This is a genomic window from Alloalcanivorax dieselolei B5 (assembly GCF_000300005.1).
Classification (GTDB): Bacteria; Pseudomonadota; Gammaproteobacteria; order Pseudomonadales; family Alcanivoracaceae; genus Alloalcanivorax; species Alloalcanivorax dieselolei.
The window spans coordinates 1,028,425-1,085,881 of sequence record NC_018691.1 but is presented as its reverse complement, the minus strand read 5'-3'; the positions used below and the strand labels follow the sequence as shown (position 1 = coordinate 1,085,881).

Genomic DNA, 57,457 nt, shown 5'->3' with positions numbered 1-57,457 from the left:
TCGAGGTGATGTCGTGATCGATGTAATGCTTGGTGCCGTCCAGGTCCCGGGTCATGCCGCGGACCCGATAATCGATGGTGACGATATCGGAGTCGAAGCTGTGGATCAGGTAGTTCAGCGCCCTCAGCGGCGAGATCACGCCACAGGTGGACACATCCACATCCACCCGGAAGGTGGAAATACCGTTGTCCGGATGGGATTCCGGATAGGTGTGAACGGTCACATGGCTCTTGTCCAGGTGCGCCACCACCGTGTCCGGCAGCGGACCGGGCGCTTCTTCGTCCCAGTCGGTGCCGCTCGGCGGGGTTTCGTGTTCCGCGATCAGCATGGTCACACTGGCACCCTGCGGATCGTAGTCCTGGCGGGCCACGTTGAGGACGTTGGCGCCAATGATGCGCGTCACGTTGGTGAGGATTTCAGTCAACCGCTCTGCATTGTAAAGCTCATCGATGTACTCGATGTACTCCTTGCGGTGCTGCTCGGTCTTCGCGTAGGCGATGTCGAAAATATTGAAGCTGAGCGACTTGGTCAGGTTATTGAAACCATGCACCGAAATCTTGGGATTGGGATCTTTTACCACCGCATTTCCCCGTTGGCGGTCGTCACCGCCCGTGGTTAACTCTCACTCAACCCCGGATACGGTTGACCGCACCGGGAATCCGCAGGTTTTTTGGTGCCGGCCCAGGTCCGGCCGGCACCTCGCCGCCTTGGCGAAGGGTATCCGCTCAGGCTTCGATGGTATAGCTGTGGGTGACTTCCACACCACCACGGGTGAGCATGATCGACGCGGAGCAGTACTTCTCCGCCGACAATGACACTGCCCGTTTCACCTGCGCCTCCTTGAGATCCTCGCCGGATACCACGAAGTGCAAATGAATTTTGGTGAATACGGCGGGAACTTCGTCCTCCGCCCGCTCCGCGCTCAGCTCACAGCGGCAGCCTGTCACGTTCTGACGGGATTTGCGCAGAATATGCACCACATCGAACGCGGAACAGCCGCCAACGCTCATCAGCAGGGTTTCCATCGGGCGCGCACCGCGATTCTGGCCGCCATGATCGGGCGGACCGTCCATAAGGATGGTGTGACCGGAACCGGATTCCGCCTGGAAACAGGCTTCGCCCTGCCATTCAACCACAGCTTTCATCACCTACTCCTGCTCGGCACCGGAGCGGCCCGCCGGGCCCGCCCCCAAATGGGCGCGCAGATTACCACAGAGCGGCCCCGCGACCATACCCTTAGAGCCTGGTTTGCCGCCTCCGGGGCGCCCCGACAGCGGACCGGCGTCACCCCTTTGCGCTCTCGCGGGCTCCCGCCCTTGGCAGCGATGTGAAAAACAGGCAATATCCTTGAGCTTAATCGGCTAAGACATTCTTCTGGCTTAAGCAGAGACCCCATGAGCGACGGCAACAAGATTATTCCCAATCTGGACCACTTTCTGGCCAACTGCCACCGTCGGCGGTATCCGGCGAAGAGCACCATTATTTACGCTGGCGATGAGTCCGACGCCCTTTATTACATTCTCCGTGGCTCGGTCACGGTGATGATCGAGGACGACGACGGTCGCGAAATGATCATGGCCTACCTCAACGAAGGAGACTTCTTCGGTGAAATGGGCCTGTTCGAGAGCGACCCTTCCCGTTCCGCCTGGGTGAAAGCGAAAACCGAGTGCGAAGTGGCCGAGGTGAGCTACGCCAAATTCCGTCAGTTGACCCGGGAAGACGCCGACATTCTGTTCGCCGTATCGGCGCAACTGGCCGGCCGTCTGCGCGCCACCACCCGCAAGGTGGGCGACCTGGCGTTCCTTGACGTCACCGGCCGGGTCGCCGGCACCCTGCTGGACCTGTGCAAGCAGCCCGACGCCATGACCCACCCCGATGGCATGCAGATCAAGGTCACCCGCCAGGAGATCGGCCGTATCGTCGGCTGCTCCCGCGAGATGGTCGGCCGGGTCCTGAAGAATCTGGAAGAGCAGGGCCTGGTATCCGTGAAGGGCAAGACCATGGTGGTGTATGGCACGCGCTGAACGCGTGCCAAGTTGACAGTTGATAGTGGACAGTTGACAGCGGCGCGGATCAGATCCGCGTGAGCAGCAACGAAAGAGGCCGCGTCCCAGTGTTGGGTGCGGCCTTTTGTTTTTGGTCTGTTTTCAGGTTTTCGCTGTCAACTGTCAACTATCCACTGTCAACTAAAAGAACAGTTTCTTCAGCGCCGCGCCGGGGTCTTCCTCGCGCATGAAGGCCTCGCCGACCAGGAAGCCGTGGATGCCGTTGTCACGCATCAGGCGCACGTCGGCGCGGGTGTGGATGCCGCTCTCGGTGACCACCAGGTGATCGGCGGGCACTTGCGGCGCCAGTTCCAGAGTGGTGTCCAGGCGGGTTTCGAAGGTGCGCAGATCGCGGTTGTTGATGCCCACCACCTCCACGTTCAGCTTCATCGCCCGTTCCAGCTCCTCGGCGGAGTGCACTTCCACCAGCACATCACAGCCGGCCTGCTGGGCGGCGTGGTAGAGCTCATCCATCTGCGCATCGGACAGCGCCGCCACGATCAGCAGAATGGCGTCCGCCCCCATGGCCCGGGTTTCGAACACCTGCCAGGGATCAACGATGAAATCCTTGCGCAGCACCGGCAGCGACACCGCGTTACGGGCGGCGCGCAGATAGTCTTCATGCCCCTGGAAGAACTCCTGATCGGTGAGCACGGACAGGCAGGCGGCGCCGTTTTCCTCATAGCGCCGGGCGATATCCACCGGGTCGAAGTCCTCACGAATGACCCCTTTGCTGGGAGAGGCTTTCTTGATCTCCGCGATCACCGCCGGCTTGCCCTCGGCCACGCGATCATACAGCTTTCGATGGAAACCTCTCGCCCGCCGCTGATTCTCCGCCAGCGCCCGCAGATCCCCCATGCTGTAACGGCGCTTGCCGTCGGCGATCTCCTGCTCTTTACGTTCGATGATACGATCAAGAATGGTGCCGTTGCTCATGGGCGCTCCTGGCTGTCTGCGTGGGCCGTCCGCCGGCCCGTTTTCTTTATCAAGGGTGGTGAATCCACTCTCATTAGAACGCTTCCGGCGGGGGATGTTCAAAGAGCCGACTGTTAAATCCTGTTCAATCCGCCGCTTTCAAGGCCCGGCAAAACTGGGCCAATTCCCGCATGCGTTCGGCGGCCTCGCCGTTATGAATCAAATCATCCGCCATCCGCACGCCTTCCGCCAGTGTGCGGGTTACCCCGGACACATAGATCGCCGCGCCGGCGTTCAGGGCCACCATGTCCGCGGCCTTGGCCGCCACCGACCCGGCACGTTTGCCGAACGCATCGCGGATCAACGCCAGTGACGCCTTGGGATCCGTCACGTCCAGCCCCACCAGGGAATCGGACTCGATGCCCACGTCTTCCGGCGTAATCTGGAACTCCCGTACCTCACCATCCCGGAATTCCGCCACGTGAGTGCGCCCCGCCAGGGTAATCTCGTCCAGGCCGTCGTGGCCATGCACCACCATGACGTGCTCCGCGCCCAGGCGCCCCATGACTTCGGCCATGGGCCGGCAAAGCCGGTCGGAGAAGACGCCGACCACCAGCCGCTGGACGGCGGCGGGATTGGTCATCGGGCCGAGAATATTGAACAGCGTGCGCATGCCCAATTCCTTGCGCGGGCCGATGGCGTATTTCATGGCGCTGTGATGGCCGGGCGCGAACATGAACCCCACCCCCACTGTGTCCACACACTGGGCCACCTGCTCCGGGGTCAGGTCCAGATCCACACCGGCGGCCTCCAGCAGGTCCGCGGAGCCACTTTTGGAACTGACCGAACGGCCGCCATGCTTGGCCACCCGGCAGCCGGCGGCGGCGGCAACGAAGGCACTGGCGGAGGAAACGTTGAACAGATTGGCGCCGTCACCCCCGGTGCCGACGATATCCACCAGATGGCGGCGGTTCTCGATGGTCACCGGTTTCACCAGCTCGCGCATCACCATGGCGGCACCGGTGATCTCGTCCAGGGATTCGCTCTTCATCCGCAACCCCACCAGGAAGCCGCCGATCTGAGCGTCGGTGGCGCCGCCGGTCATGATCTCGCGCATCACATCCCGCATTTCCTCGGTGGACAGATCGATGTGGTCCACCACCCGCGCCAGCGCGTCCTGAATATTCATGCTCATTGCCCCCCGTGCTTGAGAAAGTTCTTCAACATGGCGTGGCCATGCTCGGTCAGAATTGACTCTGGATGGAACTGCACCCCTTCCAGAGGCAGCTCCTTATGCCGCATGCCCATGATTTCTTCCATTTCGCCCTGCTGATTCTCGGTCCAGGCGGTGATTTCAAAACACTCGGGCAGCGTTTCCCGGGCCACCACCAGGGAATGATAACGAGTGGCGGTGAACGGGCTGGGCAACCCCGCGAATACACCCTGACCGGTATGGTGCACCGAAGAGGTCTTGCCGTGCATCACGTGCCCGGCCCGCACCACCTCGCCACCGAACGCCTGCCCCAGGGACTGATGCCCCAGACAAACCCCGAGAATCGGCAACTTGCCGGCGAAATGACGAATCGCCTCCACGGAAATACCGGCCTCGTTGGGCGAGCAGGGCCCCGGCGAGATCATCAGCCGATCGGCGCCCACCGCCTCCATACCGGCCAGATCAATCTGGTCATTACGATGCACCAGCACCTCGGCCCCCAGCTCCTGCAGGTATTGCACCAGGTTATAGGTGAAGCTGTCGTAGTTATCGATCATCAAGACCCGCATCAGCGTTCCCCCTCGTCCAGATTAAGCCCGCCCAGGGCCATGTTCACCGCACGGAATACGGCGCGGGCCTTGTTCATGGTCTCTTTCCATTCCAGATCGGGCTGGGAATCCGCCACCACACCGCCACCGGCCTGCACGTAAAGCCGGCCATCCTTGACCACCGCGGTGCGAATGGCGATCGCCATGTCCATGTCGCCGTCGAAGCCGATATAACCCACCGCGCCGCCGTAGACTCCGCGCTTGGTGGGTTCCAGTTCGTCGATGATTTCCATGGCACGGATCTTCGGCGCGCCACTCAGGGTGCCGGCGGGAAAAGTGGCCCGCAGCACGTCCAAAGGCCCCAGTTCCGGCCGCAGTTTGCCTTCCACATTGGAGACGATATGCATCACGTGGGAATAGCGCTCCACCGCCATTTTCTCGGTCAGCTTTACTTCCCCCGGCCTGGCCACCCGGCCAACATCGTTGCGGCCCAGATCGATCAGCATCAGGTGTTCAGCCAACTCCTTTGGATCCGCCAGCAGTTCCTCTTCCAGTTCCTGGTCCCGCTCCGGCGTTTCACCGCGTTTACGGGTACCCGCTATGGGGCGCACGGTGACGGTGTCGCCCTCGACCCGGGTGAGAATTTCCGGCGAGGAGCCGGCGATGTGGAAGTCTTCCAGGTCCAGATAGAACATGTACGGGGAAGGATTGAGATAGCGCAAGGCGCGGTACAGGTCCATGGCCGGCGCCGGGAATTCACAGCTCATGCGCTGGGCCGGCACCACCTGCATCACATCCCCCGCCAGGATGTACTCACGGATCGTATCCACCGCCTGGCCATGCCGGTCGCGGGGAAATTCGGAGACGAAATCCTCTTCCCCCACCGGTTCGCCATAGCGATGGTGGCCGGGCTCGGGCAACGGCGCCCGCAGCTTCGCCTCCAGCTCGTCCAGACGGCGCAACGCCCGCCCCTCGGCGTGGCTGTCCGCCGGATCCACCTGCACGATCAGGAACAGGCTGCCGCGCAGGTTATCGAACACCACCACTTCCTCGGAGCGCATCAGCAGGATATCCGGTACGCCGAGCACATCCTCCCCCGGCGCCGGTCCCAGACGCGGCTCGAAGTAGCGCACGCTGTCGTAGCCGAAGTAGCCCACCAGACCACCGTTGAAACGGGGCAGGCCGGGGATCTCCGGGGTGTTGTATTCCTGCCGGTAGGCCTCGATCCAGGCGATCGGATCCGGCACGTCCAACTGGCGCTCGCCGTCGGCATCGGTAATCAGAATGCGCTGGCCGTGGATGCGGATCACCTCCGCCGCCGGCAGGCCGATCATGGAGTAGCGCCCCCAGCGCTCCCCGCCCTGCACGGACTCGAACAGGTAGCTGTAGGGCCCGGCGGCCAGTTTGCGATAGGCGGACAGCGGCGTGTCCAGATCCGCCAGCACTTCACGTACCACCGGTACGCGGGTGTAACCCTGGCGGGCATACTCATCCAGATTTCGTGGTGACATGGTGGTCCCCGGTCTTGATACAGACGACAGATTGTAGACGGAAATAAAACGCGAGGGGTGCCGCTATCGGCAGAAGAAGCGGCAAGCGAAGAGCGTCACCATCGCCAGGCGGCGACGGAGCGGGGCAGGAACTTGATTTGGAGGTCGGTGCGGTTCACCGGCTTTCCTTCGGCTTTTTCGTTGAGTCTGGATTCTAGGGCGTGACGGGCCGGGGCGCAACACGCAGCCCGCTTACACGCAACACGCCGGCACGCTAACACGCTATTCGCGGCTAAAGCCGCTTCCCATGGGGGACTACGAAGCCGCTGTGGGAGCTTGCCTGCAAGCGAATTGTGGGACACCAATCGTCCACGGACCGCGATTCTTCCCGCGCCCGCCCTTCACTTCACCTGCTGTTTGCCCAGCTTGCGGGCCAGGGTGCGGCGATGCATGCCGAGCCGGCGCGCGGTTTCGGAAATGTTGAAACCGGTTTCCGCCAGGGTTTCGTGGATGCGCTCCCACTCGAGGGTCTTGATCGAGGTCGGACGTCCCACCACTTCCACCTCGGTGCTGCCGTCGGCACGATGAAACGCGGCTTCGATATCGTCGGTATTGGACGGCTTGGCGAGATAGTGGCAGGCGCCCAGCTTCACCGCTTCCACCGCGGTGGCGATGCTGGCGTAGCCGGTGAGCACCACAATCAGCATGTCCTCGTCGTGGGCGTGCAAGGTCTGGACGCAGGACAGGCCGGTGGCCTCCCCTTTCAGCTTGAGGTCCACCACCGCGTAGCGGGGCGAATGGGTCTCCAGCAGGACCATCATCGATTCCATGCCATCGGCACTGATCACCGCGTACCCGCGGCGCTCGAAAGAGCGGGCCAGGGTGCGGGCGAACGGGGCATCATCCTCGACAATCAACAGGGTGTCCGCGCTGTCGTCATGCTGGTTATGCTCGTTCACCATGCTCTTCCTCCAGGGTAATCGCCGATAGCGGCAACGTCAGCGTTACTTCGGCACCTTTGTGCGGCCGGTTACGGGCGGTGAGGTTACCCCCCAGCGTACGCGCTACATTGACCACCAGGAACAGCCCCAAACCGCTGCCGGGCCGCCCCTTGGTGGATTGATAGGGCCGGCCGATACGGCCAAGCATGTCCTCGCTGAAGCCCGGCCCCCGGTCCAGAACGGTCAGTATCAGGGATTCGCCGTCACGGCTCACCTGCAGGCCCACCCAGTCGCGGGAGGCCTCCAGGGCATTATCCAATACATTGCACAGGCTTTGCTTGAGCGCCGAATCGGAAACGATGTCCATATCCTCGCCAAAGGCGTTGTGGTAATCGAATCCGGTCACCGGACGGGTGGCCCGCCACTCTTCCACCAGCTCGTCCAGGAAAGCGTGCACGGTGGTTTCTTCCGAGGACTCACCCCGCGCTTCACCGGCGGAAAGCAAAATACCGCTGACGATGGACTTACAGCGCAGCACCTGGGTCTGCATTTCGGTGATCTCGTCGAGCAGATCCGGATCGGATTTGAACACCGGCATATGCCGCCAGTCCCCCAGGATCACCGACAGTGTCGCCAGCGGCGTACCCAGTTCGTGGGCGGCGCCGGACGCCAGCAGCCCCATGCGGACGATGTGTTCGCCCTCGGCGGCGCGCTGACGCAAATCGGCCAGCCGCGCGTCCCGCTCGCGCCGGTTGCGGGTGATACGGCTGATGAAAATCACCAGCAGCACGGCGTTCAGGACAAAGCAGATCAGCATCCCCTGGATATACAGGCTCAGCGGGCCCCGCTCGTAATCCGGCGGCATCACCAGGGGAAGTCCGGCGAACTCCAGCCAGACGAAACAGCCCGCGGTCACCAGCAGAATGGTCCAGGTGGACCACGCCTCCAGCAGCACCGCGGCCAGCACCACTTGCAGCAGATAAAGGAAAATAAAGGGGTTGGTGGCGCCACCACTGGCGTAAAGCTGCATCGTCAGCATCGCCACATCCACCAGCAGTGCCAGGAACAGCTCGCCGTTGCTGACATCCCGGCGCGACCACCGCAGCCGCAACATGCTGAGCAGGTTGAAACCGATCAACCCCGCCAGCACCGCCAGCATGAACGCCATCGGCAACGAAATATCGAAACCGTAGCGCACCAGCAGTATGGTGCCGATCTGACCCAGCACGGCGATCCAGCGCAGTTGGATCAACTGCTGCATGTTCTTACGCCCGGTGGCGTCACCGTCGTCGGTCTCGTGTTGCGCCGGAATCGGCTGAGGGCTTTGCACGACCGCCGCAGCCCCCTTCGTGGCTGTCATCGTCACCTTCTCCAGAGAGGTTAGCGCCGTGACCGCCGTTCCTCACGCAGCACGAACACGGCGCCAGCGGCCACCATCAAGGCAAGGGTATACCAGGTGATCGCATAAACCAGGTGATTGTTGTGAAAAGAGACCACGGTCAACCCGCCCACCGGTCCCTCGGCCGGCGCCGGTCCGGCGTCCGCATCGACGAAGTACGGCGCCACCCGGGTCAGGTCATGGGTCCGGGCAATGGCGGCCACGTCCCGGGAGTACCAACGGTTCTCCGCGGGGACATTGTCCCGCAAAAAGCCGCCGGCGGGTTCACTCAGGCGCAGCAGGCCACTGACCCGCACCTTACCTTCCGGGGTCCAGGCGCCAGCGGCGGCCCGGTCGCGCTGTTCCTGGGGAACATAACCGCGATTGATCAGCACCACGGTGCCATCGTCCCGTTTCAGCGGGGTCATCACCCAGTAACCACTGCCCAGCTCGGTGCTGGCCTGAACCAGGGAGATGCGATCGGAAAGGAAAGTGCCGCTAAGCTGAACGTGTCGATATTCGTGCTGTTCACGGCTGATTCGCGGCCACTCGGCGGGGCCCGGGGCGGGTTCCGCCGGAGCGTCCACGCGGCTGGAGACGCGTTCGATCAGATCCAGCTTCCAGGCCCGGCGTTCCACCTGCCAGTTACCCAGGAACACCAGCCCGATGAACGCGGCCACCGCCACCAGCACCCACGCCAGCCGCGCCGCCCGGCGCAGGCGGCTCACGGCGGGCCGTGGGCGCGAGGGTCGGTTCACTGTCCGTGCACCGCTTCCATCAGGCCGGGCATCATGTTGACGTTAAGGTGGTACATCACCCACAACGACCCCGCCAGGGTGATGAACACCATCACCGCGGTGAAGATCAGCGCCAACATGTTCCAACCGCCTTCGGATTGGAAGTTCATGTGCAGGAAGTAAATCATGTGCACCACGATCTGCACCGCGGCGAACCCCAGAATCACCAGAGCGGTGGTGCTGGAGGTCTCGAACACGCCCCCCATCACGACCCAGAACGGGATCGCGGTGAGGATCACCGACAGGATGAAGCCGATCATGTAGCTCTTGAGGTCGGCGTGCGGCAGCTCGTCGCCATGATGTTCGTGGGCATGATGCTCATGGACGTTATCGTGATGCTCGCTCATACCAGCACTCCCATCAGATAGACGAAGGTGAACACACCGATCCAGACCACATCCAGGAAGTGCCAGAACATGGACAGACAGGCCACGCGACGTTTGTTCTCCGGAATCAGGCCATGCTTGCGCAATTGGAAGCACAGGGTAACCAGCCAGACGATACCGAAGAACACGTGCAGACCGTGGGTGCCCACCAGAGCAAAGAACGAGGTCAGGAAGGCACTGGTTTGCGGGCCCGCGCCTTCGTGGATCAGATGCGCGAACTCATACAGTTCCAGGCTCAGGAAGCCGATACCGAACAAGCCGGTGATCAGCAGCCAGCCGATGGTGCCGCGCACCCGGTTCTTCTGCATCTCCAACATGGCGAAGCCATACGTGATGGAGGACAGCAGCAGCAGCGCGGTGTTCATCGCCACCAGCGGCAGATCGAACAGCTCGGCGCCGGTGGGGCCGCCGGCGTAGCTGCGGCCCAGAACCCCGTAAGTGGCGAACAGAGAAGCGAAGATCAGACAGTCGCTCATCAGATACAGCCAGAAACCCAGCATCGTGCCCGTCTGCGGGTGATGCTCCTCGGTCTCGTAGAACTGCAGCGGCTGCCCTTGCGCTTGTTGAGTTTGAGTCGTATCAACCATGGTTCGCCAGTACCCGTGTCCGTTCCGCTTCCACACGCACTACCTCTTCCACCGGAATATGGTAGTCGCGGTTGTAGTTGAAGGTGTGACCGATGGCCACCACCAGCAGCCCCAGGAAGGACACACCGGCCAGCAGCCACATATGCCAGATCAGCGCGAAGCCCAACACCGTGCTGATACCCGCCAGAATGATCCCGGCCCCGGTATTCTTGGGCATGTGGATCGGCAGGAAACCACTCTCCGGACGCTTGTAGCCATGCTGCTTCATCTGCCACCAGGCATCCAGATCGTGCACACGCGGGGTGAACGCGAAGTTGTAAGCCGGCGGCGGAGAAGACGTGGACCACTCAAGGGTACGGCCATCCCAGGGATCACCGGTCTCATCACGCAAGGATTCCCGGCGCATGAAGCTCACCACCAACTGGATCAGGAAGGCGGCGATACCGATGGCGATCAGCACGGCGCCGAACGCGGCCACCTGGAACCAGATCTGCAGGGACGGATCATCGAATTGGCTCATGCGGCGGGTCACGCCCATCAGGCCCAACACATACAGCGGCATGAAGGCGAAGTAGAAGCCGGTCAGCCAGAACCAGAACGAGACCTTGCCCCAGAACGGGTCCAGCTTGAAGCCGAAGGCTTTCGGGAACCAATAGGTGATCGCCGCCAGCATACCGAACAACACACCGCCAATGATCACGTTATGGAAGTGGGCGATCAGGAACAGGCTGTTATGCAGCACGAAGTCCGCCGGCGGCACCGCCAGCAGTACCCCGGTCATGCCACCGATGACAAAGGTAACCATGAAGCCCACGGTCCACAGCATCGGCACGTCGAAGCGGATACGGCCGCGGTACATGGTGAACAGCCAGTTGAACACCTTGGCCCCGGTGGGGATCGAGATGATCATCGTGGTGATCCCGAAGAACGAGTTCACACTGGCCCCCGACCCCATGGTGAAGAAGTGGTGCAGCCATACCAGGTAGGACAGCACGGTGATCACCACGGTGGCGTACACCATGGAGGCGTAGCCGAACAGGCGCTTGCCGGAGTAGGTGGAAACGATTTCGGAGAACACACCAAACGCCGGCAGGATCAGGATGTACACCTCGGGGTGACCCCAAATCCAGATAAGATTGATGTACATCATGGCGTTGCCACCCCCATCTTCGGTAAAAAAGTTGGTACCGAGATAGCGGTCCAGGGTCAGCATCGCCAGCACGGCGGTCAGCACCGGGAAAGCGGCCACGATGAGCACGTTGGTGCAAAGAGCAGTCCAGGTGAACACCGGCATTTTCATCATGGTCATACCCGGCGCCCGCATCTTGACGATGGTCACCAACAGGTTCACGCCCGATAGGAGAGTACCGACACCAGCGATCTGCAAGGCCCATATATAGTAGTCCACCCCGACGCCGGGACTCTTGTCTATGCCCGCAAGGGGTGGGTAGGCCAACCAGCCGGTCTTGGCGAATTCACCAATGAACAGGGACACCATGACCAGTACGGCACCGGAGGTGGTCATCCAGAAGGAGAAGTTGTTCAGGAACGGGAAGGCCACGTCGCGGGCCCCGATCTGCAACGGCACCACGTAGTTCATGATACCGGTCACCAGAGGCATGGCGACGAAGAAGATCATGATCACACCGTGGGCGGTGAAGATCTGATCGTAGTGTTCCGGCGGCAGGTAGCCGGTGGCATCACCGAAGGCCCATGCCTGCTGGATGCGCATCATGATGGCATCGGCAAAACCGCGCAGCAGCATCACCAGAGCCAGAATGATATACATGATACCGATCTTCTTGTGATCGATGCTGGTGAACCATTCCCGCCACAGGTAACCCCAGAGGCGGAAATAGGTCAGCGCGCCCAGCATTGCGATACCACCGAGGACCACCGCGGCGAACGTGGCGATCAGGATCGGCTCATGATAGGGAATCGCCTCCCAGGTGAGGCGACCGAAAATGAGCTTGGTCAGGTCGATTTGATCAAACATTTTGCACACCAACGCCCAAGGCGCTTCATGAAAGGTGTATCGGAACGATGGAAGACCGTGTCATTCCATCACTGATGCTGTTCGTGCCCGTGGCCGGCGGCATGGTCACCATGACCATCATGGCTTTCTTCCTTGTCGGCCTTGCCGCCGCCATGACCACCATGACCAAACATCATCATGTCTTTCATACACATCGTGCCGGGCTCCACGCAGAGATTCAGAATCGCGTCGTAGAGTGTGGGATCCACCTCGGCATAATAGTGTACGGGCTCGCGCTCGCTCGGCTGTTCCAGCTCCCGATAAACGTCGCGATCCAGGGTGTCGCCCTCGGCGGTCACTTTCGCCACCCACTGCTCGAAGCCGGCTTCGCTCATGCCGTGGAATTTAAAGCGCATGTGCGAGAAACCGGCGCCGCTGTAGTTGGCGGAGAAACCGTCGTAGACGCCCTCTTCATTGATCACCCCATGCAGCTTGGTTTCCATGCCCGCCATGGCGTAGATCTGGCCGGCCAGCGCCGGGATGAAGAAGGAGTTCATGGTGGACGAGGAGGTGATCTTGAACCGGATCGGGCGATCCACCGGCGCCGCCAGCTCATTGACCGTGGCGATGCCCTGTTCCGGATAGAAGAACAGCCATTTCCAGTCCAGGGAGACCACCTCCACCACCAGCGGTTCCATGTCCGCAGGTACCGGTTTGCCCGGCGCGATGCGATCCAGCGGGCGATAGGGGTCCAGTTTATGGGTGCTGACGTAGGTCATCGCCCCCAGGGCGATAATGATCAACAGAGGCACGCCCCAGATCACCAGTTCCAACACCGTGGAATGGTCCCAATCCGGCGTGTAGGTAGCGTCCTTGTTGGACGAACGGTAGCGCCAGGCGAACAACAGAGTAAGGATGATGACGGGCACGATCACCAGAAGCATCAACACCGTGGCCCAGACGATCAGGTCACGTTGTTGGGCGGCCACATCACCGGATGGCGACATGACCACTGCATCACACCCCGCCAGTAAAGCGACGGCGGCGGCCAGTGACAGCCCGCGTACTAGCTTGAGAATTGGCATTGCCGAGTATTGTAAGTAGTCCAGGGTGCCGCGCACTGTACGCCTCCAGCCCGGAATGTTGAATTGGACATTTTGTCCAATGGTGTCACGATATCGTGAAAGTGATTATGATCGGTTGGACTTGATTTCGTGAGGTACAGCAATGATAACAACTAACGACTCCGCCACCGCCGTGCCCTCCTACTCTTCCGCCCCGGAGGCCCATCAGGCCGTGGCACCGAACGAGATCGCCGTGGGCGTGGTGATCGGACGCACCTCAGAGTACTTCGACTTCTTCGTTTATGGAATAGCCTCGGTTCTGGTATTTCCGTCGGTGTTTTTTCCGTTCGCCGGCCGCCTGGAGGGTTTGCTGTACGCCTTCACCATCTTTTCCTTCGCCTTTATCGCCCGCCCCTTCGGTACCGCGCTGTTCATGACCATCCAGCGCCACTGGGGCCGCAGCGTTAAACTGACCGCCGCCTTGTTCCTGCTCGGCACCGCCACCGCGGGTATCGCCTTCCTGCCCGGCCACGCGGTATTGGGCGGCTACGCCATCCTGGTGTTGTCGCTGCTGCGTATTCTGCAGGGGCTCGCCCTGGGCGGCTCCTGGGACGGCCTGCCCTCCTTGTTGGCGCTGAACACGCCGAAAAACCGCCGCTCCCGCTTCGCCATGATCGGCCAACTGGGCGCCCCTATCGGTTTCCTGGTGGCCAGCGTCCTGTTCCTGTTTCTGTATATGAGCCTGTCCACCGAGGATTTCCTCGGCTGGGGCTGGCGCTATCCGTTCTTCGTGGCGTTCGCCATCAACGTGGTGGCCCTGTTCGCCCGCCTGCGGCTGGTGTTGACCCATGAGTACACCGCGGCACTGGAAGAGAGTGACCTGGAACCGCTAAGCACACGCAAAATGTTGCAAGAGCAGGGCTACAACATCTTCATTGGCGCCTTCGCTGCCCTGGCCAGCTATGCCCTGTTCCATCTGGTGACCATCTTCCCGCTGTCCTGGATCGTACTGAACGGCTCCCAGAACGTGCCGGATGTGCTGATCGTGCAGGCCATCGGGGCGATCCTGGCGATTTTCGGCACCATTGCCTCCGGCTGGATCGCGGAACGGATCGGCAAACGCAACACCGTCGGCTCGCTGGCCGTGCTGATCGGGATCTTCAGTCTGTTCACACCGCTGCTGATGGACGGTAACGCGGTACAGCAGGATATCTTCATTCTGGTCGGCTTCGTTTTGCTGGGTCTGTCCTACGGCCAGGCTTCCGGCACCGTCACCGCCAACTTCCAGCGCCGCTTCCGTTATACCGGAGCAGCGTTGACCTCCGACTTTGCCTGGCTGTTCGGCGCCGCCTTCGCACCGCTGGTGGCACTGGGGCTGTCAGCCAAATTCGGCCTGGCTTACGTCAGCGTTTACCTGCTGTCCGGGGTGGTTTGCACGCTGCTGGCGCTGCGCATCAACAAGTCACTGGAAGCGAGTTAAGAAACGAACGAAAACATCGCGGACCATGGGCTCGAGCTGTCCCACAATTCGCTGGCACGCCAGGCCCAATACTTGCTTGCCAGCCTTTTCAGAGGTCGCCACAAGGCCGCTGTAGGAGCTTGCCCTGCAAGCGAATTGCGCTGTGTTCCAAAGAATTCGCTTGCAGGGCAAGCTCCTACAGCGGCTTCGTAGTCCGGTCTGTGGGAAGCACACTCTGCTTTAGCAGCGAATGACGCACAAGCCAGCGTCCCACAACTGTGGGACAGCTGGCTTGTTTTCTACCTGGACGTCCCCGCTTCGCTCAGCTGAGCGAACCCAGGGCTTTCTTGGTGAAGATCTCGATCTCCTCCTCACGACCTTCCCGCATCTTGATCAGCCAGTTCGGGTCCTGCAACAAAGCCCGTCCCACCGCGATCAGATCGAATTCGTCGTTGGCCATACGCCGTTCCAGTTCGTCGATACTCACCGGATTGGCGGTACCGCCCATGCCCTGGTTGTTATGGCCGATGAAATCGTCATCCAGGCCCACACTGCCCACGGACAGCGTCGGCTTGCCGGTCAGCTTGCGGGTCCAGCCAGCCAGGTTGAGGTCGGAACCCTCGAATTCCGGCACCCAGAAGCGGCGGGTGGAGGCATGGAACAGATCGACGCCGGCGTCCACCAGCGGCGTCAGGAAGCGCTCCAGTTCCTGCGGGGTGGTGGCCAGCCGGGCCTCATAATCCTGCTGTTTCCACTGGGAATACCGCAGCACGATGGCGAAGTCCTCGCCCACCGCCTCACGCACCGCGCGCACGATGTCCGCCACGAAACGCCCGCGGTTGTCCATGTTGCCGCCGTACTGGTCATCACGCTGGTTGGTGCCTTCCCAGAAGAACTGATCAAGCAGGTAGCCGTGAGCACCGTGGATTTCCACACCATCGAACCCCAGATCACGGGCGTTACGGGCGGATTCGGCGAAAGCCCGGATGACGTCGTCGATATCGTCCAGGGTCATGGCATGGCCGCTCTCCTTGCCCGGCTTGAACAGGCCGGAAGGGGAATAACCGGGCACATCCTTGTCCGGGCCGATACCGGGCCGGCGCACCGCCCCGACGTGCCAAAGCTGGGGAATAATGGCGCCACCGGCCTGGTGGACCTGGTCCACCACCCGCTTCCAGCCAGCCAATGCCAGTTCACCATGAAACGCCGGCACTCGTTCGTAACCGTTGGCCGCCACATGGCCCACGGTGGTGCCCTCGGTAATGATCAGCCCCACCTCGCCTTCGGCGCGGCGGCGGTAGTAAGCGGCCACATCCTCATTGGGAATGTAGTCCGGGGAAAAATTACGCGTCATCGGCGCCATGGCCACGCGGTTACGCAGTTTCAGGGACTTGTGTTCAAACGGACGCAACAACGCGCCCAGCGAGGTACTCATAGCCAGTTCTCCCGAGTCGTGGCGGCCCCGGCCGCCATCCAATTTGGTTGCAGATCGCAACCGTAAACCAGGATGGTTTTATCATGCAACCGTTTTGGATAGACTGAAAACGCTCTTACCTATGCCGAATCCCTTGGAGGGCTCCACCCGTGACCCGAAAACGCTTTGACGACCTGGACTGCTCCGTGGCCTGCGCCCTGGATCAAGTGGGCGACTGGTGGTCACTGCTGGTGGTCAAGGAAGCCATGCTGGGTACCCGCCGTTTCGTCGACTTTCAGCAGCGGCTGGGGATCGCCAAGAATATCCTTTGCAACCGCCTCAACCGGCTGGTGGACAACGGTGTGATGAGCAAGGTGGATGCCGGCGAGCACGGTACCCGCTACGAGTACCGGCTCACCGACAAGGGCCGTGACCTGTTCACGGTGATCACCGCGCTGCGGCAATGGAGCGAACGCTGGAACGGCAACCGCGACGATCTGCGGCTGGTGGACCGGATCAGCGGACACCCGATCCGCCAGCTCCATGTGGAAGGCGGTGACGGCCAGCCCCTGACCGTCCGCGATGTGCGTTTCGAGAACACCAGGGTCGGACGTCTGGCGACGGACACCTGATCAGAAGCGCGTTTCGATACGACGGGCGGTCCAGTAATGAGAACGCCAGTAGACATTGTCCAGCGACGAGACCATCACCCCACGGCTGGTGGAAGCGTGCATGAAGCGGCCTCGGTTCATATAGATCCCCACATGGCGAACACCCCGGCCGGTGCGAAAGAACACCAGATCGCCGGTCTGCAACTGATCCTTGGCCACTTTCTCCCCCACTCTCGCCTGCTGGTCCGTGGTACGTGGCAGGCGCACCCCCAGACGGTCATGGAAGGTGAGAAACACGAAGCCGGAACAATCAACGCCCTTGCGGGTCATCCCGCCCAGCCGGTAAGGCGTGCCTTCCCATTCTCGCAGTTGCGCGCTGAGCAAAGCGTGCACCATCCCCGGATTGGCCATATCCACGGAGTAATCCTCCATCGACACGGTCTGCTCCGGGTCGGCGTGGCTGCCCGCTTCCGGCTCGTTCCGATCCTCCACCACCACCGGCCGGCTGGCACAGCCGGCCAGCAGCAGGCACGACAAAATCACTCCGCTTACCAGGCGCATTCGATAGTCCGCTTCTTCCTTGTCAAAAGGGTAGCAGCGCCACCCATAACGGCACCACCGCGCCGTAGGCAACGACGATGGCCGGGTGCAGCTTCTGCAACGCCCGCTGCATCAACCAATAGGAAAGGATGCTGGTGAACACCGCCAAGTAAACCAGCCGCCACCAATGATCCCAATGCCACTGCGCCACTTCCGGTAACCGAGTCACGCCCACCAGGCACAGCAACACGCCGGCGAACAGCAGGCTCCAGAACGTGGTGGTGGCCGCCGCGGCGGGCAGCCAGTTCCGCAAAATAGCCCCACGGGATAACACCGCGTAGCCGATCACCGCCGCGCAACCGAGCAAATAGACCTGGCTACCCGGCCGCGCCAACAGCGCCACCAGGTCGGTGGGCGCCGGCAGGATCCAATACTGGATCACCAGATACAACACCAAGGCGAACACAACCAGCGGCACCGGGTGCAGATACTCCCGGTTGGCGTACCAGGCCAGAATCGCGGTACCCGGCGGCGACAACAGGTACAACAGAGACAACTCGATGCTGCCAACAGTTCGCAAAGCCTGGAACTGTGCCCAGAAAAACACCGCCAGCAGCGCGCCGAGGATCGCCCAGATAATTAAACGGCGCGGATTGATCGCCACCCGGGTGGCCACCGGAGCCAATAACAGCGCGGCGATCAGAAACCGTACGCCGGTCAGCGGCAACGGGTGCGCATCCCGCACCAGATATTCCGCGGTGGGAAAGGAGGTCCCGATCAGCAACGACCACACCAGCATTTCGCCATGCCCGGCGGCACGGGTGCGGATGCCGCTCATTCAGGCCAGGGCCAGTTCGGCACGCATCTGTTCGATCACCGCGCCATAGTCGGCCTTGCCGAAAATGGCGGACCCGGCGACAAAGGTATCGGCGCCGGCGGCGGCCACGTCGCGGATATTTTTCTCCGACACACCGCCATCGACTTCCAGACGGATCGGCCGTTCCTGCCGGTCGATCAAGGCGCGCACCTGCTCGATCTTCTTCAGGGTGCCGGGAATGAACGTCTGCCCGCCGAAGCCCGGATTCACGCTCATCAGCAGAATCATGTCGAGCTTGTCCATGACGTATTCCAGGCACTCCGGCGTGGTCGCCGGATTCAACACCAGCCCGGCCTGGCAGCCGGCGTCCCGGATCAGTTGCAGGGAGCGGTCCACGTGGCGGGACGCTTCCGGATGGAAGGTGATCATGGAGGCGCCGGCGTCGGCGAACATGCCGATCAGATCGTCCACCGGCGACACCATCAGGTGCACGTCGATGGGCGCTTCGATGCCATGTTTGCGCAGCGCCTGGCACACCATCGGACCGATGGTCAGATTCGGCACATAGTGGTTGTCCATGACGTCGAAATGAATCACGTCGGCGCCGGCGGCCAGTACCGCCTCGCATTCCTCTCCCAACCGGGCGAAATCCGCCGCCAGGATAGAAGGCGCGATCCAGGGGGCTTGCTTACCCATCAAGTTCTCCAGCACTGCCCGGGCCCGCGGGCTCAGGCGCGTAAAAAGTGATCCAGTTGTTCCAGGCGTCGCGGGGTTCCGATGTCCCACCACTGCCCCCGGTGATGTTCGCCGCTGACCCGCTCCGCCGCCATGGCCGCGCGCAGCAGTGGCGCCAGCTTCTGCTCGCCGGATGCCAGACCATGAAACAAGGCAGGGTGCAGACAAGCGATGCCCGCGTAGGTCAGCCGCGAGGCGCCATTATCCCGTACCCGGCCCTGCTCTGTTAAATGGAAATCCCCGTCCGCATGGTGCGGCGGGTTATCCACCAGCACCAAATGCGCGCGGTCGGCCGCCAGATCCAGGTTCAGGCGACTGAAATCGTAATCGGTCCAGATGTCACCGTTGACCAGCGCGAACGGCTCATCGCCGAGCATCGGCAAGGCGCGAAGTATACCGCCCGCGGTTTCCAGTGGCTTGCCTTCATGGGACCAGCGGATATGCACACCGAGACGCTCGCCGTCCCCCAGCCGTGCCGGCAGTTGCTCGCCCAGCCAGCCGGTATTGATCACCAGCTCACGGAACCCGGCGCGGGCCAGCCCTTCGATCAGATGTTCGATCAACGGTTTGCCGCCCGCTTCCAGCAACGGCTTGGGGGTATGGTCGGTGAGCGGCCGCATGCGATTGCCATAGCCCGCCGCCAGGATCATCGCCCGCATCAGGGACACGCCCATTCGTCCAGCAGCCGCCCCAGGTCCGCCAATTCCGGACGGCGGCCGATCACGGTACGCAGGTAGGCGAAGAAGCGGGACACGTCCTTCACATAACCTGGTTTGCCGTCCCGGTGCCGGATCCGGGAAAAGATACCGATCACCTTCAAATGACGCTGGACCCCCATCAGGTCACACCAGCGCAGAAAGGTATCGAACTCCGGCAGAGGCAAACCCGCGTCCAGACCGCGCTGATGGTATAGCCGCAGCCAGTCCAGCACCCGCGGCTCGGGCCAGCTGATGAACGCATCCTTGAACAGACAGATCGGATCGTAGCTGATCGGGCCGAGCACCGCGTCCTGGAAGTCGATGACCCCCGGATTGGGCTCGGTCACCATCAGGTTGCGCGGCATATAGTCCCGGTGCACGAACACCCGGGGCTGCTCCAAAGCCGACGCCACCAGCAGATCAAACACTCGTTTCAGACGCTCCTGCTGTTCCCCGGTGGGTGTCAAGGAGCGTTCATGCCGCAGATACCATTGCGGGAACAGCGCCAGCTCCCGGCGCAACAGCGCCTCGTCATAGACCGGCAAGCCGTCGGCATCGGCATGGACCTGCATCCGTACCACGGTATCGATGGCCTGACCGAACCAGGCATCGGCGTTGCGGTCATTCAGGGCCCGCAACCAGGTATCCGTGCCGAGGTCATCCAACAACAGATAGCCACGCGGCAGATCGCTGGCGCGGATCCGGGGCACATTGACGCCGGCGTCGGCCAGTCGCCGGGCCACGTCGACAAAGGGCCGGCAGTCTTCCTGTGACGGCGGCGCGTCCATTGCCACCAGCGAGCCCTGCTGCAGCGAATAACGAAAATAGCGGCGAAAACTGGCATCCACGGACGCCGGCACACCCATCACCGCCTCGCCGGTCTGTTCACCAACCCATTGATCCAACGCGGACTTGCGCGGATCCCGATCATCCTTCTCTGGCTGCATTGCCCATCCCATTCGTTTACACTGCGGCGATTGACGAAGACTACCGTGTCGCCCTGTTTCCTGCCCCGAGGTGCCCCGACCCGAGCGCCGGCATCGGGAAACACCGGGACAAATCCCGGCCAAGGGGGGCGTCCAGCGGTTTAAAACGGCCTTTTTACCTGTTCTGAGCAGCCGATGCCACTGCACTCACGACTGATGTTTTCCTGCCTGGTGCTGGGTTTCGCCACCACCGCGGCAGCCAAGGACGATCTGAACTGGGTTGACCGTGAGGCAATGAAGGAGCTTCCCGAGGTGCTGCAACGCCCCATTCCGGTGTGGTGCGGCGGCATCTATTACAACCCCCGGGTCGGCCCGCGGGCGGAAACCAGCGACACCATCATTACCGCCGATCAGACCAGCGCGTCCGAGGACGGTCTGATCGAAATGAGCGGCGATGTCCTGATTGAGCAGCCCGGTTCCCGGGTGGTCACCAATTCCGCCCTGTTCGACCGCAGCAGCGGCAAGTTTGAAGTGGACACCCCGCTGCGCCTGGAGTCCAATCAATTCACCTTTCTCGCCGACTCCATGAGCGGCCAGACCAGCAGCCGCCAGGTCAGCCTGGGCAATGCCCGCTATTCGCTGTTCGGCCCCGGCGCCCATGGCTCCGCCGAGTATATCGATCAGGTCAGCAACCTGACCTCGGTGTTCAATGGCACCTACACCACCTGTCCGCCCGGCTCCAACGGCTGGCGCCTCTCCGGCGAGCAGATCCTGCTGGACCGTGACAAGGGCTGGGGTGAGGCGCGCAACGTGGTGTTACGGGTCAGGGACGTGCCGCTATTCTATTTGCCCTGGATCACTTTCCCCATTGATGACCGGCGCAAATCCGGGTTGCTGTTTCCGACCATCAGCACCAGCGACAGTGGTGGCCTGGATTTCTCCCAGCCGATCTACCTGAACTTGCACCCGCAGATGGACGCCACCGTCGCCCCGCGCTATGTGGACGGCCGCGGCGTCGGTCTGGAAACCGAGTTCCGCTATCTGACCCCCTATGGCCAGGGCCAGGTCAGCTACGGCGTGCTGTTCCAGGATCGTGAGTTCGACGATCAGGACCGCGAGCTGGCGGCTTGGCGCCACGACGGCTCCATCGGCCGCTGGGGCCTGCACGTGGACATGAATTATGTGTCCGACGACTTCTACTTCAAGGATCTGGATACCGGTCTGCAGGTGAGCTCGCAGACCCACCTGCCGCGGGTCGGGGAGTTGCGCTATTACGGCCAGACCTGGCAGGCGCTGGGCCGGCTCCAGGCCTGGCAGACCATCGATCCCACCTTGTCGGATGACCTGCATCCCTATCGCCGGCTGCCACAGCTGCAACTGACCGGCAGACCGCATCTGGCCGGTCCTCTGCGATTGTTATGGCTCAGCGACGTTACCGCCTTCGACCGCAGCGACAAGGACACCAGCAACAACCCCACCGGTGTGCGCATGCACGCGCAGCCCGCGCTGTCGGCGCGGCTGGAAAACAACTGGGGTTATGTGGAGCCCAGGGCACGCCTGTACCATACCCGTTATCAACTGGATGACGGCGGCCCCAGTGGCAGCGAGCCCTCCCTCAACACCTGGGGCGCCAGCCTCGACGCCGGCATGTTCTTCGAGCGTTCCACCAACCTGTTCGGCCGCGGCTACACCCAGACCCTGGAACCGCGGGTGTTCGTCAACAAGGTGGCTTACGAGTACCAGGATGACCTGCCGGATTTCGATGCCGGTGAGCTGACCTTCTCCTATAACACCCTGTTCCGGGAAAACCGCTACATCGGCTACGACCGCATCGGCGACGAAGAGAAAATCGCGGTGGGCTTGACCAGCCGTTTCCTGCGCGACGACGATGGCCGCGAACAACTACGCCTGCGTGTCGGCCAGGGCTACTACCTGGACGACCGCAGGGTGCAACTGGACGGCACCGGGGAAGACACCGCCGACCAGACACCGGCGGTGGCCGACATGCGATGGAACTTTGGCCGCGATTGGTACCTCTACTCCGAAGGCCAATGGGATACCTCCGGCGGCCAGCGCCAGCGTTCCACCCTGCGGCTCGGCTACAACGACCGCGAGCGGCGGATTTTCAACCTGGGCTTCCACGACCGTCCGGAGGATAATCTGCGGCAATCGGAAGTGGCGGCGATCTGGCCGATCCATCGCAATTGGCGGCTGATCGGCCGCTGGATGTACGACGTGGAAAACCACCGCACCCAGGAAACCCTGGCGGGCGCGGAATACCGAAACTGCTGCTGGCGGGTACGGCTGGTGAGCCAGCGGGAACTCTACGACGATAATGGGGACGGCACCCTTGAGCCGGACTCCACCGTGATGTTGCAGATTGAAATGACCGGACTGGGCGGCTTTGGCGGGCGAGTGGATTCACTGCTGGAGCGCAGCATTTCCGGATACAGGAGAGAATATGAATAGGGCTTTGTCGACGTTACTGACCTTCTGTCTGTGTCTGGGCCTGGCAGTCAATGCCCAGGCTCAGGTGCGGATCCTTGACCGCATCGTCGCGGTGGTCAACGACGGCGCCATCATGGAAAGTGAGCTGCAGTCCCGGGTTGCCGCCATCGTTGGTCAGTTCGAGGCGGACAATCGCCCCCTGCCCCCGGCCCAGGTGCTGCGCGAGCAGGTACTCGACCGCATGATCATCGAGCGCATTCAACTGCAACTGGCGGAGCGCGGTGGTATCCGCGTGGATGACGGCAGTCTCAATCAGGCGCTGACGGGCATCGCCCGGCAGAACAACATGACACTGGAACAATTCGCCAGCATGGTCCGCGGCGACGGCTACTCCTGGGCCGAGTTCCGCGAGCAGGTGCGCGACGATATGGTGATTTCCCGCCTGCAGCAGCGTTCCGTTTCCTCCCGGGTACGCATCACCGACCGGGAAGTGGACCGCTTCCTCAATTCCGACCTGGGCCGACGCATGTTCGCCGCCGACTTCCATCTTGGCCATATTCTGGTGCAAGTCCCCAGCGGCGCCTCTCCCGAGCAGCTTGAACAGGCCCGGAACAAAGCCAACGGCATCGTTCAGCGCCTGCGCGGCGGCGCCGACTTCGCCGAAACCGCGGTGGAACAATCCGACGGCCCGCAAGCACTGGAAGGCGGCGACCTCGGCTGGCGGCCGGCGGCCCAATGGCCAACCCTGTTCGCCGAGACCGCCATCGACATGCAAGCAGGCGAAATCTCCGAGCCGCTGCGCTCCGGCGCCGGTTATCACATTCTGAAAATGATTGAGCGTCGCGGTGGCGGCGGCGAGCACGTGGTCACCCAGTATCGGGTACGGCACGTGCTGATCCAGTCGGACGCGCTGACCACCCAGGATCAGGCCCGGACCGAAGCCCAGCGCCTGCATCAGCAAGTGGTCAACGGCAGCGTCAGCCTGGCCGATGCGGCCCGTGAGCATTCCGATGATCCCGGTAGCCGCAATCAGGGTGGCGAGCTGGGCTGGGTCACCCCCGGTCAGATGGTGCCGGAGTTCGAGCAAATGATGGAATCCACTCCGGTGGGCCAGGTGTCTCCGGTGTTCCAGACCCAGTTCGGTTACCACTTCCTGCTGGTGGAGGAACAACGGGAGGCGGACATGAGTGACGAATTCCGCCAGATGCGCGCCCGCCAGGCCCTGCAAAAACAACGGTTCGACGAAGAACTGCAAACCTGGCTGCAGGAAAAGCGGGCGGAAGCCTACGTCGATATCCGACTGGATCAATGACCGCGCCGATTGTCATCACCAGCGGCGACCCGGCGGGTATCGGCCCGGATCTGATGCTGGATCTGCCCAGCCGCTATGCCGACACCGCCCTTGTCGTGCTGGCGGATCGGCAGGTATTGCATGATCGCGCCCGGCTGCTGGGTGTCCAGGCGACCTGGCCGCAATGGCAACCCGGCGACGCCCCGCCCACCGGCCCGGTCCTTTGGCACTGCCCCGCCGGAGCCCCCGTCACCGCCGGACAGCCGGACCCGGCCACCGGCAACGGCACCCTGACGATGCTCGGCCGGGCCGCCCGGGGCTGTCTGGACGGCCATTTCGCCGCCCTGGTCACGGCACCGGTGGCCAAAAGCATCATCCGTGAAGGCGCCGATCCCGCGTTTACCGGGCACACCGAATTCTTCGCCGAGCAGGCCGGCGTGGATCAGGTGGTGATGATGCTGGCCGCCAAGACCCTGCGCGTGGCCCTCGCCACCACCCATTTACCCCTGTCCCAGGTGGCGGCGGCGATCACCGGGCCCGCCCTGGAAGCCACCCTGCGGATCCTGTGCCAGGATTTGCGCGACAAGTTCGCCATCGACTCGCCTCGTATTCTGGTGCTGGGGCTGAACCCCCACGCTGGCGAAGGCGGCCATCTGGGGCGGGAAGAGCTTGAGATCATCGAGCCGGCGCTGGAGAAGCTGCGCCGGCAAGGCCTGCGGCTCACCGGGCCGGTACCCGCCGACACCGCCTTCCAACCGGCGCTGCTGGCGCAACACGACGCGGTGTTGGCCATGTATCATGATCAAGGCCTGCCGGTGCTCAAGTACGCCGGCTTCGGCGAAGCCGTGAATATCACCCTGGGGCTGCCGTTCATCCGCACTTCGGTGGACCACGGCACCGCCTTCGATCTGGCCGGCAGCGGGCGTATCCGGGCCGGCAGTTTGCACGCCGCCATCGACCTGGCTCTGGAACTGGTGGAGAAACGTTCCTCATGACCGAACACCGCGCCCGCAAACGCTTCGGGCAGCACTTTCTGCATGACCCGGGCATCATTGATCGCCTGGTCCGCACGGTGGCCCCCATGGCCGGCCAGAAGCTGGTGGAAATCGGCCCCGGACGCGGCGCGCTCACCTATCCATTACTGGAGCAGGTGGCGCATCTGGACGTGGTGGAACTGGACCGCGACCTGATCCATTTACTGCGCGAGGCGGTACCGGAAGAACGTCTGACCATCCATCAGGCGGACGCCCTGCGTTTCGACTTTCGCCCCCTGGCCGGCGACCTCAAGCTGCGGGTGGTGGGCAATTTGCCGTACAATATTTCAACCCCCTTGATCTTCCACCTGCTGGAGCAGGCGGAAGTGATCGGCGACATGACATTCATGTTGCAAAAGGAGGTGGTGGACCGGCTCACCGCGGCGCCGGGCACGAGCGATTACGGCCGGCTGTCGGTGATGGTGCAATACCACTGTCAGGCGGATTATCTGTTCTTCGTGCCCCCGGGCGCGTTCCAGCCGCCGCCCAAGGTGGATTCCGCCGTGGTCAGACTGACCCCGCACGCCACCGTGCCCTGGCCGGCCCGGGATCCGGTCTATCTTGGCAAATTGGTCAATCAGGCCTTCACCCAACGCCGCAAGGCGGTGCGCAATGCGCTGAAGACCCTGGTGGAACCGGACATTTTCGATGCCCTGGGCATCGACCCCGGCTTGCGCCCCGACCATCTTTCGGTGGCGGATTACGTCGCGCTGGCCAACGCCACCGGCTGACGGCGGGGAACGTCACCCACCGGGTTTTCGACCCCGCAAGAGGGAATCATGAGCGACAGTGACAACGATGCCTACCGCATCGAGGTGTTCGCGGAAAGCGAGTACCTGCCGGAGCAAAGCGACGCCGACCAGAAGCGCTGGGCGTTCGCCTACCACATCCGCATCATCAACCGCGGCAGCCGGGGCGCGCGCCTGCTGACCCGGCACTGGATCATCACCGACGGCGACCAGCGCGTACAGGAAGTCCACGGCGAAGGCGTTCTCGGCCAGCAGCCGGAGCTGGCGCCGGGCCAGGAGTTCCAGTATTCCAGCGGCGCCATCCTGGAAACCGCCGTCGGCAGCATGCGCGGCAACTATCAGATGCTGTCCGAGGACGGCACCTGCTTCAATGCGCCGATCCCGGCTTTCACCCTGGCCGCCGATCGGGCCCTGCATTGAACCCCGGCGGCGGAAACGGCACCCTGACCGACTCCGGATAACCCCCCATAGCGAGCCTGACGGATTTTTTCCATGAGCACCTACGCCATCGGCGACATCCAGGGCTGCCTGGCCCCCTTCGAGGCTCTGCTGGAGCGGATTCGCTTCAATGCGGACCGCGATCAACTGGTCCTGGCCGGGGACCTGGTCAATCGCGGCCCGGACTCGCTCGGCACCCTGCGCCGAATCCATGATTTGCGGGACAATGTCCTCACCGTACTGGGCAATCATGATCTGCACCTGCTGGCGGTGGCCCACGGCCAGACACACGCCAGGAGCAAGGATACCCTGGCGGAGATCCTTGAGGCGGAGGACCGGGGCCCCCTGCTGGACTGGCTGCAGCGCCAACCGCTGCTGATCGACCTGCCCGAATTCAACGCGGTGATGGCCCACGCCGGCATGCCGCCTCTGTGGAGCCTGGAACAGGCCCGGGAACGGGCCGGGGAAATCACCGCGGTGCTCGCCGATGGCGACCGGGCGGAAACCTTTTTCGCGCACATGTACGGCAACGAACCCGCGGGATGGCGTGATGATCTGCAAGGTCCGGAGCGGTGGCGAGTGATCACCAACCATTTCACCCGCATGCGCTTCGTCAACGATGCCGGTGAACTGGATCTGGGCAGCAAAGGCGAGGCGGATCAGCCCCCCGAGGGCTATATGCCCTGGTTTGAACATCCTCGTCGGCGCAACCTGGGCCGTCGCATCCTGTTTGGTCACTGGGCGGCCCTGGAAGGTCGGGCCAGCGCCAGTGACGTGGAACCCCTGGACACCGGCTGCGTATGGGGCGGCCAGCTCACCGCGCTGCGCCTGGAAGACGGCCACCGTATCGCCTGCGAGTGCCGCTGAGTCTCCTTCCTCCCCTCTTTTCATAATGTTCCGGCGGTGACCGAATTCAACGCCGCCGGTTCATTCTCTCGCTGCAAAAAAACAAATTTTTTTTCCCGCTTGGCTTTGACTCAGACTTTGTTTTGGCGCCATGCTAAAGACAAGGCCGGTCACCGACATCCCGTGACGGGATTCCCTGATCTTTGCGCCGCATCCATTTCGTTAAGGGTTTATTTTCATGTAGAAAGTGACGGCTTGACATTCAAGCGCCGCCAGGAGGGAGTGAGGAATGAGCATTATCAGCCATTATCAGGCCCGGTTTGACGCCACTCAGCAGGAGGAGTTATCCCTGGAGGAGTATCTGGCGCTCTGCAAGAGCGACCCCAGCGCCTACGCCAGCGCTCCCGAGCGCATGCTCATGGCAATCGGTGAGCCTGAACTGGTGGACACCTCCAAGGATCCACGGCTTTCCCGGATCTTTTCCAACAAAATCATTCGTCGCTATCCCGCCTTCGACGAGTTCTACGGCCTCGAAGAGGTCATCGAGAATATCGTCAGCTACTTCCGCCACGCCGCCCAGGGGCTGGAAGAAAAGAAACAGATTCTCTACCTGCTGGGCCCGGTTGGCGGCGGCAAATCCTCCCTGGCGGAGAAGCTCAAGGCGTTGATGCAAAAGGTGCCGTTCTACGCCATCAAGGGGTCGCCGGTGAACGAGTCCCCCTTGTCCGTGTTCGACGCTGACGAGGACGGCCCTATTCTCGAGGAAGAATATGGCATCCCACGCCGTTACGTGCGCACCATCATGTCGCCCTGGGCGGTCAAGCGTTTGCACGAATACGGCGGCGATATCAGCCAGTTCCGGGTGGTGAAATGCTACCCCTCCATACTGGATCAGATCGCCATATCGAAAACCGAACCCGGCGACGAAAACAATCAGGACATCTCCGCTCTGGTGGGCAAGGTGGACATTCGCAAACTGGAGGATTTCTCCCAGGACGACCCGGATTCCTACGCCTTCTCCGGCGGCCTGTGCCGGGCCAATCAGGGCCTGATGGAATTCGTCGAGATGTTCAAGGCGCCGATCAAGGTGCTGCATCCTCTGCTCACCGCCACCCAGGAGGGCAACTACAACGGTACCGAGCACATGGGCGCGATCCCCTTCGACGGCATCGTGCTGGCTCACTCCAACGAAGCCGAGTGGCACACCTTCAAGAACAACAAGAACAACGAGGCGTTCATCGACCGTGTCTACATCGTCAAGGTGCCTTACTGCCTGCGCGTCACCGAAGAACAGATGATCTACGAGAAGCTGTTGCGCAACTCCAGTCTGCGTGACGCTCAGTGCGCCCCGGACACGCTGCACATGCTGGCTCAGTTCTCGGTGTTAACGCGGATCAGCGAACCAGAGAATTCCAGCATTTACTCCAAGGTGCGCGTTTACGACGGTGAGAACCTGAAGGACGTGGACCCGAGAGCCAAGTCGATTCAGGAATACCGGGATATGGCCGGCGTCGACGAAGGCATGGACGGCCTGTCCACCCGTTTTGCCTTCAAGATCCTCTCCAAGGTGTTCAACTTCGATCATTCCGAGATAGCGGCCAACCCGGTGCACCTGATCCACGTTCTCGAACAGCGCATCGAGCAGGAGCAATTCCCTCAGGAACGCCAGGAGCAATTCCACCGCTTCATCAAGGAATATCTGGTTCCGCGCTACGTGGAATTCATCGGCAAGGAAATCCAGACCGCGTATCTGGAATCCTACTCCGAGTATGGGCAAAACATTTTCGATCGTTATGTCACTTATGCCGACTTCTGGATTCAGGACCAAGAATTCCGTGACCCGGATACCGGCGAAATCTTCGATCGCCAGTCACTCAATGAGGAACTGGAAAAAATCGAGAAGCCGGCGGGCATTTCCAACCCGAAGGATTTCCGCAACGAGGTGGTCAACTTCGTGCTGCGGGCGCGGGCCAACAACAGCGGCCGCAATCCGAGCTGGCTCAGCTATCAGAAGCTCCGTGATGTCATCGAAAAGAAAATGTTCTCCAATACCGAGGAGCTGTTGCCGGTTATTTCCTTCAACCCGAAAGGCAGCGAAGAGGATCGTCGCAAACACGATAACTTCGTCAAACGCATGATGGATCGCGGCTACACCGAGAAACAGGTTCGGCTGCTTTCCGAATGGTACCTGCGGGTCCGCAAGGCGCAATGAAAGGCAGTGGACAGTTGATAGTGGACAGTTGACAGCGCGCGGCACGACGCCAAGTCAATTCAGAGGCCGTGCCCGCGCATAAACGCCATTGTAAAACCACTGCCACAGTGGCCGAGTGTGGAGAGCCTAATGAGCTATATCATCGACCGGCGTCTCAACGGCAAGCACAAGAGCGCAGTCAATCGGCAACGGTTCCTGCAGCGCTACCGACGCCATATTCGCGAGGCGGTCAATGATGCGGTAGGGAAGCGCTCGATCAAGGAAATGGAACAAGGCGAGCGCATCGTCATTCCCCGCAAGGACATTTCCGAGCCCAACTTTCATCATGGCCCCGGCGGGCAGCGCAACATCGTCCACCCGGGCAACCGGGAGTTCCAGCAAGGCGACCGCATCAAGCGCCCCAGTGGCGGTGGCGGCCAGGGCAGCGGCTCCGGCCAGGCCAGCGACAGTGGCGAAGGCGAGGATGATTTCGCCTTTGAAATCGACCCACAGGAGTTCCTGAACTTCCTGTTCGAGGATCTGGCGTTACCCAATCTGGTCAAGCGCCATCTGGAGGGCACCCGCACCTTCCAGATCCGCCACGGCGGCATCGTCAGCCACGGTATGCCCGCCAAGATCAACATCGTCCGCTCCATGCGCCAGGCCTCCATGCGCCGGCGCGCGCTGACCGCGGCCAGCCGGCGCAAACTGCGCGAATTGGAGGCGGAACGGGAAACCTTATTGCAACAGGACCAATCTCCTCAGCGCCAGGCCCGTCTGGCGGAACTGGACGAGCACATCGAGCGCCTGCGCCGGCGTATCGACCGGATCCCCTTCATCGATACCGTGGATCTGCGCTACAACCACCACATCAAGGTCCCCGTGCCGGTGAGCCGGGCGGTGATGTTCTGCATCATGGATGTCTCCGGTTCCATGAATCAGGACATGAAGGACCTGGCAAAGCGTTTCTTCCTGCTGCTGTACTTGTTTTTACAAAGGAACTACCAGCATACAGAGGTGGTGTTCATACGCCACCACACCAGTGCCAAGGAAGTGGATGAGGAAGAATTCTTCTATTCCCGGGAAACCGGCGGCACCATCGTTTCCAGTGCACTGAAGCTGGCCCGGGACATCATCAAGGAACGTTACCCGGTGGAAGAGTGGAACATCTACGGGGCCCAGGCCTCGGACGGCGATAACTGGAACGACGACTCCCCCGGCTGCGCCGAGTTGCTGGAGAAGGAATTGCTGCCCCGCATGCAGCACTTTTCCTACGTGGAAGTGATGCCCCGTGCCCATCAGGCGCTCTGGGACCAGTACGAGGGCATCATGGACCGACATCCGGATGTCTTCTCCATGGCGCAGATCGACGACCCGGCGGATATTTATCCGGTTTTCCGCCAGCTATTCCATAAACGCATGGAGGCCGCCTGATGCTGTTGTCCACCGGCTCCGACTGGGACTTCAACCTGCTTGCCCGCTATGACGAGGCCATTTCCGAGCTGGCGCACGGCAAGTATGCTCTGGACACTTACCCCAACCAGATCGAGGTCATTTCCTCGGAACAAATGATGGACGCCTATTCTTCCGTGGGCATGCCGGTGGGCTACCATCACTGGTCCTTCGGCAAACAATTCGTGGAGGTGGAAAACCGCTATCGTCGTGGGCAAATGGGGCTGGCTTACGAGATCGTGATCAACTCCAACCCCTGTATCGCCTACCTGATGGAAGAGAACACCATCACCATGCAGGCACTGGTGATCGCTCATGCCTGCTACGGTCATAACTCCTTTTTCAAGGGCAACTACCTGTTCAAATCCTGGACCGACGCTTCGGCGATCATCGACTATCTGGTGTTCGCCCGTAAATACATCGCCGAATGCGAGCAGCGCCATGGCGTCAACGCGGTGGAGGATATCCTTGATTCCTGCCATGCCCTGATGAACTACGGCGTGGATCGTTATAAACGCCCGACGCCGATTTCCGCCCAGGAGGAGCGGCGGCGCCTGCGTGAACGGGAAGCGGCCTTGCAGCAGCAGGTCTCCGAGCTGTGGCGGACTTTCCCGGATCTGCAGCCCGCGGCTCAAAGGCGCGAAAGGAACGAGCGCTTTCCCCCGGAGCCCCAGGAAAACATTCTCTACTTCATTGAAAAGAACGCACCGCTGCTGGAACCCTGGCAGCGGGAGGTCATCCGCATCGTGCGCAAGATGGCCCAGTACTTTTATCCGCAGCGTCAAACCAAGGTCATGAACGAGGGTTGGGCCACGTTCTGGCACTACACCCTGCTCAATGATCTCTATGATCAGAAACAGGTCACCGACGGTTTCATGCTGGAGTTCCTGCACAACCACAGCCAGGTGGTCTATCAGCCGCCTTTCGATTCCCAGTACTACTCCGGCATCAATCCCTACGCGCTGGGCTTCGCCATGTTCCGCGACCTGCGACGCATTTGTGAGAATCCGGAGGATGAAGACCGTTACTGGTTTCCCGACATCGCCGGCAGCGACTGGGTGGCGACGCTCAAGTTCGCCATGGAAAGTTTCAAGGACGAGAGCTTTATCCAACAGTTCCTGTCCCCGCGTCTGATCCGGGAATTCAAACTGTTCAGCCTGTTGGATGATACCGAGAAGGAATACATCGAGATCAATGCGATCCACGATGAGCGCGGCTATCAAAAGGTGCGCAACAAACTGGCCGAGCAATACAACCTGAGCATCCAGGAACCCAATATTCAGGTTTACGAGGCCAATGTACGCGGAGACCGGTCGCTGGTGTTACAACACGTCCGCCAGCACCATCGTCCCCTGGACGAAAGCAGTACCCGGGAAGTGCTCAAGCACCTGCACCGATTGTGGGGATTCGACGTGCACCTGGACAGCGTGGACAACGGCACCGTGGTGGAACGTCAGTCGATTGAAGGCGGGCAATAAATAAAGGAAAGCTTCGAAGCCATTGTAGGAGCCTGCCTTGCAGGCGAATTTGTTGGCAGAGATCCCATTCGCTTGCAGGGCAAGCTCCTACAGCCTCCTTTTTGGCAATCTTTGAATTCAGATCAGGATCGCTGATCGTGAGCGGAGGGGCGCCCCTCCGCTCACGGGCCGCGCTTCGATCAATCAGCCTGCCAGCAGATTGTTCAGGCGATTGCGAATGGTCTCGGTGCATTCGCTCATGATCTCCTGCACCAGCTCGTCGCAGGAGGGGATGCTGTGGATCAGCCCCTGCACAATGCCGCTGGTCCAGATACCGTAATCCACGTCACCTTCGGTCAGCGACACCTTGCCGCGGGTGCCGGCGACCATGTCGCGGATCAGCTCGAACTTCATGTCCTTGCCGGCTTCACGCTCGATCTCATTGACCTTCTCCGCCACCTTGTTCTTGTAAACCCGGGCGGTGTTGCGCAGCGGACGGTACACCAGCGCGGTATCCAGTTCGCTGGCTTCGACGATGGCCTTCTTGATGTTCTCGTGGATCGGCGCTTCCTTGGTGGCCATGAAGCGAGTACCCATGTTGATGCCTTCCGCGCCCAGCGCCAGGCAAGCCGCCATCTGCGTGCCGGTACCGATACCACCGGAGGCGATCATCGGGATATCCAGCACCTTGGCCGCCGCCGGCAACAGCACCAGGTTAGGCACATCGTCCTCACCGGGGTGGCCGGCACACTCGAAACCGTCCACGGATACCGCGGAACAACCGAGTTTCTGCGCTTTGAGGGCATGCCGCACGGACGTGCACTTGTGAATCACGCTGACGCCGTTCTCATTAAACTGAGCCATGAAGGGCTCCGGGCTACGGCCGGCGGTTTCCACCACCTTGATGCCGGCTTCAATGATCACCCGCACGTATTCCTCATAGGGCACCGGCTTGATGGTCGGCAGCAGGGTCAGGTTGACGCCGAACGGCTTGTCGGTCATCTCCTTGCAACGGCGGATTTCCTTGTCCAGGTCTTCCGGGGTCGGCTGAGTCAGGCCGGTGATAATCCCCAGAGCACCCGCGTTGGAAACGGCGGAAGCCAGCTCCGCATAACCAACGTTCTGCATACCCCCTTGAACGATGGGGTACTCGATGCCCAGCATCTCGGTAATACGTGTTTTCATGAAACTATCTCTCCCGTTGAGCCAGGGGCGGTCGGACAAAGCATCGGCCGGTGACGCCGCGATGACGGATGGCGCGCTGGTGTCCACATGCCCGAATCAGGCAATGATCCGAATCAAACAATGACGAAGCACTAAACCATGGCCCCAAGCCCGGTTCAATGGTGATAAACGCCATGTAGATTGTCATTTCCCGTCATCGCCTGTCCTCTTTCGCCAACAGGAATGCCACTTTTGAGCCCTCTCCGACCCCGCCAAACATCGCGCGTGTCCCGGAACTGAGCAAGCAGGCCAGAAAATAACCGTTCGCATCGAATTCGAGCGCATTCCCGGCCCCAGCGGTTTTCCGGCCAGACCAGACATGACATTCTAATGTTTACCTGGAAGCGATAGCGAACACGATGGATATCTATCTTGTCGGTGGTGCGGTCCGCGACGAATTGCTCGGACTGCCGGTCAAGGAGAAAGATTGGGTGGTGGTGGGCGGCACCCCCGATACTCTTTTGGCACAAGGCTACAAACCCGTGGGGAATGACTTCCCGGTGTTCCTGCATCCGCAGACCGGCGAGGAGTACGCTCTCGCCCGCACGGAACGCAAGCACGGCCAAGGCCACGGCGGTTTTCTCTTCCACACCGCCGGGGACGTGACGCTGGAAGACGACCTGAAGCGCCGGGATCTGACCATCAACGCCATGGCCAGGGCCGGTGATGGCCGCTTGATCGACCCTTATAACGGTCAAAACGATCTCAAGGAGCGGTTGCTGCGCCATGTGTCCCCGGCTTTCGCCGAGGACCCGCTGCGGGTTCTGCGGGTGGCCCGTTTCGCCGCCCGCTATCACTGGCTCGGCTTTCGCGTGGCCCGCGAAACCATGGATCTGATGACCGACATCGTACTGGCGGGCGAACTGCAGCATCTCAGCCCGGAGCGGGTCTGGAAGGAAACCAGCCGAGCGCTCATGGAACGCTCACCGCAGATGTTCTTCCGCGTCCTGCATGAATGCGGCGCGCTGGCGGAATTGTTTCCGGAACTGGCCAACCTGGACGGTATCCCCCAGTCTCCGGATCATCATCCCACCGTGGACGTCCTCACCCATCAATGGCGCTGTCTGGCTCAGGCGGCGCGGCAGAATCTGTCCCTGACCGGCCGTTACGCCCTGCTCTGCCATGATCTCGGCAAAGCCAGCACACCACCGGACCGCTGGCCGCGCCATCAGAATTACGAAAGGCAGAGCGAAACCCTGGCGCTGGAAATGTCCCGGCGATTACGGGTCCCCAGGGAAATGGCGGACGCCGCCGCCGTCATGGCGCGCTGGCAGAACCGTGGACGTCGCGTCCTCAAGTTGCGCCCGCCAAGGGTATGGGAAGTCCTGCACGCGCTGGATGTGATCCGCCGCCCGCGCCGGTTGCGCTTCTTCGTCGACGCCTGCGAGGCGGATTACCGCACCTGCCAGGCCGACCCCAAAGCGCCCTTCCCGCAGGGCGAATTTCTGCTCGGCGTCGCTGAAGTGGTCCGCACCGTGGACGTGGCGGGGCTGCGTCAGGCCGGTCTGTCCGGCCCGGCGCTCGGCCGCGCCCTGGAAAGCAAACGCATTCGCGCCATCCGCCTTTACCGACAGGAGTTCGTGGAAAAATGGCCGCTCCCGTAGCCCTGGTCACCGGTGCCGCGCGCCGCATCGGCGCCCGCATTGCCCGTCGCCTGCACCAATCGGGCTACGATGTGATCGTTCACTACCACCACAGCGAAGAACAAGCGCGAACCTTGGTGGAAAACCTCAACCGACAGCGCAACGACAGCGCGGCTTGCCTGTACGCGGACCTGGTGGTTCCCGACCAGGTGCGGCAACTGGCCGCCGAAGCCCTGGCCCTGAAGCCCGGCCTGCGATTGTTGGTGAACAACGCCTCCCGGTTCTATCGCACGCCTTTGCATCAGGCCAGCGATGAGGACTGGGATCAACTGATGCACAGCAACCTGCGGGCGCCGTTTCTGCTCAGCCAGGCACTGGCTCCCACCCTGAAACAGCATCACGGCGCCATCGTGAATCTGGTGGACGTTTACGCTGAAAAACCCCTGCGAGAACATCCGCTGTACTGCATGGCCAAGGCCGGGCTGGCGATGATGACCCGCGGCCTGGCCCGGGAACTGGGCCCTGAAGTACGCGTCAACGGCGTGGCGCCCGGGCCGATTCTGTGGCCGGAACAGGGACAGGAATCCCAACAGGCGATTCTTGATGCCCTACCGTTGGGCCATGCCGGCGACCCGGATGACATCGCCAACACGGTGCTCTGGCTCGCCGATCAGGCTCCTTACATCACCGGGCAGATCATCGCCGTGGACGGCGGCCGCTCTCTGTCCTTCCCCGGCGCCTGAAGCCGGCCGCCGGGGATTGGCACTGGCGTCCTTTGCCGCTATCGTTAGTAACCAAGACCGCAGCGACGGAGGACGGCCGTGGGGGCCGCCCGTCAAAATATCAACAATGCGGTTGATCCTGTCGACTCAGGGATGGAGTCCAGCGTAGGCCAGCCTTGTCTTACCGTTCCATCCCCCAACCGGGCCGACAACGCCTTATTTCGGTTTAGAGGGATACTCGCATGTCACTTTTCACTATCGGCTCCACCCGTGCGCGGGCGCTGACGCCTGTCTTACTCGCCTCTGCCCTTGCCGCCTGTGGCGGCGGCGGTGGTTCCTCCGGCTCGGGAGGTGGTCAAGAGCCCTTCGTCAGCCTGAATAACGAGAATACAGGCCCGCTGCTCTATCTCGCCCTGGAGGGCAGCCTGGGAATGGTGCCGGTGCAGATGCATGCCATTATGCTCCCCGATTTAGAGGGGGAGTGCACCCAAGGCTCTATCACCGTTGTTTACGGTACCAACGACATTCCCACCAGCGCCACCGCCAATAATTGCACCCTTAGTGGCGAAAACACCGACCCTGTGACCCTGGCGGGCACCGTCCGCTACGACTTTGAAGGTGACTCCACTTTGGAAGTCGACACCAGCGGTTTCAACTTGGTAGCGGGGAATCCTGTAGAGGCCAACATCCTGATCAGTGGAGAATTCGACTACGCTATGGACGCCGTCGATCATTTCGCTGATACGGATCTTCAGATAGATGCTCAGGGCCCCAGCCAGAGTGGCGAAGGCGAATACAACGCTAACTGGCACGTGGAGGATCTTAAAACCACCTGGGACTACTCGTCTGAAAATGTCATCTATACGGTAGAAGGGACGCTCCTGGTGAACGGTAGAAGCGAGAAAGTCAGCATCACCACCGCAGACCCGCTAACAAGAAACCTGGACCAGGAATTCTGCCCCGAATCCGGCGAAATCCGACTGCGCGGCGCCAACAACACGCACGCCGAGGTTTTGGTGGAGCACCGGGACGGTATCGTCGTGACCATCAATGGTGTCGCCACCAATTACACTTGCGAGCAGTTCGAAGCTTATATGATCGAAGCGGAGAACTCCTTCATTCAGTGATATCGCCATCGGGCCAGCGGAACGGCACTTGCCAAAGCCGCTGGCCCTTGAAGTCGGTTTCCGCCAGCAACTCCCGGTAGCGGCGCCCATTCTCCGGGTGCCGCGTCTCCGGCGCCAGATCCGCCAGCGGACGCAGCACGAACGCGTGCTTTAGAATTTCCCCGCGCGGCAGCTTGACGCCATCCACCTCGCCAACCGCATCGTCGTAGGTGAGGATGTCGATATCCAGGGTGCGGCTGGCGAACTTCTTCTCGCCGCGTACCCGGCCGTGACCGCGCTCGATATCATGCAACGCCCTGGCCAGCTCCCCCACCGGCAGCGCCGTATGCAGAGCCACCACCAAATTGAAGAACGGGCTGCCCTTGAAGCCCACCGCCTCACTTTCATACACCGGGCTCAGCCTCAGCTCACCGAACCGCTCCGCCAGCGCATTGAGACCGGAATGGATATTGTGTTGCCGGTCGATGTTGGAGCCGAGACTGAGAAACACCTCCGCCATCAGGAACGCTCCCCGCGCTCGATGATCACGCCAACATCGCGGGCACCGCGCAGGGCGCCTGGTTTGCTCAACCGCAATCGCAGCCAGGGCACATTGAATTCCTCCAGCACCAGCGCCGCCACCTGCTCCGCCAGGGTTTCCACCAGTTGGAATTCGCTTTCCTCGATAAAGGCGATCAGCCGCTTGCTGATGCTTTTGTAGTCCAGGGCGTCATCGATGTGATCGGTGGCGGCGCCCTTGCGGATATCCGCGGCCATCTCCAGATCCAGGCTGACGGTCTGACGGATACGCCGCTCCCAGTCGAAAATGCCGATCACCGTATCGACTTTCAAATCATTGATATAAACGATGTCCATGCTGTTCCTCGGTCCGGGTGACGCGCGATAAGCGGCTTGTGTGTACAATGTCCAGCCTGTTGATTCGGGGATTATAGCCGGTGGTTGCCATGGCATTACAGGAAAGCTGGGGTTGGTTGCTGTCTTTATGCGCGGTGGCGTATCTGCTGGGTTCGATTTCCAGCGCCATCCTGGTCTGCCGTTTATTCGGTTATCCGGACCCGCGTACCCAGGGTTCCAGCAACCCCGGCGCCACCAACGTGCTGCGCATCGCCGGCAAGCCAGCGGCGGCACTGACCCTGCTCGGCGATGTACTGAAAGGGGTGATCCCGGTACTGGTGGCACGGGCCCTGGACCTGTCAGCGTTCGCCGTGGCGCTGGTCGGCTTCTGCGCTTTCCTCGGCCATTTGTTCCCCTTGTTCTTTCAGTTCCGCGGCGGCAAAGGCGTGGCCACCGCCTTTGGCGTGCTGTTCCCGCTGCACTGGCCCAGCGGCCTGGTGGCCGGTGCGGTATGGCTGGTGGTGTTCGGGGTGCTGCGAATTTCCTCGGTGGCGTCGCTGAGCGCCTTCATCGCGGCGCCCATCTGCCTGTGGTTCTGGCTGCCCGGCGCTGCGGCGCCGATGGCCGCCCTGACCGTGATCATGATCGTGCGTCACCGCGCCAACCTGGCCAAACTGCTGCGCGGCGAGGAATTGGGGTTCAGGAAGAAAGGCTAGTTCCCGGCGAGTTGACAATTGACAGTGGACAGTTGGCAGCGAAAAACGGAAAACCGCCATTCTTCAGTTGCTGAGGGAAACCAGCCAGGCAGTGGAGCCTTTCAAGGCGTGGTGGGTATCAGCGGGCATCCACCCGCGCCAGCTCCGCCAATGGCCAACGGGGCCGTACACTGACGCCCAGCCCCTCCTGACGCTCGCCGGCAGCCAGCCGCAACGCCCCCGCGTAAGCGATCATCGCGCCGTTATCGGTGCAATACGCCAGCCCGGGGTAATACACCTTCACCCCCAGCTTGCCCATGGCCTGAGCCAGTCGCTCGCGCAACATGCCATTGGCACTGACGCCACCGGCCACCACCAGGCGCTTGGCGCCCGTGGCCTGCATGGCCCGGCGGCACTTGATCACCAGGGTGTCCACTACCGCTTCCTGGAACGCCAGGGCCACATCGGCGCGGTCCTGGTCATCCAGCACGGTGGCGCCGCCCAGATCGTGAATGGTGTTGAGTGTGAAGGTCTTGAGGCCCGAGAAGCTCATATCCAGGCCGGGCCGGTCGGTCATCGGCCGGGGAAAACGAAAGCGCCCGGCCCGCCCCTGCTCCGCCAGACGGCTGATCGCCGGCCCACCGGGGTAGCCCAGCCCCATCATCTTCGCCGCCTTGTCGAAGGCTTCACCGGCGGCGTCGTCCACCGACTCGCCCAGAGGGACGTATTCGCCCAGGGCGCGGGCTTCCAGCAGCAGTGAGTGCCCCCCACTGACCAGCAGCGCGACAAAAGGAAAGTCCGGGGCGTCGTCTTCCAGCAACGGCGCCAGCAGGTGCCCTTCCATATGGTGCACTGGTAACGCCGGCACGCCCCAGCCGTAGGCCAGAGCGCGGGCCACACCGGCCCCCACCAGCAAGGCCCCGGCCAGCCCCGGCCCGGCGGTGTAGGCGACACCGTCCAGCTCCCGGGCGCCAATGCCGGCGTCGGACAGCACCTGGCGCAGCAGCGGCAGCAATCGCCGCACATGGTCACGGCTGGCCAGTTCCGGCACCACACCGCCATAGACCGCGTGCATGTCGATCTGACTGAACAGGGCCTGGCTCAACAGGCCCTGTTCGGTGTCGTACACCGCCACGCCGGTCTCGTCGCAACTGGTTTCGATGCCCAAAACGCGCATTTAGCCACCTCAAAAAGCGGAATCCGGCCAGCGGCGCACCCGCCGGCGAGGGCCGGCATGATAGCCCGGCGCGCCGCCATTTGCATTTACCTGCCGGTCGCGGGTAGAATTCGCGCCCTGCCGCCTGGGTGGCCGTCCCCATGACGTTTGCCCCCGAGGGACCACCTGAGCCCGTGGCGGAACCCACACAACTCAACACTTTTTAGGTAGGTGATACTTCATGCCTCAGGTGAAAGTAAAAGAAGGCGAACCCTTCGACGTGGCCCTGCGCCGCTTTAAGCGCTCCTGTGAAAAAGCCGGTGTTCTGTCCGAAGTCCGCCGTCGCGAGAACTACGAGAAGCCGACTCAGGAACGCAAGCGTAAGCGCGCTGCCGCGGTCAAGCGTCACCTGAAGAAGCTGCAACGCGAGCAGCTCGCTCGTAAGCGTCTGTACTAAGACCGTTTCCGGTCTTTGACCATGAGCGCGATCAAAGCACAGCTCGCCGACGCCACCAAAGACGCCATGCGCGCCAAAGACAAGGCGCGTCTGGGCGTTCTGCGCATGGCCATGGCGGCGCTGAAGCAGATCGAAGTGGACGAGCGCATCGAAGTGGATGACGCCCGCGCCCTCGCCGTGCTCGATAAACTGGTCAAGCAGCGCAAGGATTCCGCCGGTCAGTACCGTGACGCCAACCGTCCGGAACTGGCCGAGGTGGAAGAAGCGGAAATTCTGATCCTCCAGGAATTCCTGCCCCAGCCCCTGAGCGATGCCGAAATCGAGGCATTGATCGACGAGGCCATCACCAGTACCGGCGCCGCCGGCATGGGTGACATGGGCAAAGTCATGGGCTTGCTCAAGCCCAAACTGCAGGGCCGGGCCGACATAGGCGCGGTTAGCGGCAAGGTCAAAGCCAGGCTCACTGGCTGATTCCGGACCCGGCACGCGGTTCCCGTCCATCCCCGACGGCGCCCTCATCAGCCGCTGTGTGCCGGCCTCCACCACCACTCTCTCATTAGCCGGACTTGCCATCAGCCCGGGTGAGTCGGAATATTCTTCCCATGGCCGGTCTGATTCCCGAACATTTTATTCAGGATCTTCTCGCGCGAATCGACATCGTGCCGCTGATCGACGCCCGCGTGCCGCTGAAGAAGACCGGACGCAACTATTCCGCGTGCTGCCCATTCCACCAGGAGAAGACGCCGTCGTTCACGGTGTCCCCGGACAAGCAATTCTACTACTGCTTCGGCTGTGGCGCCTCCGGCGACGCCCTGCGCTTCGTCATGGAGTACGACCACCTGTCCTTCCCCGAGGCGGTGGAGCAGTTGGCCGGCCGCGCCGGTGTGGACATCCCGCGTGAAGAGCATCACGACAGCCGTGAGGAAAAAGCGCGCCGGAGCCGGCTGCAAACCCTGTACGATTTGCTCGGACGGGCGGAACGATACTATCGTCAGCAATTAAAAAGCGCTCCGGACCGGCAAAAAGCGGTGGCTTACCTGAAAGGCCGGGGGCTCAGCGGCGAGATTGCCGCCCAATACGGTCTCGGCTTCGCCCCGCCCGGCTTTGACAATCTGATAACCGGGCTGTCACTGGACCAGGCCGGGCTGGAGCAAGCACTCACTGCCGGCCTGCTGGTGCGGCGCGAGGACACCGGCCGGGTTTACGACAAGTTCCGCGACCGGATCCAGTTCCCGATCCGGGATGCCCGCGGCCGTACCATCGGCTTCGGTGGCCGGGTGCTCGGCGACGGCAAACCCAAATACCTGAACAGCCCGGAAACCCCGGTGTTCCACAAAGGCCGGGAACTGTACGGGCTGTGGGAATGGCGTCGCAGCCGCGACCGCAGTGATCGTCTTTACGTGGTGGAGGGTTACATGGATGTGATCGCCCTGGCTCAGCATGGTGTGCCCAACGTGGTGGCGACCCTCGGCACCGCCACCAGCCCGGAGCACTGCCAGACCCTGTTCCGGCAAGTGAACGAAGTGGTGTTCTGCTTCGACGGCGACAACGCCGGAAGACGCGCCGCCTGGCGGGCTCTGGAATCCACCCTGCCGGCCCTGGACGATGGCAAGCAGGCGCGTTTCCTGTTCCTGCCCGACGGCGAGGACCCGGACACCCTGGTGCGCGCTCAGGGCCCGGAGACCCTGCTGGCACTCACCGAGAAAGCGGACACCCTGTCCAGCTATCTGTTCCGGCACCTGTCCGAGGGGCTGGACCTGGACACCGTGGACGGCCGGGCACGCCTGGCGCGGCTGGCGCTCCCTTACCTGAGCAAGCCCTCGGGGCCGTTCTACCGGGCGCTGCTGGAGGAGGAACTGGCGCGGCTGACACGGCTGGAGCGCTCCTCTCTGGAGCGACTGCGCCAGGAATCACCAGCGGAACCCCCGCCCCGGCCGGCCCCGGCACCCAGGCCAGCGGCACCGCCGCCCCGAGCCGCCCGCCATACGGACCATGCGGACCAGCCGGATTGGGACGACGCACCGCCACCGGACTTCCCGCCGGCCATGGCGGACGAACCGGACCCTGCCCCGGACCGCCCGCACCTGGGATCGCGCGCCCGCCGGCCCGGCCTGGGCCTGGTGGAACGACTGGTCCTGCTGCTGCTCTCCCACCCCCAGGTGGTGCGCGACCGCCCTCTTCCCGAAGGGGTCGAGGAATTGGATCTGGCGCGGGTCGACCTGCTGCTGCAGGTGGCCGGCGCGGTGCGCGAGCATGCCACCCCAGCGGCGGCGTTGGGCGCCATCATGGCACTGGAACAAGGCGAGTCCCTGTCCCGCCTGCTGCGTGAGGCGCTGAAGCCAACCATGGACGACGATACCGCGCGGCGGTACTGGGACGACGCCCTGCATCGCCTGCATACTCTTGCATTGGAACAGACTTTGAAAACCGAGGAAGCCCGCCCCAATCCGGACCTGGCGCGGCTTTCAGAGCTTCACCGGGCACTCGCCAGAGCGCGAGCCGGACACCAGGCGGAACCATAGCGGGGGTCTTGTGATCACTGGCTCAACCCCCCATATCAGCGTATAATACGCCGTTTTCCCAGGACCACGGCTCTTCCAACTACGGGCATTTCGCATGACGACTCAAAAGCAGCAACAGCAGTCACAGCTGAAGCAGTTGATCGCGCTGGGCAAGGAACAGGGCTACCTGACCTACGCCGAAGTGAACGACCACCTGCCCGAGTCCATCACCGACACGGACCAGGTGGAAGACATCATCCAGATGATCAACGACATGGGCATCACCGTGGTGGAAAAAGCCACGGATGCCGATGAGATCATGATGGGTGAAGGCGCCGACAGCACCGACGAGGTTGCTGCCGAGGAAGCCGCCGCCGTACTCGCCTCCGTGGAGAGCGAGCCGGGCCGCACCACTGATCCCGTGCGGATGTACATGCGCGAAATGGGCACCGTGGAGCTGCTCACCCGGGAAGGCGAGATCGAGATCGCCAAGCGCATCGAAGAAGGCACCCGTGAAGTCATGCACGCCCTGGCTTTCTGGCCCGGCGCGGTGGAGATGGTGCTGGATGAATATGACCGTATCCTGTCCGAGGAACGCAAGCTGACCGACGTGATCGCCGGTTACCTGGATCCGGACGACGACGGCGCCGCCGCCACCAACGCCAACAAAGAGCCACGCTTCAATCAGAAGAAGCAGGCCGAGGCCGCGGAAAAGGATAAGGATAAGGACGACGACGACGATGACAAAAGCGATAGCGACGACGACAGTGAAGAAGATGAGGGCGGTCTGGACCCGGTACTGGCCGCGGAACGCTTCGGCGAGCTGAAGAAGCTCCACGAAAAAGCCGAACGGGCGCTCAAGCGCAACGGCCGTGACCATGCCAGCAGCGCCAAGGCGCTGGAGGCGCTGGCCGGGCACTTCACCCTGTTCAAGCTGGTGCCGCGCATCTATGACCAGCTGCTGCAAGGTGCCCGTACTCACCTGGATATCGTGCGCAAGTTCGAGCGCCAGATCATGGCGCTGGCGATCCGCCGTGCCGGCGTGCCGCGCAAGGACTTCGTACAGCAATTCCCGGGTAACGAGACCAACCTGGAGTGGGTCGCCGCCCACGCCAAGACCAAAAGGGCCAAGGACTACTCCGAGCGCCTGCTGGCGGTGGCGGAAGACATTCAGCGCAACCAGCGCAAGATCATCACCGTGGAAGAAGTCATCGGCCTGCCGGTGGCGGACATCAAGGAGATCAACCGTCGCATTTCCATCGGCGAAGCCAAGGCCCGCCGCGCCAAGAAGGAAATGGTTGAAGCCAACCTGCGGCTGGTGATCTCCATCGCCAAGAAGTACACCAACCGCGGCCTGCAGTTCCTGGATCTGATCCAGGAAGGCAACATCGGCCTGATGAAGGCCGTGGACAAGTTCGAATACCGCCGTGGCTACAAGTTCTCCACCTACGCCACCTGGTGGATCCGGCAGGCCATCACCCGCTCCATCGCGGACCAGGCGCGCACCATCCGTATCCCGGTACACATGATAGAGACGATCAACAAGATCAACCGGGTACAGCGCCAGATGCTGCAGGAAATGGGCCGCGAGCCAACTCCGGAAGAACTGGGCCAGCGCCTGGAAATGCCGGAAGACAAGGTCCGCAAGGTGCTGAAAATCGCCAAGGAGCCGATCTCCATGGAAACCCCGATCGGTGACGACGAGGATTCCAGCCTGGGCGATTTCATCGAGGACGGCAACGTGGACTCCCCGGTGGATTCCGCCACCTCCCTGGGTCTGGAGGAAGCCACCCGGGAAGTGCTGGCCAACCTCACCGCCCGGGAAGCGAAAGTGTTGCGCATGCGCTTCGGCATCGACATGAACACCGACCACACCCTGGAAGAAGTCGGCAAGCAGTTCGACGTCACCCGGGAACGGATCCGGCAGATCGAAGCCAAGGCTCTGCGCAAGCTGCGCCACCCCTCTCGCAGCGAGCACCTGCGCAGTTTCCTGGACGCGGATATGTAACTCGTTATATAACTACCGGCCCGGACGGCAACCGCCATCCGGGCCTTGTTTTTTCGGGGATAAACAAAGACACAAAGGACACCGGCACCTCGCCACCGAGACCGCCGGCCGGGGCAGGACACCACCTCCCGCTGTTGCACATCCTCCGAGTTCCAAGGGCCTATAGCTCAATTGGTTAGAGCAGCGGACTCATAATCCGTTGGTTCCAGGTTCAAGTCCTGGTGGGCCCACCATTTCCATCCACGACATCGCCAAATTTTTTTGCCCTGACGGCGAACGGCCGATGACGCCGGCCCGCTTAAGGGCGCCGCTGTCGAGCCGGCCGATCAAACCCTGAGCTCGGCGGGGAAACCTAGTGGGCTTGTGCCTCATCCTTGCCCCGCAAGCGCCCCACCAGACTCACCGCCGCCAGCACTATCAGGCCGGCGACCAACCCACCGATCAGATTCACCAGCACCGGTATCGCCCAGGATACTGCCCCGGCCAGTTCGCTCAGATGGTGCACCCAGTCGTGGGAACCGGGAATACCGTGAACCAGAATGCCACCACCGACCAGGAACATGGCGATGGTGCCCAGCACCGACAGGGTTTTCATCAGCCACGGGGCCATCGTCAGCAATCCCCGGCCGACGGCAACACGGGCCGAAGCGGCAAAACGGTCCTCGGGGGTTTTCATCAGCAACAAGCCGGCGTCGTCCAACTTGACGATGCCGGCCACCAACGCATACACCCCGATGGTCAGCAGCACGGCAAGGGTACTGAGAGAGATCACCTGCACCCCGAAACTGGCGCTTTGCATGGCGCCGAGGGAGATCACGATGATTTCGGCGGAGAGGATGAAGTCGGTACGAATGGCCCCTTTGATTTTCTTTTTCTCGAAGGCCACCAGATCCACCTTGGCGTCCTGCAAGGCTTTGAGCCGCTCCTCACGGCTATGTTCGTCCTTGCTGTGCAGGAACTTATGCAGGACCTTCTCGGCACCTTCATAGCACAGATAAGCCCCACCGATCATCAACAGCACGGTGATCGCCCACGGCGCGAAGGCGCTGATCAGCAGCGCCGCCGGCACCAGAATCACCTTATTGAGCAGAGAGCCTTTGGCCACCGCCCAGACCACCGGCAACTCCCGGTTGGCGCGCACGCCGGATACCTGTTCGGCGTTCAAGGCCAGGTCGTCCCCCAGCACGCCGGCGGTTTTCTTCGCCGCCACCTTAGTCATCAGGGATACATCGTCGAGCAACGTGGCGATGTCATCGATCAGCGCCAGCAAACTGGTTCCTGCCATACTTCTCTCCTTGGGGACGGGCCAACGCAAGAAAATACACGGGACAACCCTGATGCCGCAAACCCGCGGGTCTCCAATTCGTCGTGTTTTGCACTTGGCCGGCCTGGCCGTCCATGCCAGATTCGCCAGGTTCCGTTTCCTCATAAGGAGAACAACCATGGCCTTTTTCCCTGTTCGCCGTCACTGGCTCGCTCTGCTCGGCACCACCGTGGTGCTGACTGGTTGCGCCCATTTCTCCGACAGCGACGCGCCACCGGCATCCATGGAAATCGCCCGGGGCCCGGCCGGACTGGATTTCTACACACCGCCCTCCCCACTGCCTGAAGGTCACCATGGTGATCTGATCCGGGCCCGGGTACTGGAAAACAACGCGGCCCTGCCCAGCGCCGCGCAAAACTGGCTGACGCTATACCGCTCCACCGACCTGGACGGCAACGCCATCGCCGTAAGCGGCACCGTGGTCATTCCCAAAGGCACGCCACCGGAGGGCGGCTGGCCGGTGATCAGTTGGACCCACGGCACCACCGGCATCGCCGACCGTTGCGCCCCTTCGCGCAATGACGACGACTATCCTGCACGGGGTTATGTGGATTTGATGAACGAGACCCTGGATCAATGGGTGCGGCGAGGCTACGCGGTGGTGAAAACCGACTACCAGGGACTGGGCACACCGGGTGTCCATCCCTACCTGGTGGGCGAAGCGGAAGCCCGGAGCGCCATCGACATGGTCCGCGCCGCCCGTCAACTGACGCCGGATCTGAGCCGGGATTGGCTGGTCATGGGGCACTCTCAGGGTGGTCAGGCGGCGCTCTACACCGCTTATCTCGGTCCGATATACGCCCCGGAACTCAACCTCACCGGCGCCATCGCCATTTCTCCCGCGTCTCATTTGAGCGCTCAGATTCAATACGCCCTGACTCATCCTGAGATACGCTCGAACCCTTACGGCGCTTTAATGCTGGTCGGCATCACCGCCGCCACCCCCAAGGTGGATCTGTCCACGCTGCTCACCGAAGAGGGTCGCAAAAGGATCAAACAGGTGGATGAACGATGCGTTGGCGAGATGCGCGGCGAGGATGGCTGGACCCTGACGGTGGCGGAACTGAGCGATCTGGAAGCGGATTGGCGGCCACTGGTCCAGGCCGTGGCCAGCCTGGAAGATACCGAAAATCTGCGTCCGTCAGTGCCGCTGTTGATTCTGCAGTCCGATGACGACAAGGCCGTACTGAAACCCCTCACGGATAAGTTGGTGGCCCGCTACCAGTCCCTGGGTCTGGATGTGGAATACCGCACCTACCACATCGAGAACCAGGACCAGGCCTACACCAGCCACCAGATCACCGTGCCGGTGTCACGTCCGGCCGCCATGGTCTGGGCGCAGCGGCATTTGCCGGCGGGACGCTGAGCCAGACGGCCGCCCTCAGGGCGGCCGCTTCACGGGACGGCGCCCCTTCGTCTGCATGCCGCCAGGATAGCCAGCAACGCCAGAGCGGCCCCACCGATGCCGCCACCATTGCCCGAGCTCTCTTGGTGACCTCCCAGGGTGTTTTCCACCGGCGCCACGCCGAAGGTCAGAACACCGGCCACCGGGTTCAGATCCCAGGGGCCATTGTCATACAAGCGGATCTCCAACGTATGATCATCGAGTCTTTGATACGCATCGGACGCCATTACTTGATAGCGTTCGTTGCCGTCGATGGCTTGGGTGGCGTACAGCAGAAGACGCGAAGACTCCGGCAGCGTTGCCTGGAAGGTAAGACGCACCGTCACCGGGTCGCTTATCATGGCGCTCGCCTGCATGTCGAACCGTATGAATCCGTATTGGTATTCCAGCCCGGCATCGCCGCGCGTGGTATCAGGAATCGCGGAGTCTCCGTCCGGGTCCGTGGCCAGGGACATATAGCCGCTGGTGACGCCGGTAAAGCGCCAGGGCTCGCCCACGGAAGCCTCGGCGGTGGTGCCCGACAAGGCGTCCCCGGTCACCTGCCGTCCCGGTATACCGTCGAGCAGCGCCGCGCCGGCTACCAACCGGGGATCCTGAGCCGCCTCGCCAGGCTCCAGGGCATCGATGACACCGTCCGCATCCGAGTCCAACGGATTCTCCGGATCCGCCCCCAGTTCCTCCGCATCGGGCAAGCCATCACCGTCAGTATCCGCGTTATCGGCATCCGGATTAAGTCCCAGCTGTTCCTTCAATTGGTCGCTGATGCCATCACCGCCGCTGCTGCTGCCCTCCAGGCGGGCACTGCCCTCGAAATCCGGTTGCACGGTCATCGGGAAAACCCCCACGATCTGCGTGCCGGGAATCCCATCGGGCACGCCACCCGGCTCGTCATCCACGGTAGTAATCACGACAAGATTCGGATTGTCCGGATCTTCGGTGATCTCGAAGGTGGTGCTGGTATCGGTGCGAGGATTACCCACATTGGGGTTATAGATCTGAAAGCCGTGATAAACCGTGTAGGTGCCGTCCAGATTATCGGTAAACCCGGCGGTGAGGCGATCATCCCCTTGCCCCTGATTACCGATGGATTGCACTTCGTAATCGAACCCCACGGTCAGGGTGGTACCGCGAATCAATACCCAGTCTTCATCGAAGTTCCAGCTCCAGTCCGCATTTTGAATGCCTTTGCCCAACACCAGCTCACTGCCGGCCTGGCAGGCACCGGGGCAGCCGCGCATCGTGATCAGATGCTGCCCGTGGTAGATGCCGGTCAAACCGGGAGTCCCGGCCATCACCGCGCTGCCAATCATCAACAGTGGTGTGACCATCAAAGCGGCCTTCAACTTCATACTATCCCCCTCCCTTGTTCCGTATCAGGGACCTACCGCACCGGCCATTTACCATCGGTAGGTCACGCCGGCGTAGCCGTGAAATTCCGCGCCAGGCACGAAGGTCGGAGCGGTCAGGCTGGACTCGGGATCTTCCGCCGACAGTCCACGCACCACATAGGCGGTCTGCCAGGTCTCGTTGGTGAGATTGCGCAGATCCAGGAACCACTCCCAGGACGGCGTTGGGCGGTATGACAAAGCGGCACCAAGAAGCAGATAGCTGTCCTGCTTCAGCCCCGCGTTGTAGTGATCGACATGGGTGTCTTGCGGCTGCCAACGGGCGGACAGTGTCAGTCCAAGCCGCCGCGACCAGTGGTACCCCAATTCAGCGGTCACCAGGTGAACCGGAATGCCGGCGATCCGCTTACCGTCATACCGCCCGCCATGGAAGCGGAAATCACTGTAGTTGTAGACGCCCCGCACGGAGAACCAGTCTCCGGAGCGGAGCAGCCCACGCCCGCTTCGGGCGCTCATCGCCAGTTCAACACCCTGATGCACCGTGTCGTGGTCGTAGTTCACCGTGGTGCCATCAATGGCGAAGTTCTGCACCTCCGCGATCAACTCGTCCTTGACCCGCGAATAAAAGTACGCCCCTTCCCAGGCGAACGACCCGGCAATCCGCCGGGTACCCACTTCAAAGGTGTTCGCCATTTGCATTTCGAGGGGCTTGGTCATCAGATACAGGCTCGCCGGCGATGCCGGCACCGACCCCGGCCCCAGATCCACCAATTGCCAGAAGGTGGGTGCTTCCGAACTCCGGCTCACATTGGCGTAGTAATGCGTACCGGCGGAGGGCGAATAAATCAGTCCGAGCTTTGGATTGAGAGCGCGATAGGTCAGCTCGCTGTCGAGCAGGCCAGGGGCTCTCTCATCATCGACGTTCCGTTGGTGCCACGCATACTGAAACGCGGCCACCGCCTGCCACCGTCGGGACAGGGGATAATTGACTTGCGCTCCTCCGACCACGTTGCTGGCCCGCAAATCGAGATCGGCGAAGCGCCTCTCCAGACTGCCGTCGTCGGGATGCACCAGATAGTATTCCCTGGGCATGGCGCCAGAGTTGGCGGACAGGAACACCTGATAGCGAGTCTCGGTTCCGTCCGTATTGGGAACAAACACCTCCGTCCCGTAATCCAGACCGAAATTGCTCGCCTCGGTATTGGCTTGCCAGGCCGGATTCTTGAACCGGTCCCGTATCGATTCGCCATACACCCCCAGGCTGTGGGAAGCCCGTTCCGTGTACCAGGTGGTTTTGTTGGCCAGTCTGGTCTGCCGGGTTTCCCGTTCCGGCTGGCGCACCCGGACGTTGAGAAAATCCTCTGTGCTTTTATTGTCCGGATCGGCGTAGTCCCCCATCACCGAATCCGGATCGGACAAGGCTCTTTCCTTGGTCAGAAGAAAGGGAATATCGAAGCGGTTGTCCGCCACATTCAGGTAGGTCCGGTTGATCCAGTTCCCGCCCCGGTATCCGACGTTGGCAACGAAAGTGTTTCTTTGCGCACCGCTATGGCTTCGCCAACCGTCGGACGCCTGATAGCCGGCCCGTATATAGCCATCCCATCTCTCGCCTTTCTCGGCCAGAGCGACACTGCCCCGCCAGGTGTTCCAGGAGCCCCCTTCCAGAGAGACCGAGGACGAACTGTTTCGCGCCGTGCGCATATTGAAATCAATGGCGCCACCCAGAGTGGTACCCCCGTAACGGAGCGCATTGGCACCTCTGTATACGGAGACCAGGCTGGTCTGCTCGGGGTCGATCAAACCGATAATGAAAGAGCCGTCCGCCTGGTTGATTGGCAGACCATCATAAAGAATCTGCACGCCACGGCTGACCGGATTATCCTGAATGCCTGATCCACGGATATTCAGTCTGGGCTGATCATTGCCGCCGAAGAACTCCTGAATGATGATCCCCGGCTCGAAATCCAGCACCCTGGCCAGGGTAGCCTGGCTGCCCTCCTTCTCTTCGGGATCGATCAGATTGGTCGCGCCGGGCACGTCATCGAGCCGGCGTTGCAGCTCCCGCTTTTCATGTACCGCTTCGTTGCCGGCTTCGACCGTCACCGGGTCCAGGCGGTTGGGCTCCGCCGCCAGAGCGGTGGTGGCGATGAGCAGGCAACACGACAAACAACGCCTGATCATCACCCCACCTCCCACGGAGAAGAGGACGGATCGGTCAGGCCAGGTAGAACATGGCCTTGGCCAACACCACAATCAGCACCATATGGATGAACACACTGTAGTGGGTAATCTTGAAGCGCCGGGAGTTCATATTCCCGCAACCAGCCGCCCGGATGGCGGTAATGAAATGCACCAGGACGCTCAGCGCGAGCACGATCTTCACGGTTAAAAGCGTGGAAAAAACACTGGAGAATGGCGGATACCAGCCTGCCCAATACACCCTCACCAGTAACCCGATCCCGGTGAGGAAGAGCAGCCCCACCACATAGGGCATGATCTTTCGCGCTCTTCGGTGAATGCCCTCCTCCACCAGCGTCATCATGCCCGCGGGCAGATACCGGCGGAGGTTCTCCAGAAAGATCACCTCGAACGCCACGATGCCGATAAAGAGGATCGCGCAGAACAGGTGCAGGGTGATCAACACTCCGTATTCCAATTGAATGCTCTCTCGTTAACCGGTCAGGAAATCGAATCATTGCTCACGAACCCCCTGAGCCTCAATGATATTTGTCATGGTGGAAAGGGGCACCAGGTGCCCCAAGGCGTCGGCGCTCCTACCTCTTTCGACGGATGAGCAAGAGCGAAATCAGGCCCAACAATCCCAGGGGAAGGGTGCCGCCGCCCCCGGAGCCGGAGCCGCCACCATCGGTTCCGCCGCCATCATCACCGTCATCGGTATTACCACCGTCCGTTTCCCCGCCGGAATCGGCCGGCTCGGTAGTGGCAAGCACCAGATTGACCAGCCGCCCGCCATCTTCGTAGGGGTATTCGTCCGGCAAAACGGTAATGTCCTGATCTTCATCAATGGGCGCGAACATATGAGTGGAAACCGTGAACTCGACAGTCTGTTCATCGACTCGGGTAAGCGGCACTTCGGCGGCCACGCTGGCCCAGATGGTGGGCGCCAGCATCTCCTCCCCGTTGATCACCTCAGAGGTGCTGTTGAGAACGCGCCGCACGGTAAACAACCGGAGCCCTTCCGGAATGCCCCCGGTAAATTCCAGCCGCATCGGCGGAGCATCGGGAAGCAGGCGGTAAACCACGGTACCGTCGGACAGTTCTTCGCCCAGCCTGATGTAATCGACGATGCCGGCATCGTCGAGATACTCTTCGAAGCCGGTTTCGAAGATCTCGCCGAACAGTTCGGTTCCCTGCGTACGCCACGCGCTGATTCCGGCTTCGAAGGCCGGCCAGGCCTGTTCCATTGTGGCGGCGTGGGTGTCCATCAGTGCTTTCTTGCGGGCCAGCAGCGTCCGCTGTTGCTCGGTCGGTTCATCCCCGAGACTGTCCCGATACGCCTCGTAGTCGGCCTTGCGAAACAGCCAGTCTTTCTTGGCGGAGAGATATTCCCCCGCGTACGGCTCGATGAATTCCTTGTTCCATCTGTCCCAATCGGTGTCCTTCGCGGTGGTGCTGAACTGAATCTGCCCCAGACGGTAGCTCAGTTCCGCGCCGTCTCCGGTAACTTGGGGTAAAGACTCGCCCACCGAGCTGGATTCAAAATAACGGGTGTCGATGCCGGTAACCGCATTGCCCAGTTGGAAGCGATTCCCCCTACTGTTGATCAATGTCACCAAGCGCCCGTCGAGAAGCCGTATACCGGCGGCCATGGAATCGTCTCCCACGCCTTTGACGCCTTCGATCAGGTCGGGCACGCCATCGTTGTCGGCATCGATCGGCATGGTGACGATGTCGCCGCGTCTGGCGACGTCCAGAACGGTATCAGCGGTAACGCCATAGGCCAGTGCCTGGGCATCGGTAACGCCGTCGCTGTTGCTGTCCGTGCCAGCGTCCGGATACATCACCGCGCTTTCAAATTGAGGGGACACGCGGAAAGGAAACACCGCGTTGGGTTGCCCTTCGAACATGGCGGGTAACCAGCGGCCCGGAATCATGTCCCCATCAGGACCATCCAGAGTAGTGATCGAGAGGGTGCCATCATCGGCTTCCCGTATCTCGAAATCCGTGGTGATCACACCAAGAGGGTAGCCCGCGAAATCGAGGAAGATCTGCAAGGCGAACTGCGCCGTGTAAGTGCCGTCACCATTGTCCACGAAGGTGCCGGTCACTTCGGAAAGATCGGGTGTCTGTTCCGGAAAGAGCTGTCCATCGATTCGTTCCCGGTCCGGGCTGAACAGCTGAAACGGGGGAGAGGCCGTCTGCAAGGCGTATATCCATCCTCCACCGAGGGTTACCGTGTTGTTATCGAAGTCCCACTGCCAATACTGCGTGGAACGGCTGCCTCCCAACCGGTTGTACTGGGTAGTGTTGTCATACGGACTGGTCAGCAACTGGTTGATTGGAGCCCGCGGGATCTCCGCCGGCAAGGTAATAGGACTGTTCATATGCAGGGTATAGCGGCCGATGTAGGTGCCGCCGAGATCGGCGGTCCCGGCCAGGCAAATACCGCTCTGTATTCCGATAAAAACGACGGCGTAATGCGCCACTTTTTTCAATCTGGTGTTGGCTTTCATTGCAGCGATCCTGATGTTTGCCGTGGCGGGCATGCACCCGCATGCCCGCGCTCGCCGGTTCCCTTTCAGTAAGCGGAGCCGGTCAGTTCAATGGACAGATTGGCCGGGAACGGCGATGCAGGCAGGTTGTGCCCGATGACCCCGTCACCATCGGAGTCGATGGTATCGATGATCAGGACACCGCCGCTGTCGGTGATCTCCAGGGTGATCTCGGTATCCTTGCCGGGGTTACCAAACAACGGGTTGAACACCTTGAAGTTGTAATTGAACGAATAGGTACCGTCGCCGTTGTCGGTAAACGGAATCGTGGTGGTCCCGGCACTGGTATCGGTCAGCGCGTAATTGAAAATGCCCGAGATACCCAGAAAGCTGGCGTTCACCTGACCGTTGGTGATGGTCATTTCCGCGTTATCGAAGTCCCAGTCCCAGTCGTAGTAGGCCACGCCGGTGGCACGAATGGTGTTGTCGTCCGTGGTCCTGACCTGGATCAGGTAGTCGCCGTAATAAGCCCCGGTCAAACCGGGCGTTCCGGCCATCGCGCCGGTGCCCAGCTGCAGCGTGAAGATCCCCAGAATCGTGGCAATGCTAAGAAGCGGTTTCATGGCATTTCTCCGATGATGAAAGGTCGTTCCTTGCTCCTGAATACAGGAGCGCTTATCATCTGATAATGATTCTCAAACAAAAATGACTTTTATCAGTTCGATGGGGTGGGTCGTGTCCGTTATCGAAGCGCTGAACAAAACCGCTCTGTTTTCCGGGATGACATCATCGGCTTTGCGGATCATCGCGAAGGGCGCGCATTCCATATCGGTGCCCTGTGGAGCCCATTTATTCGAGTCGGGGGACGAGGCACGTTCGTTCTTCCTGCTGACGTCCGGCATCGTGCGTCTCTACCGCGCCGGTCTGGACGGTGAGGACAAGGTCTATCAGGTCTTGGGGGAAGGGGATTTGATCGCGGAAACCGCCATGTTTTCCAAACCCTGCGTCTATCCGCTCTCCGCCCAGGCGGAGAGCGACTGTGATCTTTACCGATTACACAAAGAGGGCCTGACCGAATTGGCCGCCAATGATTCCCGCTTCGCCCTGTATCTGCTTGAGCAAATGTCGGGCCGGTTGTATCAGGCGGTCAACCGCTTTGATCAGCTGACCGTGGCCAATGCCGGCCAACGTCTGGTGATGTACCTGCTCGCTCTGATCCAGGAGCAGAAAAGCCACTGGCTGACCCTGCCGGTCAGCGTCAAGGTACTGGCGAAGCAACTGAACATGTCCCCGGAGACACTTTCCAGATTGCTGGCCCGCTTCCGGGAAAGCGACATGATCAGCGGCCGGGGCCGCAAGTGGGTGGTTTCCGATGCCGCCGGCCTTTGCCGGGTCACCAACCTCCCGCTGCCGGAGGCCATGTCCTCCATGGCAGGCAGCCAGTTTTTCCGCTGCTGCAACTTCGGCTAGGAGGCCTCCTGCCTCCTATCCCGGCTGACGCCGTGGCGGTAATCGTCAGGAAAACGCCGCCCGCCCCACCGAGGAGGCGCCGTCCACGAACAGGGTCTGGCCGGTAATGTAGCCACTATGCTCGCCGAGCAGGAACTCGATGGCGGCGGCGATTTCGTCCGGCTGGCCGAACCGGTCCATGGGGACACCGGACAGATAGCGCGCTTCGCCTTCACTTCCGGGCGGGTTGTTTTCGCGGAACAGCTCGGTTTCCGTAGGACCGGGCGCCACCGAGTTGACGGTGATGCCGGTTTTCGCCAGTTCCAGGGCCCAGGTGCGGGTGAAGTTGACCAGGGCGGATTTGGCGGAGGCGTAGGCGGTGCGGCCTTGCATGCCCAGCACGGTCAGGCTGGAGATATTGACCACACGCCCCCAGCCGCGCTGACGCATCCCCGGCAACACCGCCTGGGTGGCCTGGATGGTCGGGTGCAGGTTCAGCGCCAGCACGCTGTCGAAGGTGTCCAGATCGATCTCGCCCAACGGCTGCGGGCGCACCGCACCGACATTGTTGACCACGCCGTCGAAGTCAAAGCGGCTGGCCAGATCCGCCAGCACCTGCTCGGTGTTGGCGCGGTCGCTCAGGTCCGCGGAAATCAAAGTGCCAGGGAAGTCACCCTGGCCGGCGCTCCGGGCCAGGCCCACCACGCCATGGCCGGCGGCGGCCAGCCGCTGCGCCAGGGCACGGCCGATGCCCTTGCTGGCACCGGTAATCAGAAAGGTTCTTGTTGTCATGCGGCTCTCCCGATTGATGTCCGATAAGAGCCACAGTGTGCCGTGTCAAGTCGGATTGGGACAACGCCCTTGATCAGGTTTCTCGCAACGTGCCCACCGCCGCTCTCTGGAAGGCACGGCCGCGTTGCTGCAGCCGTTCCCGCAGCCCGGGCAGGAAACGGTGGCTACTGTAATAAGTGAAGCGCGGAGCAATGGTCACCAGCGGGAACCAGGGCAGAATATGTTCCGGCAGGCCGAGTTGGCGCATCTTCTCCTTGCCGAGGAAATAGCGGCTGGTGCTCAGATGCATGTGATAGCGCAGGCGCCGGCGCACGCTCTGAAGACGGGAAAAGCGATGCGCCAGTGGTTCCCTGGCCAGCGCCCGCGCCAGTTCCGGCGTGGTCCAGTCCGGCTGGCTCTGGGTCATCAAAGTGTGATGCAAACGCAACGCGCCCTCTTTTTCGGTATCCACCAGCCACGGCTCCTGCACGCCCATCAACCAGCAGGCGTAGCGCCACAGGTGCATGACCGCCCGGGACTCTCTGGGCGTCACCGGAATCCCCAGCAGGCGCAAGCCATTGAGCATGACAACCGAGAAGCCCAGATAGGTCGCCACCATGTCCACCTGGCTCAGCGGCAATCCCCAGCGCTCATGATCCCAATCCTCACGCCGATCCAGATCCCGGCGCACCAGAGCATGCACCAGACGCACCTGCAAGGTGGCGCGATAGCCGGCGGCCAGCGGCTCCAGACCACCCACCTCGGTGCAGTCGATCCACCAGTGACCGGTGCGCGCCACCCGGCGGCCGGTGCCTTCGGTAAGCGCCCCGGTAAGCACCAGTGACTGATTGAACCCGGACAGCAGATAGCCCCCCATCAGTGCCAGATCACGGAGCACGAAGGTGGCGCCCTCTCCGGTGCCATGAATGAAGCGGGCCCCCAGCTCCAGCAGCTCCGGATCCACCCAGTCCGGCCGGGTTTCCACCTGGCGGAAGAAGCGCACCAGCGGCTCGGGGGCATCCGTCAGGCTGTCCACGCCCTGCTTCAGTGCCTGCTGGAACAACCTGTGGCCGCGACCTCGGCCATACTCCTCCATCCACGCCACCAGCTCATCCATGGCCGGGTCACCTACCCACAGGCCGTCCAGAGCGGCCTGGAACTCCTCCCGGCTCGGCGCCATATCACGCCCCAGCCATAATCGCAGCCACAGCGGCGTGCGCCCCTGGGTCTTTGCAAACGGGCGGGCCCGGGTCGGAGCCGAGCGAGGGGTAACGGACGCGTCCATGGTGGATCTCCTGCGGGCGATGGCCTCTTGTGTTACTCAGAACCATAATGCGAATATGTATTCGCATTCAATTCGCATTTGGACTTACCCTGGCCTTGGAGGAGCGTCATGCGCAAACAACCCAGACAACGGCGCTCCCGGCAAATGGTGGACGCCCTGATCGACGCCACCGCCCAGTGCATCGTCAAACACGGCGTGGACGGCACCACCACTCCGCGCATCGCCGAATGCGCCGGTGTCAGCGTCGGTTCCCTGTATCAGTACTTCAGCGACAAGGACGCCCTGTTCGAGGCCCTCGGCGAGAAACTGGCCCACGATGTGGCGCGGGCGCTCAAACGCCTGCCGCTGCCGGAATCCGCCAACCTGCATGATCTGGTGGGCGGCGCCATCCGTTTCGGCTTCGACATGCTCAACGCCCGGGAGGGGCTGTTTCTGGAGCTGATCCGCAACTG

General features: G+C 61.8%; 54 protein-coding genes and 1 tRNA gene (2 of these 55 running past the window's edge). 24 read left to right on the top strand and 31 right to left on the bottom strand.

Annotated features, from left to right (window positions below):
* A protein-coding gene (gene speD / locus B5T_RS04945) for an adenosylmethionine decarboxylase (protein WP_014993368.1) crosses the window boundary here: on the bottom strand, window positions 1–580 show its 5' portion. 224 nt of this gene lie to the left of the window's left edge; the window shows 580 of its 804 coding nt (coding positions 1–580); the start codon lies at window positions 578–580; its stop codon lies beyond the left edge, outside the window.
* Window positions 581–725: 145 nt separating this feature from the next.
* A complete protein-coding gene (locus B5T_RS04940; RefSeq protein ID WP_014993367.1) occupies window positions 726–1,145 on the bottom strand; it encodes an OsmC family protein in 420 nt (139 codons plus the stop codon).
* Between the two features lie 249 nt (window positions 1,146–1,394).
* Between B5T_RS04940 and crp the strand changes: the two genes are divergently transcribed.
* A complete protein-coding gene (gene crp, locus B5T_RS04935) occupies window positions 1,395–2,024 on the top strand; it encodes a cAMP-activated global transcriptional regulator CRP (protein ID WP_014993366.1) in 630 nt (209 codons plus the stop codon).
* Window positions 2,025–2,186: 162 nt separating this feature from the next.
* Here the strand turns inward: crp and trpC are convergent, their stop codons facing one another.
* The 11 genes from trpC to cyoA all read right to left on the bottom strand — a co-directional run bounded on the left by trpC (window position 2,187) and on the right by cyoA (window position 13,396).
* Complete coding sequence (trpC, locus tag B5T_RS04930; RefSeq protein WP_014993365.1) at window positions 2,187–2,981, bottom strand: indole-3-glycerol phosphate synthase TrpC; 795 nt, start codon at window positions 2,979–2,981, stop codon at window positions 2,187–2,189.
* Between the two features lie 124 nt (window positions 2,982–3,105).
* Complete coding sequence (trpD, locus tag B5T_RS04925) at window positions 3,106–4,149, bottom strand: anthranilate phosphoribosyltransferase (RefSeq protein WP_014993364.1); 1,044 nt, start codon at window positions 4,147–4,149, stop codon at window positions 3,106–3,108.
* 2 nt (window positions 4,150–4,151) lie between these two features.
* Window positions 4,152–4,742, bottom strand: coding sequence for an anthranilate synthase component II (locus B5T_RS04920; protein ID WP_014993363.1), 591 nt, complete (start codon window positions 4,740–4,742; stop codon window positions 4,152–4,154).
* Window positions 4,742–6,232 (bottom strand): anthranilate synthase component I, encoded by a 1,491-nt coding sequence (gene trpE / locus B5T_RS04915; protein WP_014993362.1) that lies wholly within the window; start codon window positions 6,230–6,232, stop codon window positions 4,742–4,744. The genes B5T_RS04920 and trpE overlap by 1 nt, the downstream gene beginning before the upstream one ends.
* Window positions 6,233–6,612: 380 nt before the next feature.
* On the bottom strand, window positions 6,613–7,173 hold the full coding sequence (locus tag B5T_RS04910; protein ID WP_014993361.1) for a response regulator transcription factor: 561 nt from the start codon (window positions 7,171–7,173) through the stop codon (window positions 6,613–6,615).
* Window positions 7,157–8,512, bottom strand: a complete 1,356-nt coding sequence (locus B5T_RS04905; protein ID WP_041716873.1) for an ATP-binding protein — start codon at window positions 8,510–8,512, stop codon at window positions 7,157–7,159. Before B5T_RS04905 ends, B5T_RS04910 begins: the two co-directional genes overlap by 17 nt.
* 20 nt (window positions 8,513–8,532) lie before the next feature.
* Window positions 8,533–9,288 (bottom strand): SURF1 family protein, encoded by a 756-nt coding sequence (locus B5T_RS04900; protein ID WP_148279205.1) that lies wholly within the window; start codon window positions 9,286–9,288, stop codon window positions 8,533–8,535.
* Window positions 9,285–9,674, bottom strand: coding sequence for a cytochrome o ubiquinol oxidase subunit IV (gene cyoD / locus B5T_RS04895; RefSeq protein WP_014993358.1), 390 nt, complete (start codon window positions 9,672–9,674; stop codon window positions 9,285–9,287). Before cyoD ends, B5T_RS04900 begins: the two co-directional genes overlap by 4 nt.
* Window positions 9,671–10,300, bottom strand: a complete 630-nt coding sequence (cyoC, locus tag B5T_RS04890) for a cytochrome o ubiquinol oxidase subunit III (RefSeq protein WP_014993357.1) — start codon at window positions 10,298–10,300, stop codon at window positions 9,671–9,673. The genes cyoD and cyoC overlap by 4 nt, the downstream gene beginning before the upstream one ends.
* Window positions 10,293–12,296: a cytochrome o ubiquinol oxidase subunit I gene (cyoB, locus tag B5T_RS04885; protein WP_014993356.1), complete on the bottom strand. Its 2,004-nt coding sequence runs from the start codon at window positions 12,294–12,296 to the stop codon at window positions 10,293–10,295. Before cyoB ends, cyoC begins: the two co-directional genes overlap by 8 nt.
* Before the next feature lie 68 nt (window positions 12,297–12,364).
* Window positions 12,365–13,396: a ubiquinol oxidase subunit II gene (gene cyoA, locus B5T_RS04880; protein WP_014993355.1), complete on the bottom strand. Its 1,032-nt coding sequence runs from the start codon at window positions 13,394–13,396 to the stop codon at window positions 12,365–12,367.
* Between the two features lie 106 nt (window positions 13,397–13,502).
* Between cyoA and B5T_RS04875 the strand changes: the two genes are divergently transcribed.
* Entirely contained in the window at window positions 13,503–14,819 is a 1,317-nt protein-coding gene (locus B5T_RS04875; protein WP_014993354.1) for an MFS transporter, read from the top strand.
* 301 nt (window positions 14,820–15,120) lie between these two features.
* Here B5T_RS04875 and B5T_RS04870 read toward each other — a convergent pair whose 3' ends face one another.
* Window positions 15,121–16,233, bottom strand: coding sequence for an NADH:flavin oxidoreductase (locus B5T_RS04870; RefSeq protein WP_014993353.1), 1,113 nt, complete (start codon window positions 16,231–16,233; stop codon window positions 15,121–15,123).
* A 149-nt stretch (window positions 16,234–16,382) separates the two neighbouring features.
* Here B5T_RS04870 and B5T_RS04865 point away from each other — a divergent pair, with 149 nt between their 5' ends.
* On the top strand, window positions 16,383–16,844 hold the full coding sequence (locus B5T_RS04865) for a winged helix-turn-helix transcriptional regulator (protein WP_014993352.1): 462 nt from the start codon (window positions 16,383–16,385) through the stop codon (window positions 16,842–16,844).
* Here the strand turns inward: B5T_RS04865 and B5T_RS04860 are convergent, their stop codons facing one another.
* The 5 genes from B5T_RS04860 to B5T_RS04840 are packed head-to-tail and all read right to left on the bottom strand — an operon-like array spanning window position 16,845 to window position 20,560.
* A complete protein-coding gene (locus tag B5T_RS04860; RefSeq protein WP_014993351.1) occupies window positions 16,845–17,384 on the bottom strand; it encodes a C40 family peptidase in 540 nt (179 codons plus the stop codon).
* A 22-nt stretch (window positions 17,385–17,406) separates the two neighbouring features.
* Window positions 17,407–18,201 (bottom strand): DMT family transporter, encoded by a 795-nt coding sequence (locus B5T_RS04855; protein WP_014993350.1) that lies wholly within the window; start codon window positions 18,199–18,201, stop codon window positions 17,407–17,409.
* Window positions 18,202–18,876 (bottom strand): ribulose-phosphate 3-epimerase, encoded by a 675-nt coding sequence (rpe, locus tag B5T_RS04850; protein ID WP_014993349.1) that lies wholly within the window; start codon window positions 18,874–18,876, stop codon window positions 18,202–18,204.
* A gap of 32 nt (window positions 18,877–18,908) precedes the next feature.
* Complete coding sequence (murU, locus tag B5T_RS04845; RefSeq protein ID WP_041717324.1) at window positions 18,909–19,574, bottom strand: N-acetylmuramate alpha-1-phosphate uridylyltransferase MurU; 666 nt, start codon at window positions 19,572–19,574, stop codon at window positions 18,909–18,911.
* Window positions 19,574–20,560 carry an aminoglycoside phosphotransferase family protein gene (locus B5T_RS04840; RefSeq protein WP_014993347.1) on the bottom strand — a complete coding sequence of 329 codons (987 nt, stop codon included), beginning with the start codon at window positions 20,558–20,560 and terminating at the stop codon, window positions 19,574–19,576. Before B5T_RS04840 ends, murU begins: the two co-directional genes overlap by 1 nt.
* Window positions 20,561–20,734: 174 nt before the next feature.
* Here B5T_RS04840 and B5T_RS04835 point away from each other — a divergent pair, with 174 nt between their 5' ends.
* The 9 genes from B5T_RS04835 (at window position 20,735) to B5T_RS04795 (ending at window position 32,466) form a co-directional block, all read left to right on the top strand.
* Window positions 20,735–23,008, top strand: coding sequence for an LPS-assembly protein LptD (locus B5T_RS04835; RefSeq protein WP_229682951.1), 2,274 nt, complete (start codon window positions 20,735–20,737; stop codon window positions 23,006–23,008).
* Complete coding sequence (locus B5T_RS04830; RefSeq protein WP_014993345.1) at window positions 23,001–24,299, top strand: peptidylprolyl isomerase; 1,299 nt, start codon at window positions 23,001–23,003, stop codon at window positions 24,297–24,299. Before B5T_RS04835 ends, B5T_RS04830 begins: the two co-directional genes overlap by 8 nt.
* Window positions 24,296–25,273, top strand: a complete 978-nt coding sequence (gene pdxA / locus B5T_RS04825; protein WP_014993344.1) for a 4-hydroxythreonine-4-phosphate dehydrogenase PdxA — start codon at window positions 24,296–24,298, stop codon at window positions 25,271–25,273. Before B5T_RS04830 ends, pdxA begins: the two co-directional genes overlap by 4 nt.
* Complete coding sequence (gene rsmA / locus B5T_RS04820; RefSeq protein ID WP_014993343.1) at window positions 25,270–26,043, top strand: 16S rRNA (adenine(1518)-N(6)/adenine(1519)-N(6))-dimethyltransferase RsmA; 774 nt, start codon at window positions 25,270–25,272, stop codon at window positions 26,041–26,043. Before pdxA ends, rsmA begins: the two co-directional genes overlap by 4 nt.
* Before the next feature lie 48 nt (window positions 26,044–26,091).
* Entirely contained in the window at window positions 26,092–26,481 is a 390-nt protein-coding gene (gene apaG, locus B5T_RS04815) for a Co2+/Mg2+ efflux protein ApaG (protein ID WP_014993342.1), read from the top strand.
* A gap of 72 nt (window positions 26,482–26,553) precedes the next feature.
* Window positions 26,554–27,366 carry a symmetrical bis(5'-nucleosyl)-tetraphosphatase gene (locus tag B5T_RS04810; RefSeq protein WP_014993341.1) on the top strand — a complete coding sequence of 271 codons (813 nt, stop codon included), beginning with the start codon at window positions 26,554–26,556 and terminating at the stop codon, window positions 27,364–27,366.
* A 268-nt stretch (window positions 27,367–27,634) separates the two neighbouring features.
* Window positions 27,635–29,557, top strand: a complete 1,923-nt coding sequence (locus tag B5T_RS04805; RefSeq protein ID WP_014993340.1) for a PrkA family serine protein kinase — start codon at window positions 27,635–27,637, stop codon at window positions 29,555–29,557.
* A gap of 129 nt (window positions 29,558–29,686) precedes the next feature.
* Window positions 29,687–30,970 carry a YeaH/YhbH family protein gene (locus B5T_RS04800; RefSeq protein WP_014993339.1) on the top strand — a complete coding sequence of 428 codons (1,284 nt, stop codon included), beginning with the start codon at window positions 29,687–29,689 and terminating at the stop codon, window positions 30,968–30,970.
* Window positions 30,970–32,466, top strand: coding sequence for a SpoVR family protein (locus tag B5T_RS04795; protein ID WP_014993338.1), 1,497 nt, complete (start codon window positions 30,970–30,972; stop codon window positions 32,464–32,466). Before B5T_RS04800 ends, B5T_RS04795 begins: the two co-directional genes overlap by 1 nt.
* A gap of 183 nt (window positions 32,467–32,649) precedes the next feature.
* Here the strand turns inward: B5T_RS04795 and B5T_RS04790 are convergent, their stop codons facing one another.
* Window positions 32,650–33,630: an NAD(P)H-dependent flavin oxidoreductase gene (locus B5T_RS04790; protein ID WP_014993337.1), complete on the bottom strand. Its 981-nt coding sequence runs from the start codon at window positions 33,628–33,630 to the stop codon at window positions 32,650–32,652.
* Window positions 33,631–34,028: 398 nt separating this feature from the next.
* Between B5T_RS04790 and B5T_RS04785 the strand changes: the two genes are divergently transcribed.
* The 3 genes from B5T_RS04785 to B5T_RS04775 all read left to right on the top strand — a co-directional run bounded on the left by B5T_RS04785 (window position 34,029) and on the right by B5T_RS04775 (window position 37,101).
* Window positions 34,029–35,273 (top strand): multifunctional CCA addition/repair protein, encoded by a 1,245-nt coding sequence (locus tag B5T_RS04785; RefSeq protein WP_014993336.1) that lies wholly within the window; start codon window positions 34,029–34,031, stop codon window positions 35,271–35,273.
* Window positions 35,258–35,995 (top strand): pteridine reductase, encoded by a 738-nt coding sequence (locus B5T_RS04780; protein WP_014993335.1) that lies wholly within the window; start codon window positions 35,258–35,260, stop codon window positions 35,993–35,995. Before B5T_RS04785 ends, B5T_RS04780 begins: the two co-directional genes overlap by 16 nt.
* 221 nt (window positions 35,996–36,216) lie before the next feature.
* On the top strand, window positions 36,217–37,101 hold the full coding sequence (locus B5T_RS04775; protein WP_014993334.1) for a hypothetical protein: 885 nt from the start codon (window positions 36,217–36,219) through the stop codon (window positions 37,099–37,101).
* Here B5T_RS04775 and folK read toward each other — a convergent pair.
* Window positions 37,091–37,600 (bottom strand): 2-amino-4-hydroxy-6-hydroxymethyldihydropteridine diphosphokinase, encoded by a 510-nt coding sequence (folK, locus tag B5T_RS04770; RefSeq protein WP_014993333.1) that lies wholly within the window; start codon window positions 37,598–37,600, stop codon window positions 37,091–37,093. The two genes, B5T_RS04775 and folK, sit on opposite strands and share 11 nt — an antisense overlap.
* Window positions 37,600–37,956, bottom strand: coding sequence for a dihydroneopterin aldolase (folB, locus tag B5T_RS04765; protein WP_014993332.1), 357 nt, complete (start codon window positions 37,954–37,956; stop codon window positions 37,600–37,602). The genes folK and folB overlap by 1 nt, the downstream gene beginning before the upstream one ends.
* Before the next feature lie 89 nt (window positions 37,957–38,045).
* On the opposite strand from folB, the gene plsY reads away from it, so the two are divergent.
* Window positions 38,046–38,651, top strand: a complete 606-nt coding sequence (gene plsY, locus B5T_RS04760; RefSeq protein ID WP_041716869.1) for a glycerol-3-phosphate 1-O-acyltransferase PlsY — start codon at window positions 38,046–38,048, stop codon at window positions 38,649–38,651.
* Window positions 38,652–38,769: 118 nt separating this feature from the next.
* Here plsY and tsaD read toward each other — a convergent pair whose 3' ends face one another.
* Window positions 38,770–39,807: a tRNA (adenosine(37)-N6)-threonylcarbamoyltransferase complex transferase subunit TsaD gene (gene tsaD, locus B5T_RS04755; protein ID WP_014993330.1), complete on the bottom strand. Its 1,038-nt coding sequence runs from the start codon at window positions 39,805–39,807 to the stop codon at window positions 38,770–38,772.
* 220 nt (window positions 39,808–40,027) lie between these two features.
* Here tsaD and rpsU point away from each other — a divergent pair, with 220 nt between their 5' ends.
* The 5 genes from rpsU (at window position 40,028) to B5T_RS04730 (ending at window position 44,985) form a co-directional block, all read left to right on the top strand.
* On the top strand, window positions 40,028–40,243 hold the full coding sequence (gene rpsU / locus B5T_RS04750; protein ID WP_014993329.1) for a 30S ribosomal protein S21: 216 nt from the start codon (window positions 40,028–40,030) through the stop codon (window positions 40,241–40,243).
* A gap of 21 nt (window positions 40,244–40,264) precedes the next feature.
* On the top strand, window positions 40,265–40,714 hold the full coding sequence (locus B5T_RS04745; protein ID WP_014993328.1) for a GatB/YqeY domain-containing protein: 450 nt from the start codon (window positions 40,265–40,267) through the stop codon (window positions 40,712–40,714).
* A gap of 131 nt (window positions 40,715–40,845) precedes the next feature.
* Window positions 40,846–42,765, top strand: a complete 1,920-nt coding sequence (gene dnaG, locus B5T_RS04740; protein ID WP_014993327.1) for a DNA primase — start codon at window positions 40,846–40,848, stop codon at window positions 42,763–42,765.
* A 94-nt stretch (window positions 42,766–42,859) separates the two neighbouring features.
* Window positions 42,860–44,752: an RNA polymerase sigma factor RpoD gene (gene rpoD / locus B5T_RS04735; RefSeq protein WP_014993326.1), complete on the top strand. Its 1,893-nt coding sequence runs from the start codon at window positions 42,860–42,862 to the stop codon at window positions 44,750–44,752.
* 156 nt (window positions 44,753–44,908) lie between these two features.
* A tRNA-Ile gene (locus tag B5T_RS04730) sits at window positions 44,909–44,985 on the top strand.
* 119 nt (window positions 44,986–45,104) lie between these two features.
* Here the strand turns inward: B5T_RS04730 and B5T_RS04725 are convergent.
* A complete protein-coding gene (locus tag B5T_RS04725) occupies window positions 45,105–46,037 on the bottom strand; it encodes a DUF808 domain-containing protein (protein ID WP_014993325.1) in 933 nt (310 codons plus the stop codon).
* Between the two features lie 157 nt (window positions 46,038–46,194).
* Between B5T_RS04725 and B5T_RS04720 the strand changes: the two genes are divergently transcribed.
* Window positions 46,195–47,442: a lipase family protein gene (locus B5T_RS04720; protein WP_014993324.1), complete on the top strand. Its 1,248-nt coding sequence runs from the start codon at window positions 46,195–46,197 to the stop codon at window positions 47,440–47,442.
* 29 nt (window positions 47,443–47,471) lie between these two features.
* Here B5T_RS04720 and B5T_RS04715 read toward each other — a convergent pair whose 3' ends face one another.
* From B5T_RS04715 to B5T_RS04695, 5 genes are all read right to left on the bottom strand, one after another.
* Window positions 47,472–48,830 (bottom strand): hypothetical protein, encoded by a 1,359-nt coding sequence (locus B5T_RS04715; RefSeq protein WP_014993323.1) that lies wholly within the window; start codon window positions 48,828–48,830, stop codon window positions 47,472–47,474.
* A 48-nt stretch (window positions 48,831–48,878) separates the two neighbouring features.
* A complete protein-coding gene (locus B5T_RS04710; protein ID WP_014993322.1) occupies window positions 48,879–51,008 on the bottom strand; it encodes a TonB-dependent receptor family protein in 2,130 nt (709 codons plus the stop codon).
* 34 nt (window positions 51,009–51,042) lie between these two features.
* Window positions 51,043–51,471, bottom strand: a complete 429-nt coding sequence (locus B5T_RS04705) for a CopD family copper resistance protein (protein ID WP_014993321.1) — start codon at window positions 51,469–51,471, stop codon at window positions 51,043–51,045.
* Between the two features lie 130 nt (window positions 51,472–51,601).
* Entirely contained in the window at window positions 51,602–53,521 is a 1,920-nt protein-coding gene (locus tag B5T_RS04700) for a hypothetical protein (RefSeq protein WP_014993320.1), read from the bottom strand.
* A gap of 65 nt (window positions 53,522–53,586) precedes the next feature.
* Window positions 53,587–54,123: a hypothetical protein gene (locus B5T_RS04695; protein WP_014993319.1), complete on the bottom strand. Its 537-nt coding sequence runs from the start codon at window positions 54,121–54,123 to the stop codon at window positions 53,587–53,589.
* A 112-nt stretch (window positions 54,124–54,235) separates the two neighbouring features.
* On the opposite strand from B5T_RS04695, the gene B5T_RS04690 reads away from it, so the two are divergent.
* Window positions 54,236–54,970, top strand: coding sequence for a Crp/Fnr family transcriptional regulator (locus B5T_RS04690; RefSeq protein WP_014993318.1), 735 nt, complete (start codon window positions 54,236–54,238; stop codon window positions 54,968–54,970).
* Window positions 54,971–55,015: 45 nt separating this feature from the next.
* Here B5T_RS04690 and B5T_RS04685 read toward each other — a convergent pair whose 3' ends face one another.
* Window positions 55,016–55,741 carry an SDR family oxidoreductase gene (locus tag B5T_RS04685; protein ID WP_014993317.1) on the bottom strand — a complete coding sequence of 242 codons (726 nt, stop codon included), beginning with the start codon at window positions 55,739–55,741 and terminating at the stop codon, window positions 55,016–55,018.
* Between the two features lie 73 nt (window positions 55,742–55,814).
* Window positions 55,815–57,005 carry an oxygenase MpaB family protein gene (locus tag B5T_RS04680; protein WP_014993316.1) on the bottom strand — a complete coding sequence of 397 codons (1,191 nt, stop codon included), beginning with the start codon at window positions 57,003–57,005 and terminating at the stop codon, window positions 55,815–55,817.
* A gap of 108 nt (window positions 57,006–57,113) precedes the next feature.
* Between B5T_RS04680 and B5T_RS04675 the strand changes: the two genes are divergently transcribed.
* Window positions 57,114–57,457, top strand: the 5' portion of a protein-coding gene (locus tag B5T_RS04675; RefSeq protein ID WP_014993315.1) for a TetR/AcrR family transcriptional regulator. The gene runs 265 nt beyond the window's last position; 344 of the gene's 609 nt are visible here — the first part of the coding sequence; its start codon is at window positions 57,114–57,116; its stop codon lies beyond the right edge, outside the window.

Coding starts and splice junctions, on each gene's coding strand:
- B5T_RS04695 (WP_014993319.1), bottom strand. CDS start 54,123: ATGAAACCGCTTCTTAGCATTGCCACGATTCTGGGGATCTTCACGCTG.
- B5T_RS04710 (WP_014993322.1), bottom strand. CDS start 51,008: ATGATCAGGCGTTGTTTGTCGTGTTGCCTGCTCATCGCCACCACCGCT.
- tsaD (WP_014993330.1), bottom strand. CDS start 39,807: ATGCGCGTTTTGGGCATCGAAACCAGTTGCGACGAGACCGGCGTGGCG.
- B5T_RS04870 (WP_014993353.1), bottom strand. CDS start 16,233: ATGAGTACCTCGCTGGGCGCGTTGTTGCGTCCGTTTGAACACAAGTCC.
- apaG (WP_014993342.1), top strand. CDS start 26,092: ATGAGCGACAGTGACAACGATGCCTACCGCATCGAGGTGTTCGCGGAA.
- B5T_RS04700 (WP_014993320.1), bottom strand. CDS start 53,521: ATGAAAGCCAACACCAGATTGAAAAAAGTGGCGCATTACGCCGTCGTT.
- B5T_RS04830 (WP_014993345.1), top strand. CDS start 23,001: ATGAATAGGGCTTTGTCGACGTTACTGACCTTCTGTCTGTGTCTGGGC.
- B5T_RS04840 (WP_014993347.1), bottom strand. CDS start 20,560: ATGCAGCCAGAGAAGGATGATCGGGATCCGCGCAAGTCCGCGTTGGAT.
- B5T_RS04725 (WP_014993325.1), bottom strand. CDS start 46,037: ATGGCAGGAACCAGTTTGCTGGCGCTGATCGATGACATCGCCACGTTG.
- trpD (WP_014993364.1), bottom strand. CDS start 4,149: ATGAATATTCAGGACGCGCTGGCGCGGGTGGTGGACCACATCGATCTG.
- trpE (WP_014993362.1), bottom strand. CDS start 6,232: ATGTCACCACGAAATCTGGATGAGTATGCCCGCCAGGGTTACACCCGC.
- B5T_RS04910 (WP_014993361.1), bottom strand. CDS start 7,173: ATGGTGAACGAGCATAACCAGCATGACGACAGCGCGGACACCCTGTTG.
- B5T_RS04715 (WP_014993323.1), bottom strand. CDS start 48,830: ATGAAGTTGAAGGCCGCTTTGATGGTCACACCACTGTTGATGATTGGC.
- B5T_RS04720 (WP_014993324.1), top strand. CDS start 46,195: ATGGCCTTTTTCCCTGTTCGCCGTCACTGGCTCGCTCTGCTCGGCACC.
- cyoB (WP_014993356.1), bottom strand. CDS start 12,296: ATGTTTGATCAAATCGACCTGACCAAGCTCATTTTCGGTCGCCTCACC.
- crp (WP_014993366.1), top strand. CDS start 1,395: ATGAGCGACGGCAACAAGATTATTCCCAATCTGGACCACTTTCTGGCC.
- rpe (WP_014993349.1), bottom strand. CDS start 18,876: ATGGGTAAGCAAGCCCCCTGGATCGCGCCTTCTATCCTGGCGGCGGAT.
- B5T_RS04920 (WP_014993363.1), bottom strand. CDS start 4,742: ATGCGGGTCTTGATGATCGATAACTACGACAGCTTCACCTATAACCTG.
- B5T_RS04775 (WP_014993334.1), top strand. CDS start 36,217: ATGTCACTTTTCACTATCGGCTCCACCCGTGCGCGGGCGCTGACGCCT.
- rpsU (WP_014993329.1), top strand. CDS start 40,028: ATGCCTCAGGTGAAAGTAAAAGAAGGCGAACCCTTCGACGTGGCCCTG.
- plsY (WP_041716869.1), top strand. CDS start 38,046: ATGGCATTACAGGAAAGCTGGGGTTGGTTGCTGTCTTTATGCGCGGTG.
- B5T_RS04800 (WP_014993339.1), top strand. CDS start 29,687: ATGAGCTATATCATCGACCGGCGTCTCAACGGCAAGCACAAGAGCGCA.
- trpC (WP_014993365.1), bottom strand. CDS start 2,981: ATGAGCAACGGCACCATTCTTGATCGTATCATCGAACGTAAAGAGCAG.
- B5T_RS04780 (WP_014993335.1), top strand. CDS start 35,258: ATGGCCGCTCCCGTAGCCCTGGTCACCGGTGCCGCGCGCCGCATCGGC.
- folK (WP_014993333.1), bottom strand. CDS start 37,600: ATGGCGGAGGTGTTTCTCAGTCTCGGCTCCAACATCGACCGGCAACAC.
- murU (WP_041717324.1), bottom strand. CDS start 19,574: ATGCGGGCGATGATCCTGGCGGCGGGCTATGGCAATCGCATGCGGCCG.
- B5T_RS04860 (WP_014993351.1), bottom strand. CDS start 17,384: ATGCGCCTGGTAAGCGGAGTGATTTTGTCGTGCCTGCTGCTGGCCGGC.
- B5T_RS04905 (WP_041716873.1), bottom strand. CDS start 8,512: ATGACAGCCACGAAGGGGGCTGCGGCGGTCGTGCAAAGCCCTCAGCCG.
- dnaG (WP_014993327.1), top strand. CDS start 40,846: ATGGCCGGTCTGATTCCCGAACATTTTATTCAGGATCTTCTCGCGCGA.
- B5T_RS04835 (WP_229682951.1), top strand. CDS start 20,735: ATGCCACTGCACTCACGACTGATGTTTTCCTGCCTGGTGCTGGGTTTC.
- B5T_RS04810 (WP_014993341.1), top strand. CDS start 26,554: ATGAGCACCTACGCCATCGGCGACATCCAGGGCTGCCTGGCCCCCTTC.
- B5T_RS04745 (WP_014993328.1), top strand. CDS start 40,265: ATGAGCGCGATCAAAGCACAGCTCGCCGACGCCACCAAAGACGCCATG.
- B5T_RS04685 (WP_014993317.1), bottom strand. CDS start 55,741: ATGACAACAAGAACCTTTCTGATTACCGGTGCCAGCAAGGGCATCGGC.
- folB (WP_014993332.1), bottom strand. CDS start 37,956: ATGGACATCGTTTATATCAATGATTTGAAAGTCGATACGGTGATCGGC.
- B5T_RS04795 (WP_014993338.1), top strand. CDS start 30,970: ATGCTGTTGTCCACCGGCTCCGACTGGGACTTCAACCTGCTTGCCCGC.
- cyoC (WP_014993357.1), bottom strand. CDS start 10,300: ATGGTTGATACGACTCAAACTCAACAAGCGCAAGGGCAGCCGCTGCAG.
- B5T_RS04680 (WP_014993316.1), bottom strand. CDS start 57,005: ATGGACGCGTCCGTTACCCCTCGCTCGGCTCCGACCCGGGCCCGCCCG.
- B5T_RS04875 (WP_014993354.1), top strand. CDS start 13,503: ATGATAACAACTAACGACTCCGCCACCGCCGTGCCCTCCTACTCTTCC.
- pdxA (WP_014993344.1), top strand. CDS start 24,296: ATGACCGCGCCGATTGTCATCACCAGCGGCGACCCGGCGGGTATCGGC.
- B5T_RS04785 (WP_014993336.1), top strand. CDS start 34,029: ATGGATATCTATCTTGTCGGTGGTGCGGTCCGCGACGAATTGCTCGGA.
- B5T_RS04805 (WP_014993340.1), top strand. CDS start 27,635: ATGAGCATTATCAGCCATTATCAGGCCCGGTTTGACGCCACTCAGCAG.
- B5T_RS04855 (WP_014993350.1), bottom strand. CDS start 18,201: ATGAGCGGCATCCGCACCCGTGCCGCCGGGCATGGCGAAATGCTGGTG.
- B5T_RS04940 (WP_014993367.1), bottom strand. CDS start 1,145: ATGAAAGCTGTGGTTGAATGGCAGGGCGAAGCCTGTTTCCAGGCGGAA.
- cyoD (WP_014993358.1), bottom strand. CDS start 9,674: ATGAGCGAGCATCACGATAACGTCCATGAGCATCATGCCCACGAACAT.
- B5T_RS04790 (WP_014993337.1), bottom strand. CDS start 33,630: ATGAAAACACGTATTACCGAGATGCTGGGCATCGAGTACCCCATCGTT.
- rpoD (WP_014993326.1), top strand. CDS start 42,860: ATGACGACTCAAAAGCAGCAACAGCAGTCACAGCTGAAGCAGTTGATC.
- rsmA (WP_014993343.1), top strand. CDS start 25,270: ATGACCGAACACCGCGCCCGCAAACGCTTCGGGCAGCACTTTCTGCAT.